General features: G+C 58.6%; 53 protein-coding genes and 3 tRNA genes (2 of these 56 cut by a window edge). 26 read left to right on the top strand and 30 right to left on the bottom strand.

All coding sequences use genetic code 11. From position 1 onward, the window contains the following. From ACQUQP_RS01950 to rpmH, 6 genes are all read right to left on the bottom strand, one after another. A protein-coding gene (locus ACQUQP_RS01950; RefSeq protein WP_432697138.1) for an OmpA family protein crosses the window boundary here: on the bottom strand, positions 1–408 show its 5' portion. The gene continues 300 nt to the left of window position 1, outside the view; 408 of the gene's 708 nt are visible here — the first part of the coding sequence; the start codon lies at positions 406–408; the stop codon falls past the left edge of the window. Next, a complete protein-coding gene (locus ACQUQP_RS01945; protein WP_432697137.1) occupies positions 401–865 on the bottom strand; it encodes a FecR family protein in 465 nt (154 codons plus the stop codon). Before ACQUQP_RS01945 ends, ACQUQP_RS01950 begins: the two co-directional genes overlap by 8 nt. 210 nt (positions 866–1,075) lie before the next feature. Further along, positions 1,076–2,440, bottom strand: coding sequence for a tRNA uridine-5-carboxymethylaminomethyl(34) synthesis GTPase MnmE (mnmE, locus tag ACQUQP_RS01940; protein ID WP_432697136.1), 1,365 nt, complete (start codon positions 2,438–2,440; stop codon positions 1,076–1,078). A gap of 114 nt (positions 2,441–2,554) precedes the next feature. Further along, positions 2,555–4,246, bottom strand: a complete 1,692-nt coding sequence (yidC, locus tag ACQUQP_RS01935) for a membrane protein insertase YidC (RefSeq protein WP_432697135.1) — start codon at positions 4,244–4,246, stop codon at positions 2,555–2,557. Positions 4,247–4,259: 13 nt separating this feature from the next. Continuing rightward, positions 4,260–4,634, bottom strand: a complete 375-nt coding sequence (gene rnpA / locus ACQUQP_RS01930; RefSeq protein ID WP_432697134.1) for a ribonuclease P protein component — start codon at positions 4,632–4,634, stop codon at positions 4,260–4,262. Positions 4,635–4,660: 26 nt separating this feature from the next. Further along, positions 4,661–4,795 carry a 50S ribosomal protein L34 gene (rpmH, locus tag ACQUQP_RS01925; protein WP_104005388.1) on the bottom strand — a complete coding sequence of 45 codons (135 nt, stop codon included), beginning with the start codon at positions 4,793–4,795 and terminating at the stop codon, positions 4,661–4,663. Positions 4,796–5,346: 551 nt separating this feature from the next. Between rpmH and dnaA the strand changes: the two genes are divergently transcribed. The 4 genes from dnaA (at position 5,347) to gyrB (ending at position 11,637) form a co-directional block, all read left to right on the top strand. Beyond that, the gene (gene dnaA / locus ACQUQP_RS01920) at positions 5,347–6,915 is read left to right on the top strand and encodes a chromosomal replication initiator protein DnaA (protein WP_432697133.1); all 1,569 of its coding nucleotides are present in this window, start codon (positions 5,347–5,349) and stop codon (positions 6,913–6,915) included. A gap of 28 nt (positions 6,916–6,943) precedes the next feature. Further along, entirely contained in the window at positions 6,944–8,047 is a 1,104-nt protein-coding gene (dnaN, locus tag ACQUQP_RS01915; protein ID WP_432697132.1) for a DNA polymerase III subunit beta, read from the top strand. A gap of 61 nt (positions 8,048–8,108) precedes the next feature. Continuing rightward, complete coding sequence (gene recF / locus ACQUQP_RS01910) at positions 8,109–9,224, top strand: DNA replication/repair protein RecF (RefSeq protein WP_432697131.1); 1,116 nt, start codon at positions 8,109–8,111, stop codon at positions 9,222–9,224. Further along, positions 9,214–11,637, top strand: coding sequence for a DNA topoisomerase (ATP-hydrolyzing) subunit B (gyrB, locus tag ACQUQP_RS01905; RefSeq protein ID WP_432697130.1), 2,424 nt, complete (start codon positions 9,214–9,216; stop codon positions 11,635–11,637). The genes recF and gyrB overlap by 11 nt, the downstream gene beginning before the upstream one ends. 224 nt (positions 11,638–11,861) lie before the next feature. Here the strand turns inward: gyrB and ACQUQP_RS01900 are convergent, their stop codons facing one another. Both ACQUQP_RS01900 and ACQUQP_RS01895 read right to left on the bottom strand, forming a co-directional pair. Next, the gene (locus ACQUQP_RS01900) at positions 11,862–12,626 is read right to left on the bottom strand and encodes a dienelactone hydrolase family protein (protein ID WP_432697129.1); all 765 of its coding nucleotides are present in this window, start codon (positions 12,624–12,626) and stop codon (positions 11,862–11,864) included. 60 nt (positions 12,627–12,686) lie between these two features. Continuing rightward, on the bottom strand, positions 12,687–12,854 hold the full coding sequence (locus tag ACQUQP_RS01895) for a hypothetical protein (protein ID WP_432697128.1): 168 nt from the start codon (positions 12,852–12,854) through the stop codon (positions 12,687–12,689). Positions 12,855–13,062: 208 nt separating this feature from the next. Here ACQUQP_RS01895 and ACQUQP_RS01890 point away from each other — a divergent pair, with 208 nt between their 5' ends. Both ACQUQP_RS01890 and ACQUQP_RS01885 read left to right on the top strand, forming a co-directional pair. Next, positions 13,063–14,697 carry a winged helix-turn-helix domain-containing tetratricopeptide repeat protein gene (locus ACQUQP_RS01890; RefSeq protein ID WP_432697127.1) on the top strand — a complete coding sequence of 545 codons (1,635 nt, stop codon included), beginning with the start codon at positions 13,063–13,065 and terminating at the stop codon, positions 14,695–14,697. Between the two features lie 584 nt (positions 14,698–15,281). Continuing rightward, the gene (locus ACQUQP_RS01885) at positions 15,282–15,470 is read left to right on the top strand and encodes a hypothetical protein (RefSeq protein WP_432697126.1); all 189 of its coding nucleotides are present in this window, start codon (positions 15,282–15,284) and stop codon (positions 15,468–15,470) included. Positions 15,471–16,320: 850 nt separating this feature from the next. On the opposite strand, the gene glyS is transcribed toward ACQUQP_RS01885, so the two are convergent. Continuing rightward, positions 16,321–18,393, bottom strand: a complete 2,073-nt coding sequence (gene glyS / locus ACQUQP_RS01880; RefSeq protein ID WP_432697125.1) for a glycine--tRNA ligase subunit beta — start codon at positions 18,391–18,393, stop codon at positions 16,321–16,323. Further along, positions 18,393–19,367 carry a glycine--tRNA ligase subunit alpha gene (glyQ, locus tag ACQUQP_RS01875; RefSeq protein WP_432697124.1) on the bottom strand — a complete coding sequence of 325 codons (975 nt, stop codon included), beginning with the start codon at positions 19,365–19,367 and terminating at the stop codon, positions 18,393–18,395. Before glyQ ends, glyS begins: the two co-directional genes overlap by 1 nt. A gap of 181 nt (positions 19,368–19,548) precedes the next feature. On the opposite strand from glyQ, the gene ACQUQP_RS01870 reads away from it, so the two are divergent. After that, positions 19,549–20,454, top strand: a complete 906-nt coding sequence (locus ACQUQP_RS01870) for a lysophospholipid acyltransferase family protein (RefSeq protein WP_432697123.1) — start codon at positions 19,549–19,551, stop codon at positions 20,452–20,454. Here ACQUQP_RS01870 and ACQUQP_RS01865 read toward each other — a convergent pair. The 5 genes from ACQUQP_RS01865 to def all read right to left on the bottom strand — a co-directional run bounded on the left by ACQUQP_RS01865 (position 20,451) and on the right by def (position 26,181). Then, positions 20,451–21,899 (bottom strand): TrkH family potassium uptake protein, encoded by a 1,449-nt coding sequence (locus ACQUQP_RS01865; protein ID WP_432697122.1) that lies wholly within the window; start codon positions 21,897–21,899, stop codon positions 20,451–20,453. The genes ACQUQP_RS01870 and ACQUQP_RS01865 overlap by 4 nt on opposite strands. A gap of 38 nt (positions 21,900–21,937) precedes the next feature. Next, positions 21,938–23,314 (bottom strand): Trk system potassium transporter TrkA, encoded by a 1,377-nt coding sequence (gene trkA / locus ACQUQP_RS01860; protein WP_432697121.1) that lies wholly within the window; start codon positions 23,312–23,314, stop codon positions 21,938–21,940. Continuing rightward, positions 23,311–24,642, bottom strand: coding sequence for a 16S rRNA (cytosine(967)-C(5))-methyltransferase RsmB (rsmB, locus tag ACQUQP_RS01855; protein ID WP_432697120.1), 1,332 nt, complete (start codon positions 24,640–24,642; stop codon positions 23,311–23,313). The genes trkA and rsmB overlap by 4 nt, the downstream gene beginning before the upstream one ends. A gap of 5 nt (positions 24,643–24,647) precedes the next feature. Beyond that, positions 24,648–25,598: a methionyl-tRNA formyltransferase gene (gene fmt / locus ACQUQP_RS01850; protein ID WP_432697119.1), complete on the bottom strand. Its 951-nt coding sequence runs from the start codon at positions 25,596–25,598 to the stop codon at positions 24,648–24,650. Between the two features lie 70 nt (positions 25,599–25,668). Further along, entirely contained in the window at positions 25,669–26,181 is a 513-nt protein-coding gene (def, locus tag ACQUQP_RS01845; protein ID WP_432697118.1) for a peptide deformylase, read from the bottom strand. Between the two features lie 156 nt (positions 26,182–26,337). Here def and ACQUQP_RS01840 point away from each other — a divergent pair, with 156 nt between their 5' ends. From ACQUQP_RS01840 to ACQUQP_RS01815, 6 genes are all read left to right on the top strand, one after another. Continuing rightward, positions 26,338–27,384 carry a LysM peptidoglycan-binding domain-containing protein gene (locus ACQUQP_RS01840; protein WP_432697117.1) on the top strand — a complete coding sequence of 349 codons (1,047 nt, stop codon included), beginning with the start codon at positions 26,338–26,340 and terminating at the stop codon, positions 27,382–27,384. A gap of 18 nt (positions 27,385–27,402) precedes the next feature. Beyond that, positions 27,403–28,500: a DNA-processing protein DprA gene (gene dprA, locus ACQUQP_RS01835; RefSeq protein ID WP_432697116.1), complete on the top strand. Its 1,098-nt coding sequence runs from the start codon at positions 27,403–27,405 to the stop codon at positions 28,498–28,500. Between the two features lie 202 nt (positions 28,501–28,702). After that, positions 28,703–29,260 carry an L-threonylcarbamoyladenylate synthase gene (locus ACQUQP_RS01830; RefSeq protein ID WP_432697115.1) on the top strand — a complete coding sequence of 186 codons (558 nt, stop codon included), beginning with the start codon at positions 28,703–28,705 and terminating at the stop codon, positions 29,258–29,260. Positions 29,261–29,284: 24 nt separating this feature from the next. Next, the gene (hemF, locus tag ACQUQP_RS01825) at positions 29,285–30,199 is read left to right on the top strand and encodes an oxygen-dependent coproporphyrinogen oxidase (RefSeq protein WP_432697114.1); all 915 of its coding nucleotides are present in this window, start codon (positions 29,285–29,287) and stop codon (positions 30,197–30,199) included. Positions 30,200–30,201: 2 nt separating this feature from the next. Continuing rightward, a complete protein-coding gene (aroE, locus tag ACQUQP_RS01820; protein ID WP_432697113.1) occupies positions 30,202–31,029 on the top strand; it encodes a shikimate dehydrogenase in 828 nt (275 codons plus the stop codon). A 74-nt stretch (positions 31,030–31,103) separates the two neighbouring features. Beyond that, entirely contained in the window at positions 31,104–33,473 is a 2,370-nt protein-coding gene (locus tag ACQUQP_RS01815; protein WP_432697112.1) for a Lon protease family protein, read from the top strand. Between the two features lie 33 nt (positions 33,474–33,506). Here ACQUQP_RS01815 and ACQUQP_RS01810 read toward each other — a convergent pair whose 3' ends face one another. The 5 genes from ACQUQP_RS01810 to ACQUQP_RS01790 form a co-directional block, all read right to left on the bottom strand. Continuing rightward, positions 33,507–34,634, bottom strand: coding sequence for a DUF1513 domain-containing protein (locus ACQUQP_RS01810; RefSeq protein WP_432698659.1), 1,128 nt, complete (start codon positions 34,632–34,634; stop codon positions 33,507–33,509). Next, positions 34,624–35,733: an imelysin family protein gene (locus ACQUQP_RS01805; RefSeq protein ID WP_432697111.1), complete on the bottom strand. Its 1,110-nt coding sequence runs from the start codon at positions 35,731–35,733 to the stop codon at positions 34,624–34,626. The genes ACQUQP_RS01810 and ACQUQP_RS01805 overlap by 11 nt, the downstream gene beginning before the upstream one ends. Next, on the bottom strand, positions 35,730–37,172 hold the full coding sequence (locus tag ACQUQP_RS01800; protein WP_432697110.1) for a di-heme oxidoredictase family protein: 1,443 nt from the start codon (positions 37,170–37,172) through the stop codon (positions 35,730–35,732). Before ACQUQP_RS01800 ends, ACQUQP_RS01805 begins: the two co-directional genes overlap by 4 nt. Positions 37,173–37,176: 4 nt before the next feature. Beyond that, entirely contained in the window at positions 37,177–38,469 is a 1,293-nt protein-coding gene (locus tag ACQUQP_RS01795) for an imelysin family protein (protein WP_432697109.1), read from the bottom strand. Positions 38,470–38,713: 244 nt separating this feature from the next. After that, positions 38,714–39,262 (bottom strand): gamma carbonic anhydrase family protein, encoded by a 549-nt coding sequence (locus ACQUQP_RS01790; protein WP_432697108.1) that lies wholly within the window; start codon positions 39,260–39,262, stop codon positions 38,714–38,716. Between the two features lie 119 nt (positions 39,263–39,381). Between ACQUQP_RS01790 and prlC the strand changes: the two genes are divergently transcribed. Next, complete coding sequence (gene prlC, locus ACQUQP_RS01785; RefSeq protein ID WP_432697107.1) at positions 39,382–41,415, top strand: oligopeptidase A; 2,034 nt, start codon at positions 39,382–39,384, stop codon at positions 41,413–41,415. A gap of 102 nt (positions 41,416–41,517) precedes the next feature. Beyond that, complete coding sequence (locus ACQUQP_RS01780; RefSeq protein WP_432697106.1) at positions 41,518–41,796, top strand: YheV family putative zinc ribbon protein; 279 nt, start codon at positions 41,518–41,520, stop codon at positions 41,794–41,796. A 9-nt stretch (positions 41,797–41,805) separates the two neighbouring features. On the opposite strand, the gene ACQUQP_RS01775 is transcribed toward ACQUQP_RS01780, so the two are convergent. From ACQUQP_RS01775 to ACQUQP_RS01760, 4 genes are read right to left on the bottom strand one after another with little or no spacing between them, the layout of a single operon-like run. Continuing rightward, entirely contained in the window at positions 41,806–43,158 is a 1,353-nt protein-coding gene (locus ACQUQP_RS01775) for an MATE family efflux transporter (RefSeq protein ID WP_432697105.1), read from the bottom strand. Next, positions 43,155–43,949 carry a zinc ABC transporter permease subunit ZnuB gene (znuB, locus tag ACQUQP_RS01770; RefSeq protein ID WP_432697104.1) on the bottom strand — a complete coding sequence of 265 codons (795 nt, stop codon included), beginning with the start codon at positions 43,947–43,949 and terminating at the stop codon, positions 43,155–43,157. The genes ACQUQP_RS01775 and znuB overlap by 4 nt, the downstream gene beginning before the upstream one ends. Before the next feature lie 6 nt (positions 43,950–43,955). Next, a complete protein-coding gene (gene znuC / locus ACQUQP_RS01765) occupies positions 43,956–44,726 on the bottom strand; it encodes a zinc ABC transporter ATP-binding protein ZnuC (RefSeq protein ID WP_432697103.1) in 771 nt (256 codons plus the stop codon). Next, positions 44,713–45,240 (bottom strand): Fur family transcriptional regulator, encoded by a 528-nt coding sequence (locus tag ACQUQP_RS01760; RefSeq protein ID WP_432697102.1) that lies wholly within the window; start codon positions 45,238–45,240, stop codon positions 44,713–44,715. The genes znuC and ACQUQP_RS01760 overlap by 14 nt, the downstream gene beginning before the upstream one ends. 136 nt (positions 45,241–45,376) lie before the next feature. Here ACQUQP_RS01760 and znuA point away from each other — a divergent pair, with 136 nt between their 5' ends. The 3 genes from znuA (at position 45,377) to ACQUQP_RS01745 (ending at position 46,723) form a co-directional block, all read left to right on the top strand. Continuing rightward, complete coding sequence (gene znuA, locus ACQUQP_RS01755; RefSeq protein ID WP_432698658.1) at positions 45,377–46,366, top strand: zinc ABC transporter substrate-binding protein ZnuA; 990 nt, start codon at positions 45,377–45,379, stop codon at positions 46,364–46,366. A 75-nt stretch (positions 46,367–46,441) separates the two neighbouring features. After that, positions 46,442–46,528 (top strand) — tRNA-Leu (locus ACQUQP_RS01750). 108 nt (positions 46,529–46,636) lie between these two features. After that, a tRNA-Leu gene (locus ACQUQP_RS01745) sits at positions 46,637–46,723 on the top strand. 227 nt (positions 46,724–46,950) lie between these two features. On the opposite strand, the gene ACQUQP_RS01740 is transcribed toward ACQUQP_RS01745, so the two are convergent. Then, positions 46,951–47,085, bottom strand: coding sequence for a hypothetical protein (locus ACQUQP_RS01740; protein WP_432697101.1), 135 nt, complete (start codon positions 47,083–47,085; stop codon positions 46,951–46,953). A 379-nt stretch (positions 47,086–47,464) separates the two neighbouring features. Between ACQUQP_RS01740 and ACQUQP_RS01735 the strand changes: the two genes are divergently transcribed. Beyond that, positions 47,465–47,725 carry a hypothetical protein gene (locus tag ACQUQP_RS01735; RefSeq protein WP_432697100.1) on the top strand — a complete coding sequence of 87 codons (261 nt, stop codon included), beginning with the start codon at positions 47,465–47,467 and terminating at the stop codon, positions 47,723–47,725. 39 nt (positions 47,726–47,764) lie between these two features. After that, positions 47,765–48,598 carry an SDR family oxidoreductase gene (locus ACQUQP_RS01730; protein WP_432697099.1) on the top strand — a complete coding sequence of 278 codons (834 nt, stop codon included), beginning with the start codon at positions 47,765–47,767 and terminating at the stop codon, positions 48,596–48,598. Positions 48,599–48,681: 83 nt separating this feature from the next. Here ACQUQP_RS01730 and ACQUQP_RS01725 read toward each other — a convergent pair whose 3' ends face one another. Further along, entirely contained in the window at positions 48,682–49,092 is a 411-nt protein-coding gene (locus tag ACQUQP_RS01725) for a hypothetical protein (RefSeq protein WP_432697098.1), read from the bottom strand. Between the two features lie 453 nt (positions 49,093–49,545). Between ACQUQP_RS01725 and ACQUQP_RS01720 the strand changes: the two genes are divergently transcribed. Further along, complete coding sequence (locus ACQUQP_RS01720; protein ID WP_432697097.1) at positions 49,546–49,788, top strand: hypothetical protein; 243 nt, start codon at positions 49,546–49,548, stop codon at positions 49,786–49,788. 295 nt (positions 49,789–50,083) lie between these two features. Beyond that, entirely contained in the window at positions 50,084–50,368 is a 285-nt protein-coding gene (locus ACQUQP_RS01715) for a tyrosine-type recombinase/integrase (RefSeq protein ID WP_432697096.1), read from the top strand. Positions 50,369–50,372: 4 nt separating this feature from the next. Here ACQUQP_RS01715 and ACQUQP_RS01710 read toward each other — a convergent pair. The 4 genes from ACQUQP_RS01710 to ACQUQP_RS01695 all read right to left on the bottom strand — a co-directional run bounded on the left by ACQUQP_RS01710 (position 50,373) and on the right by ACQUQP_RS01695 (position 54,021). Beyond that, positions 50,373–50,448, bottom strand: a tRNA-Phe gene (locus ACQUQP_RS01710). Positions 50,449–50,513: 65 nt separating this feature from the next. Further along, on the bottom strand, positions 50,514–50,792 hold the full coding sequence (locus tag ACQUQP_RS01705; protein WP_432697095.1) for an oxidative damage protection protein: 279 nt from the start codon (positions 50,790–50,792) through the stop codon (positions 50,514–50,516). Further along, a complete protein-coding gene (gene mutY, locus ACQUQP_RS01700; protein WP_432698657.1) occupies positions 50,789–51,850 on the bottom strand; it encodes an A/G-specific adenine glycosylase in 1,062 nt (353 codons plus the stop codon). The genes ACQUQP_RS01705 and mutY overlap by 4 nt, the downstream gene beginning before the upstream one ends. 23 nt (positions 51,851–51,873) lie before the next feature. Further along, a complete protein-coding gene (locus ACQUQP_RS01695; protein ID WP_432697094.1) occupies positions 51,874–54,021 on the bottom strand; it encodes an AsmA family protein in 2,148 nt (715 codons plus the stop codon). Between the two features lie 267 nt (positions 54,022–54,288). Here ACQUQP_RS01695 and hisB point away from each other — a divergent pair, with 267 nt between their 5' ends. The 4 genes in view from hisB to hisF are tightly spaced (at most 39 nt apart) and all read left to right on the top strand, a layout consistent with a single transcriptional unit that may run on beyond the window. After that, positions 54,289–54,882, top strand: a complete 594-nt coding sequence (gene hisB / locus ACQUQP_RS01690; protein ID WP_432697093.1) for an imidazoleglycerol-phosphate dehydratase HisB — start codon at positions 54,289–54,291, stop codon at positions 54,880–54,882. A 3-nt stretch (positions 54,883–54,885) separates the two neighbouring features. Further along, entirely contained in the window at positions 54,886–55,536 is a 651-nt protein-coding gene (gene hisH / locus ACQUQP_RS01685; RefSeq protein ID WP_432697092.1) for an imidazole glycerol phosphate synthase subunit HisH, read from the top strand. 38 nt (positions 55,537–55,574) lie between these two features. Next, on the top strand, positions 55,575–56,312 hold the full coding sequence (gene hisA, locus ACQUQP_RS01680) for a 1-(5-phosphoribosyl)-5-[(5-phosphoribosylamino)methylideneamino]imidazole-4-carboxamide isomerase (protein ID WP_432697091.1): 738 nt from the start codon (positions 55,575–55,577) through the stop codon (positions 56,310–56,312). 39 nt (positions 56,313–56,351) lie between these two features. Then, positions 56,352–56,586, top strand: partial view of an imidazole glycerol phosphate synthase subunit HisF gene (gene hisF, locus ACQUQP_RS01675; RefSeq protein ID WP_432697090.1) — the beginning only. It continues 539 nt past the right edge of the window; the window shows 235 of its 774 coding nt (coding positions 1–235); it begins with the start codon at positions 56,352–56,354; the stop codon falls past the right edge of the window.

The raw sequence follows: 56,586 nt of genomic DNA, 5'->3' as shown, positions 1-56,586 counted from the left end.
GCCAGTAACGAAACGCACGACAAAACTGGTGGGAGGCGGTGGTTGCGACGCCAGCAGCTGGCCGAACTGAGCATCCACCTCGTTCTTGCTGGCCGTAGCCGATTCAACCCTACCTTCGCCACCCACTCTGAGCGTGCCGTACGCCTGATCTACAGTCAGTGTCTCGGTGCCGATAGTGGCCAGCACCGCACCGACCTTACCCTCAGCATCGGGCAGCAAAATAATCCGGTCCATAGGATCGCAGCCCGGCTGCAGCTGTTGGTTGCTTTGAATCGAGAGTTTGATGCACTGGCCGACCGAGTCTTTGACCGGAACGCCGTCGGGGCTCATCAGGTAAGAGCCCGCATAAGCGACGCAGGCGAAGAGGTAAATCGGCGCGGCCAGCAGAGATATGGATAGCTTATTCATCACCGGCACCTCCGGCTGCCTCAATGATGAACTCGGTACCGCGCACGCCCAAAGTCATTGAGCCAGTGTTGAAGCGCACCGAGTCAGGATTGGCCTTGGACAGCTTGCCAGAAATTACCGCCAGGCTGCCTTTTTTGACGTTGGCATTGAGGCGGCCTTCGTGGGTGGTGGTATCAAAGGCAAAGTCGTTGATCACCATTTCCGAGTTTGGACCGGCGGTTAAGCGGGTGCCGTCGATCAATGTCACGGCGGCAAAGCTGGCGTTTTGTGTGGTGATCAGATCGCCGGTCATGACGCCGTCGCCGATTACGGGGGTCAGTGTATCCCCGGATCGATCGATGCTCACCGAGCCGTTGATCGCCTTGAATGTGCCTGCCCGCTCATCCGCGCCTGCGGGCAGCGCGGCCAGCAGGCTTGTCGTGAGCAGCGTTGAGATAAGGGATGTTCGAACACTCACCATTTCACCTCCGTGTGCTTGATCGAAGGAAACATCGGTGCGATGTCCCAGGCGGAGCTTGGGGGCAGATTAGGGCTGCCGGGTAGATAGCGCGATCGCCCCGCCGCTTGATGTCAGCCGGACGCGGCGAACGAGTCTATCTGGAATCTAGCACATATTTTCATCGGTACACGGGTTTCACCGCAGCGGGCTACCGGCTGTCGCCCCGCTCTATTTGCCGATACAGAATGAGCTGAAGATCCGTCCGAGCAGATCATCCGGGGTAAATTCACCGGTGATTTCGCCCAGCGCCTGCTGTGCCAGGCGCAGATCTTCGGCGAGCAGTTCGCCGGCGCTGGCGCTCTGTAATTGCAGCAGGCCGGTGTCGAGCAGCTCGCGGGCGCGTTCCAGGGCATCGATATGGCGACGGCGTGCCATGAAGCCGCCTTCAGTGGTCGTGCTGAAGCCCATCACCGATTTGAGATGCTCCCGCAGGAGTTCAACGCCGCCGCCCTGTTTAGCCGACAGCGCAATAAGTGTGTGCTCACCTACCTGCTCGATACGGGTTTTTTCACCGCTCAGGTCGGCCTTGTTCCGAATCAGTGTGACATGGTTCAGGTTATCCAGGTGCTCGCCAAGTTCTGGCCAGAGCGTCAGCGGATCAGTGGTTTCCGAGTGAGTGCTGTCGACCATCATCAGGATACGGTCCGCCTTGCGAATCTCTTCCCAGGCGCGCTCGATGCCGATTTTCTCCACTGCGTCTGGCGCATCACGTAATCCGGCGGTATCGATTATGTGCAGCGGCATGCCATCAAGATGGATATGCTCGCGCAGTACATCACGGGTAGTACCCTCTATATCGGTGACGATGGCGGTTTCGCGCCCGGCCAGGGCGTTGAGCAGGCTGGACTTGCCGGCGTTGGGGCGCCCGGCGATCACCACGGTCATGCCTTCGCGCAGCAGGCTACCCTGGCACGCCTCCTGCTGCACATCGGCGAGCTGGGACAGGATCGCCTGCAGGTCGCTGAGTACCTTGCCATCGGCGAGGAAGTCGATCTCCTCCTCGGGAAAGTCGATGGCGGCTTCCACATAGATCCTTAGCTGGATCAGCGCTTCGACGAGAGAGTGTACGCGTTTCGAGAACGCGCCCTGGAGTGAGCGCAATGCACTGCGGGCGGCCTGCTCCGAGGCGCTGTCGATCAGGTCGGCGATCGCTTCCGCCTGAGCCAGATCCAGCTTGTCATTAAGGAAGGCGCGCTCGGAGAACTCGCCCGGGCGTGCTGGTCTCGCTCCCAGTGCGATCAGCTCCTGCAGCAGCAGATCAAGAATTACCGGCCCGCCGTGGCCCTGAAGCTCAAGCACATCTTCACCGGTGAACGAGTTGGGGCCGGGAAAATAGATCGCGATACCCTGATCGATCTCTTCGCCCTGCTGGGCGTAAAAGCCGCAGTAGTGGGCGTGCCGGGGCTCGGGCTCGAAGCGCAGAATGCGCTTGCCAAGCTCCAGTGCCTTCGGGCCTGAGAGACGGATGATGCCGACGCCGCCACGTCCTGGAGCCGTGGCCTGGGCGACGATGGTGTCCTGTTCGATCTGCATGGCGTTCTGTTCTCGTTACTAAATGGAGCGCGCTGAGGTTCTGGATAGTGCTTTCTGGATAGCGTCTGGCGGATACAAAAAAGGCTCCCGAGGGAGCCTTTTAAGCTTAGGCGATTACGCCTTCTTGTCGTCTCCCGCCTCGATCTGGCGGTTGATGATCCACTGCTGGGCGATCGACAGTACGTTGTTGACCAGCCAGTACAGGACCAGACCTGCCGGGAACCAGAGGAAGAAGAAGGTGAAGATGATCGGCAGCAGCTTCATGATCTTCGCCTGCATCGGGTCCGGCGGTGTCGGGTTCAGCATCTGCTGAATGAACATGGTTCCGCCCATCAGGATCGGCAGGATGAAGTACGGGTCCATCTGCGACAGGTCCTGGATGTAACCGAAGAACGGCGCGTGACGCAGCTCGACAGATTCCATCAGTACCCAGTACAGGGCGATGAAGACAGGCATCTGAACCAGGATAGGCAGACAGCCACCCAGAGGATTGATCTTCTCCTTCTGGTACAGCTTCATCATCTCCTGGGACATCTTTTGGCGGTCATCGCCATACTGTTCCTTCAGGCGGGTCATCTCCGGGCCGAACTTGCGCATCTTCGCCATCGACTTGAACGCCTTGGCGTTGAGCTGGAACAGCGCGATCTTCACCAGCAGCGTGATGCCGATAATCGACAGGCCCCAGTTGCCAACCAGCGAGTGGATCCAGGTCAGGATGGCGTGCAGCGGAGCCGCGATCCACCAGAGGATGCCGTAATCCACGGTCAGTTTCAGGTTAGGCGCGGTGGCTTCCATCTGCTCCTGGTCCTTGGGACCGGCATACAGAGTGGCGCTGACGCTCTGGCTCTGGCCCGGTGCCACATCAAAGGACGGTGACAGGAAGCCAACAATATAGTTGCCGTTCAGCTTGCGCGACTGGTAGGTGTATTCAGCACCGGGCGCCGGAATCCAGGCGCTGAGGAAGTAGTGCTGCACCATGGCAACCCAACCGTCCTGGCTGGACTGGCTGAAGCGCTCTTCATCCATATCGCCGAAGTCGACCTTCTGGTAGTTGTTCTCTTCGGTAGAGAACACCGCACCCAGATAGGACTGCATACCCATGGAGGTCTGCTGAGAGGGGTCTGCGCTGCCATCGCGCTTGATCTGGCCGAACAGAACACCGTTCCAGGATTCCTGGCTCTGGTTATCGACGATGTAGTCGAGACCGACGCGGTATTCACCCTTGGTGAAGGTGAAGCGCTTGGTGACGGTAACGCCGTTATCCTGGGTAAGCGTCAGATCCACGTTCAGGCTGTCGTTATCACCCAGGGAGTACTCGGTGTTATCGACGCTGTACAGCGGACGGCCAGCCTTCTGGGCATCCGGACCATCCCGACCCACCAGGCCGCTCTGTGCCACGTAGGTACGGTTTCTGTTCTGTTCCAGCAGGACAAAAGGATTGCCGGAGTTGAGAGCGTCTTCATGCTTGGGCAGGGCAACCTTGATGATGTCACCGCCGCGCGGGTCGATGACAACCTGCAGCACGTCGGTGGATACATTGATCAGCTCTTCGCTGATCTGGGTTGCTGCGACAGCGGCCTGTTCATCAGCGTTGGCGCCCAGGGGCATATCCGCGCTGGCATCAGATGCGGCACCGGCGACGGGCAACTCGGCTTCGCTGCTGTTGGCGTAGGCTGATACGGTTTCAGCCTGCTGCTCGGTTACAGCCTGTTGCTGAGCGGGACCGTAATCATCGTTCCACTGCAGGACCAGCATGTAGGAAATTAATGCCAGGGCGGCAATCAGTATGACTCGCTGTACATCCATGGCGAAGAAACCATCAACCTTTTTTGTGAGCTTTGTGGGCTTTCTTGATCAATCTGGACCAGCAGCGCTCAATCATCCGGTGTAAGTCGGGGTTATCGAGCGTATCCAGCCCACGACGGGCGAGAATAACGATATCCACGGCGGGGAGCTCGTGCTGATGCAGGCGAAAAGACTCGCGAATGATACGCCGAACGCGGTTGCGTTTGACAGCCCGACGGATGTTTTTTTTGGAAATGACGAACCCGATTCTCGGGTGTCCAAGGTCATTGGGCGAGGAGAGTATGAGCAGCGGCTGCTCGGAGACCTTGAAGGCTGCATTGTCGAACACGCGCTTGAAATCCCCGCCAGTCAACAGACGTAACTGACGGGGATAATCGAAATCGGCCATGCAGTCGTTTAACCCTGCGGGCTGAATCAAGCAGAAAGGCGTTTACGGCCTTTGGCACGACGGCGGTTCAGAACCTGACGGCCGTTCTTGGTTGCCATGCGGGCACGGAAACCGTGGTTGCGTTTGCGCTTGAGTACGCTAGGTTGGAATGTTCTTTTCATTGCCTCAGTCCTACTTACGTTCTGTACGTGAGGTGCTGATCCACGTATAGGTCAAAAAATTTAAGACGCGAAATTCTATTTAATTCGCGAGTGCGATGCAAACCTTTTGTACGGTTTTTGAGCGGCCGCGGCGTTTTTCTATAAGAGGAAGGTGTTCTGTCGGGAATTTACAGCTGACAACTCCGGCGTTTTGTCACTTCTGTGGACCAATTATTACGCTTCTGGCGGTGCTTTAAACCCGAAACCGTATAATTCTGTGTGTAAATTTAAAAAAAGTATAAATTACATAAATATGCGATGTTTATAACTCTTTTGAAAGGCTGTATTAAACCTGTGCCGGTCGGTGTTTTGGTGGATAAGGCCCACTAAAGGTTGACCTGGAAGGCCTTCGAGGGCCGAAAACATCGGATGTGAAAAAGTTTGCTCACAGCTGTGTATAACTGCTCGCCGAGCCGTTAGAATAGCCGGTCTAGATAACAAGACTGGGTTGGCTGGCTCGTCAGGGCAGATCATCCCGGCGTTCGTTTAAGTGCATTTTCAGGGGTCAAGGGATGTCGGTCGAACTTTGGGAGCAGTGCCTGAAGAGCCTGCAGCAGGAGTTTCCTGCCCAGCAGTTCAATACCTGGATTCGCCCGCTTCGGGCTGATGAGGCTGACAGTGCGCTTGTCCTGCTGGCGCCCAACCGCTTTGTTCGTGACTGGGTTGCCGACAAGTTTCTATCCCGTATCCGTCAGGTGGTTGCTGACGTGACCGGCGATATCAGTACCGAAGTCCACCTTGAGATTGCCGGGCGCGCCGGCGCTGGTCGCGCAGCTGCGTCCAGCGCGCCTGTTGCCGCTCGCCGTCGTACCGCGCCGATTCGCAAGCGGGCGGCAGGCGCGATGAGCGAGATGGCGCCTTCAGCCGATCTGGCGACAGAAACCGACATTGCCCCTGAGACTCCGAGCCGCCCAATCGAGAACCCCGTGCCACAGCGGGTTGAGCCGGTTGATGAAGGCTACAGCCTGGAGCCGCAGCTTGAGCTGGATATGCTGCCGAGCGATGAGCGGGCGCCGATGCGCAGTGAGCGCCGGGTCGAGGTTGAGGGTGGCATCCGTCACCAGTCCAACCTGAACCCGTCCTTTACCTTCCAGTCGTTCGTTCAGGGTAAATCCAACCAGCTGGCGCTGGCGGCGGCACAGCAGGTGGCGGACAACCCGGGTGGTGCTTACAACCCCCTCTTTATATATGGCGGCGTCGGTCTCGGTAAAACCCACCTTATGCATGCGGTGGGCACCGAGATGCTCAAGCGCAACCCGAATGCGCGCATCGTCTATCTGCACTCCGAGCGCTTCGTCGCCGACATGGTCAAGGCGCTGCAGTTGAACGCCATCAATGATTTCAAGCGTTACTACCGTTCCGTCGATGCCCTGCTGATCGACGATATCCAGTTCTTCGCCGGCAAGGAGCGCTCCCAGGAGGAGTTTTTCCATACCTTCAACGCACTGCTTGAAGGTGGCCAGCAGATGATCCTTACCTCTGACCGCTATCCGAAAGAGATCAGCGGTGTCGAGGAGCGGCTCAAGTCCCGCTTCGGTTGGGGTCTGACCGTAGCGATTGAACCACCGGAGCTGGAAACCCGTGTAGCGATCCTGATGAAGAAGGCGCAGGAGGCGAAGGTCAACCTGCCCGATGATTCGGCCTTCTTCCTGGCGCAGAAGATCCGCTCCAACGTGCGTGAGCTTGAAGGCGCGCTCAAGCGGGTTATCGCCAACGCCCATTTCACCGGTAACGCGATCAATACTCCCTTTATAAAAGAGTCACTTAAGGACCTGCTGGCATTGCAGGACAAACAGGTTAGTATTGACAACATTCAGCGCGTTGTTGCGGATTACTACAAGATAAAAGTCTCCGATCTGCTGTCCAAGCGGCGCAGTCGTTCGGTCGCCCGTCCCCGTCAGGTCGCCATGAGCCTGGCCAAGGAGCTGACCAACCACAGCCTGCCGGAGATAGGTAACGCGTTCGGTGGCCGAGACCACACCACGGTGCTCCATGCTTGTCGCAAAATCAAAGAATTGCGCGAGAGTGATACGGACATCGCTGAAGATTACAAAAACCTGCTGCGTCATCTGACGGCGTAGTACTCGGATCCAGACAAGGTAGACAGCCATGAGATTCGTAATTTCCCGTGAAGCACTCATCAAGCCGCTACAGCTGGTAGCGGGCGTTGTGGAGCGTCGTCAGACGTTACCGGTGCTTTCCAATATCCTGCTTGTCGCCGAGGGTAACCAACTCTCGCTGACCGGTACGGATCTTGAGGTGGAGCTGATCGGCCGCGTCGAGCTGGATGAACCGGCTGAAGCCGGCTCAGTGACGGTTCCGGCGCGCAAGCTGATGGATATCTGTAAATCGCTGTCGGATGATGCCCGGATCGAGCTTGAGCTGACCGGCCAGAAGATGGTGATCAAGTCCGGCCGCAGCCGCTTCTCGCTTTCCACCCTGCCGGCCAGTGAATTCCCGAACGTGGAAGACAGCCCGCAGGCGATGCAGCTGACGCTGCCGCAGGCTTCCCTGCGTCACCTGATCGAACAGACCGGTTTCTCCATGGCGCAGCAGGATGTGCGCTATTACCTCAACGGCATGCTGCTTGAGGTGAAGGACGGCACACTGCGCGCGGTTTCTACCGACGGTCACCGTCTGGCCACGGCGGTCAGCGAAGTGGAAGTGGGCAGCGACGTTCAGCACCAGATCATTGTGCCGCGCAAGGGTATCCTCGAGCTGGCGCGCCTGCTGCAGGGTGGTGAAAATCCGGTGAGCCTGGTGATCGGTGCCAACCATATCCGTGCCAACGTGGGTGACTTTACCTTCACCTCGAAGCTGGTGGATGGCAAGTTCCCGGACTACCAGCGTGTTATCCCGCGTAACGGCGACAAGGTAATGCTGGGCGATCGTCTCGAACTGCGTCAGGTATTCAGCCGTATCGCGATTCTCTCCAACGAGAAGTACCGCGGTGTGCGCCTGTCGCTGTCCAATGGCATGCTGCAGGTGATGGCCAATAACCCGGAGCAGGAAGAAGCGGAAGAAAGCGTTGCGGTGGATTATGAAGGCAGCTCGCTGGAGATCGGCTTCAACGTCAACTATCTGCTCGACGTTCTGTCCATTCTTAACTCGGACGTGGTGCGCTTTACCCTGTTCGATTCCAACAGCAGTGCGCTGGTCGAAGGCTTCGATGAGCCGGATGCGACCTACGTTGTCATGCCGATGCGCATGTAATGATATATGTAAGCACTCACTTACTTTTATGTGAGTGCTTACTTCTCGCTTATCGCCCATTATGCTGATCTCGCAACTGCAGGTGTCTAACCTGCGTAACCTCAGCCATGTCGAGCTGACCCCCTCTCCGCGGATCAATCTTCTTTTTGGTGAAAATGGCAGCGGCAAGACCAGCCTGCTCGAGGCGATTCACATGCTGGGGCTTGGACGTTCGTTTCGCACCCAGCAGTATCGTCAGGTGATCCAGAGCGAGCAGAGCGAGCTCCTGGTGTTTGCCCAGATCGATGCCCAGGGTACCGGCGAACCGCGCCCGCTGGGTGTCAGCCGCAGCCGTGATGCTGAATTAAAAGTCCGCTACGCCGGGGAGAGTCTCGGCTCCGCTGAGCTTGCCAGTCTGATGCCACTGCTGGTTATCAATTCGGACACCTTCGATCTGCTCGAGGGATCGCCGTCGATACGGCGCCAGTTTGTCGACTGGGGCGGCTTTCATTCGGATCCTGGATTTATCCGTCTCTGGCGCGGCTTTCATCGTGTACTTAAACAGCGAAATTCGTTACTGAAATGTGGTAAAATCGACGCCCGCGTAAGGGCGCTTTGGGATGCCGAGCTGGTCGCATTTGCCGAGCCGTTAACCGAGCTGAGAGCGGCCTATATCGAGGCGCTGAAACCGGTGTTTGAAGAGATACTGGCCGAGCTCCTCAAGGACGTCAGAGTAGAGCTTCGCTTCTCACAGGGCTGGGATTCAAAACGGCCCCTTGCCGAGCTGCTGGAAGAGAACTTCGAGCGCGACCTGCGTCAGGGTTTCAGTAGCAGTGGCCCTCAACGAGCCGATCTCCGGTTTCGTGCGGATGGCCAGGATGCCGCTGAACGCCTGTCCCGCGGGCAGAAAAAACTCGTTGTCAGTGCACTCAAGCTGGCCCAGGGCGCGTTATTTTACCGCCAGAGCCAGCGAGCCTGCGTTTATCTGATCGACGATCTACCGTCAGAACTGGACGAAAGACATTGCCGCCAGTTCTGTCGCTTTTTGGAAAACAGCACTAATCAGTGCTTTATAACCTGCGTCGAGCCAGGTCTGCTGAGCCGTGTCTGGGATGCCGATACGCCGGTCAGGCTGTTTAAAGTCGAGCAGGGAAAAATATCGCAGTCTGCTGCACCAGGAGAACATGATGAGCGGTGAAAACCAGAGCTATGATTCGTCCAGTATCAAGGTACTGAAAGGGCTGGATGCCGTCCGCAAGCGCCCCGGGATGTACATCGGCGACACGGACGACGGCAGCGGTTTGCACCATATGGTTTTCGAACTTGTCGATAACGGTATCGACGAGGCGCTGGCCGGCTACTGCTCCGAGATCGGCGTTATTATCCATCCGGATGAAAGCGTCACCGTATCCGATAACGGGCGTGGTATCCCCACCGATATTCACAAGGAAGAGGGTGTTTCCGCGGCCGAGGTCATCATGACCGTGCTGCATGCCGGTGGTAAGTTCGATGACAACACCTACAAGGTCTCCGGCGGTCTGCACGGCGTGGGTGTTTCCGTGGTTAACGCCCTTTCCAGCGAATTGCGTCTGACGATTCGCAGGGCCGGCAAGGTGCACGAGCAGGTCTATCACCACGGTGTGCCCGAGAAGCCCCTGGAAGTGATCGGCGAGACCGAGTCCAGCGGTACCATCGTCCGTTTCAAACCGTCCGAAGACACCTTCAGCAACATCGCCTTCCAGTACGACATCCTTGCCAAGCGTTTGCGCGAACTGTCGTTCCTGAACTCCGGCGTGCGTATCCGCCTGAAGGATGAGCGCAGTGGTCGTGAAGAGGTGTTCGAATATGAAGGCGGTCTGGCCGCGTTTGTCGAGTTCCTCAATCAGAACAAGTCGCCGGTCAACAAGATCTTTCACTTCAACGCCATGCACGAAAACGGTGTCGGTGTTGAGGTATCGATGCAGTGGAACGACAGCTTCCAGGAAAGCCTCCACTGCTTCGCCAACAATATCCCGCAGCGTGACGGCGGTACCCACCTGTCTGGCTTCCGCGCCGCGCTGACCCGTTCCCTGAACAACTACATCGAATCCGAGCAGCTCAACAAGGGCGGCAAGGTTTCCACCAGCGGTGATGACAGCCGTGAAGGCCTCACTGCGATCATCTCGGTTAAGGTACCTGATCCGAAGTTCTCCTCCCAGACCAAGGACAAGCTGGTCTCCTCGGAGGTAAAAACCGCCGTCGAGCAGCTGATGTCCCAGCAGCTTGGCGAGTATCTGCTGGAGAACCCGCAGGACGCCAAGGCGGTGGTTCAGAAGATGATCGATGCGGCCCGAGCCCGTGAAGCGGCCCGCAAGGCCCGTGAGATGACCCGCCGCAAGGGCGCACTGGATATTGCCGGTCTGCCGGGTAAGCTGGCGGACTGTCAGGAAAAAGACCCGGGACTGTCTGAACTTTACCTGGTGGAGGGTGACTCCGCAGGTGGTTCTGCCAAGCAGGGACGTGATCGTCGTACCCAGGCGATTCTGCCGCTCAAGGGTAAGATCCTTAACGTCGAGAAGGCACGCTTCGACAAGATGCTGACCTCTGCCGAGGTAGGCACCCTGATCACCGCTCTCGGCTGTGGTATCGGCCGCGACGAATACGATGTGGAGAAGCTGCGTTACCACCGCATCATCATCATGACCGATGCGGACGTGGATGGCTCCCATATCCGTACCCTGCTGCTGACCTTCTTCTTCCGTCAGATGCCGGAGTTGATCGAGCGCGGATATATCTACATTGCCCAGCCGCCGCTGTACAAGGTCAAGAAGGGTAAGCAGGAGCAGTATCTCAAGGACGATGATGCCATGGAGAACTACCTGCTGCAGGGCGCTCTGGATGGCGCTGCGCTGTATGTCAGTGAAGATGCGCCGCCTGTTTCCGGTGCTGCGCTGGAGGACCTGGTCAGCCGCTACCGCAAGGTGGAAAAGACCGTCGAGCGTCTCAGCAAGCTTTACCCCAGGGCTGCACTCAACCAACTGCTCTACCTGCCGTCACTCAAGGCGGAGGACATGGCGTCACAGGAGAAGGTCGAGGCCTGGGTGAAAGCCCTGGATGAAGCGCTGATCGCCTATGCGACCAACACCGCAGAGAGCTATACCTGCAGTGTCGAGCTGGACAAGGAAAAGAGCATCTACATCCCGCATGTGCGTCATATCCACCACAGCGTAGCGACCGATTACGTGCTTGATCCGGACCTGTTCCGCTCCCGGGACGTGATCAATATCGTTGAGCTGGGCGAAGAGCTTCAGTCTCTGCTTGAGGATGGTGCCTTCCTGCAGCGCGGAGAGCGCCGTTTCGAGCTGAACGATCTTGGCGTGGGTATCCGCTGGCTGATGGACCTGTCGCGCCGTGGTAACGCCATACAGCGCTACAAGGGACTGGGTGAGATGAACCCCGACCAGCTGTGGGAGACCACCATGGATCCGAACGCGCGTCGTATGCTTCAGGTAACCATTGAGGATGCGATAGCCGCTGACCAGCTGTTCACCACACTAATGGGTGATGAGGTTGAACCGCGTCGTAACTTTATCGAATCCAACGCGCTGAACGTGGCCAACCTGGACGTCTGATGAGTTTGGGTTGAAATGAGAAAGGCGGCTTAGGCTGCTTTCAGCCTACCGAGAAACCCCGGTCATCATTGTGATCGGGGTTTTGTTTTTTCGTCCGCTGCTGGCTCTTTGGCCGAGGGCTCGGTGTTAGTGCTCAGTATCACTCTGGATCCCTGGCAGGGATCTTTGCTATCTAAGCTCTGTTTCCGAAATAGAGTTCGCGAAGCTTTCCGCTGTCGTTCGATTCAGTCCAGGCCGAATTGGCGCCGCACAAACTCCCCTAACTCCCGATAGGATGCCTCGCTTGCCGAGGCATCATGGCCGAGGGTAAAGCCGCGGGTAACGCAGCTGTCGTCCCAGGCGAAGGGTTCGCCAGTGTCCATATTAACCAGCCGATGTTCGTCGTTTTCGCCTACACGACATTTCGATGGATTCTGTGCAGTCTTTAAAACCATATTCGGGACTTTTGGACTGTCGAAGGCGTGGTGAACGCCCGGGTAGCTTATGAGCCTCGCTTCAACGCCATTTTGCTGAAGCTGGCTGATGTACTTCTGACAGGCATCCAGTAACGCAATGTCATCGGCCTCACCATGAAGGATCAGTATCGGACTGCCTGTCGTTTCATCCCTGCCGGCATATTGTCGGGCACAAGGTGTCGAAAATCCCACATGGAGAGCAAAGCGAGCTCCGTTTTTTGCGCCATACATCGCTTCAAAACGCGAGATCGCAGAAAACATTGACGAGGCTGCTCCACGTGAAACACCTATAACCCCAATCCTGTCCCGATCAATACGAGGGTGTTCAGAGATAAGCTCAAGAGCACGGTAGGCATCGTAGACTGCCTGCAAACGTCCCAGGCGGGATTGATCGGTCAGCGTCTGAGTTATGCCTCGGTCTGAAAAACTGTCGATCACGAAGGTTGCCACGCCTAAGCCATTCAGGAATTGTCGGCTGTAATCGGTAAGGGAGTCTGTACCGCCAATCCCGCTGGATCCGTGTAGAAGTATCATCGCCGGGAGTTTGTCATTGCCCTTGGTTGGTAGATACAGGGCACCCGCGAGCGTTACCGGCTAGCCCTCTCCATTGGAAAGAAAAGCACTGTCGTCCATCGTTGCCGAGCTTACCGGGTAAAACTCCATGCGAGCCACGCCTTCAGCGAGTGAGCGACCGGTCATCAAGGCAGGCATCAGGCAGATGGTCAGCGCTTTCAGCCATAGTGAATTTCTAAAGAGTTTCATTTCAAACCTCCGCAATTGAGCCTGGTGTTGACCTCGTTGAGGCCGCTTTGGATATCCGGTCCATCGTTGATGGTTCTGTTGCGCGGTTGGGCCGGAGGAAGCCTGGTTCATTATTCGTATTGGTCTTTGGGTTTGCTTGAAGAAGACCTGAAGGTTTCGCCAATTTTTCTACAATAAGGAGAGTTGCCCGCCCAAATGAGGGCCGAAGATGATTTATCGTTTTGATAATTGTTCGCTGGATACCGACCGGCGTGAGCTGGTATGTCAGGGGCAGCGAGTTCATGTAGAGCCGCAGGTCTTTGATGTTCACCACTATCTGCTGCAGGAAAGCGGACGTGCTGCTTCGCGAGAGGAGCTGATCCAGGCAATCTGGAAAGGGCGCTGTGTGTCAGATGGCGCTATCAGTGCACGCATCGCCTCGGCGCGCAGATCGATAGGCGACAACGGAGACAGGCAACGGGTAATCCGCACGGTTCCGCGCTTCGGCTTCCGACTGGTTTCACCGGTCACTGTAGAGTCTTCTGGGCGGGTGGCCGGCATTAAAGCTGCCAGTGAGGATAGGAATGGCCGTCGGATGATAAGGAGCAGTAAGTCCCTTTTTCGACGCGCCATCATCCTGTTAACCATTATTACCGTCACTGCTGTCGGACTGGTCTGGCTAATCACTCGGCCTTACCCTTCCGCTTCCTACCCCGTTAAGCCTGGTCCTCACTCGATAGCGGTCATGCCGCTATACGTTTCCGACGGTGCTGAACCGGGCCGTTTTCTCGCAGAGGGTTTGTCTGAAGAACTCACTATAGAACTGGCCCGCAATGCAGACCTCACTGTACTTGCACGTTCGGCGGCATTTGACGCCGCTGCCAAGGGTGCGGGTGCCGCGGATGCAGCGCACAGACTCGGGGTGCAGTATGTGCTCGATGGTACTGTCCGACGTGTCAACGACCAGCTCGTAATTTCAGTCATGCTGGTAAATGGCAGTAATCAGGAGACGGTCTGGGCCGATCGCTACACAGCCAAAGCAGAGACGCTTTTCGAAATCCAGGGCGCTATCGTTGAAAGAATCGTAGGCACCCTTTTGTCGTCGATACGTGAGACCGAGAAGCAGGAGGTGCTGCGCCGCCCTCCTGCGAGCCTTAATGCTTACGAACTGACACTCAGAGGTGTGGCACGCAAACACAGATTGAATCCTGCCGATGCGCTGGCCGGGATTGAGGAGCTCCGGCAAGCGCTGGTTGAAGATCCCGATCTTGCTTCCGCATGGATGACCCTGGGCTGGATAGAGGCGATCGAAGCAGCTTTTGGCTGGCGCGACGATGTCACGCTGGACGAGGCGATAAAGAAAATAGAAAAAGCGATTGAGCTGGATCCGATGCTGCCAACTGCCTACCAGGCACTGGGAATAGCAAAAGGCTTTGCAGGAGATATCCAGGGTGCTCTGGATGCCGCTCAGCGATCGGTAGAACTGGCTCCGGGTGATGCAGATAACCTGCTCTTCCTTGGGCGTGCGCTATCCAGGTTTGGCAGGTTTGAGGAGGCCAAAGAGTACGCGCAGAGGGCGATGGCGCTTAACCCAAGCAGGCCAAGCTATTATTCATACAACCTGGGGCGAATCTTTTGGGGACTGGAACAGTATCAGGAGGCGATGGCACTTGAACAGGAGTGTCTGACCAAGGCTCCCGGATTTACGGGTTATCAGGTATTCGCGCTAGGCAGTGCCATGGGTAGCGGAGATCTGTTTAGGGCACAGGAGTACCGGCAGATGCTGTTTGACTCATCTCCTGGATATACTGTTGTCCAGGCGGTAGATGCAATAGGCTTTGGGGGGGCTGCCGGGGGTGAATAAAAGGCTCACTGAGCAGCTTAGCAAAGTCTGGTAGTTCTACCCCCTTCTCTTATCGGATTTACACCAAGCAACGCAAGTGTAAGGGCTGGCAGCAATCACTCTCCAGATGTAATCGTTAATCCCGGCCTGCCTGGCCTGCCTGATCACTGCTCTGGTGCAGATATGCGTTCAGGCTGCTCATCCAGGCTGGCCATCCACGCGTCGGTAAATAAAAGGTCGCCGCCTAGAATCCTCTCCTTTTCGTATGCTTTTTCTCTGCTGCTCTTCATCAGGCGCGGCCTGCTAGTGATACAAAACAGGCTTTGGACTCAACGCTGTGTTTTACAGGTAAGTCTTGCCAGTAGGTTTACGCTGCCCCCTGTTGTAAGTTGTTGCCCAGGTCTATATCAGAATTAGCCCTTTAACTCTGCAGCCAGTGCGCTGTCCAAGGCTTTTTAGTTTATTTCGAACCAGGACAGCAGGCTGTCGTTCAGCCAGGCTTTGGCCATCATGCTGCGTCCTGCTTTCGCCCGCTCTGCCAAGCGGGTCATGCCCCCAGGATGCGCCGACGATCTGCCTGATGGTCTCTATAGATACCTTGGCCTATGAAAGCATTCTCTGCCCTTCGCTATCGAAATGAGCGCGGGCATGTTCAAGGAGAGCTTCAAGCCTATCTACGAAACGAACTCCACGCCGGATGTGCTGGCAGCATCGCAAAAGGGTTGAAGAAAAGCCTGGTGGGTATCATCCCTCTTCGCGTCGCCCAGTTGGTAGCTGTTTTTGAAGCTGGTTAGCATCCCTGTCGCTGACAACATAAGTTTCTCGGTTGTTTGTTTGCTCCTAAAAGGGCTTTCGCAAAAGGGGCACTAACGAGCAAGGTAACCCGCTTTCTCCCCTCCAGAGGGTCATGCGTCAGTTCTCCAGGGCTCTCAAGTTGAAGCAAGATTAGAATGTTTGTCTGAAAACAGACGCCGCTATGTTTTACGTGAAACTGATAACCGCTTCGGAATTTAGGCTACTGAGGGACAGCTAAGCTTCGAGCGCATTCAGGGTGTGAGAAATAAAAAAGGGTTTTCATCATCCAGGTTGGAGTTGCCTGCTTTCGGACTTTGGCTCTGACTGAGGTGCGGGGTGAAATATGGCTGGCGGTAGCTTTGGTAAGCGAAAATACTTTCCGACCAGGATCGCCTCGATAACTTGCGACTAGGCGTGTCTGGCTTAGTTTTCAGTTACGCCAATTTGAGTTCTTGAAGGTCTAGCTCAGACTGGATGTACAAAGTCGTGTCTGCGAAAGCAGTAATCACGCTACACGGCATTTAACGACGCTTATCGGTTTAAAGGGTCGGTGTTCAATGTAGAAAGCGGCTGCAGGGGAAGCCGAGAGTCCGTTCGTTTAGAGTCTCGAGCATCGCCATGAGGGGCTTCGCTTTATGGTGGCCTCAATATGGGAAGGACGTTAATGGTGCTCGGGCTGTTAACTGCCGGCTCTAACTGTCAGAGGGTGTGTTACTTAAGGTTGGTATTTCATTTTGAACGATAAGGTTTCACGTGGAACGGGACGTGCACTTCAAAGTGAATTAGGCCCTCAGTGTTTCACGTGAAACAAAAAAGGCTCCCGAAGGAGCCTTTAGCAAATAGCGGAGATTAGCCGGCGATCAGAGAGATGTCCGCAACGCCAAGGAACAGGTTGCGAAGCTTGGTCAGCAGCGCGAGGCGGTTATCGCGAACTTTCTCGTCATCTGCCATGACCATAACGTCATCAAAGAAGCTGTCTACCGGGCCCTGGAGTTTGGCAAGTGCTTCCAGTGCGAACTGGTAGTCGCCCTTTGCAAATGCCGGTGCCAACTCGCTCTCAAGCTCAGCAACCACGTTTGCCAGCGTTGCTTCAGCACCGTCGCCCAGGAGGCTCTGGTCGATGTCGGTGGCGATCTCGCCTTCAAGCTTGCTCAGAATGTTGCTGACACGCTTGTTGGCGGCGGCGAGAGACGCAGACTCAGGCAGCGTACGGAAGTGCGATACGGCTCGAACACGACGGTCGAAATCCAGCGGCTTGGTCGGCTTAAGGGCGTGAACAGCGATGTAGTTGTCGACGCTGATGCCCCGCTCTTCATACCAGGCACGGAAGCGTTCCAGCATGAACTCGAGTACGTCGTTGACGACGCTATCCTGCGCTGGCAGTGCTGAATACTGATCGGCAGCTGCCTGAAGCAAGGTACGCAGATCCAGCTCCAGTCCTCGCTCTACAATAATGCGAAGAGCGCCCAGTGTTGCGCGACGCAGGGCGAACGGGTCCTTGGAACCGGTAGGTGGCTGATTGATACCAAACAGGCCGACCAGAGTGTCCAGACGATCGGCAATAGCTACCGCGATACCGGTCTTGGTCTGTGGCAGTTCGTCACCGTGGAAGCGAGGCATGTAGTGCTCGTTTTGCGCCAGTGCCACCTCTTCCGGCTCGCTGTCGTTCAGCGCGTAGTGGTAGCCCATCAGGCCCTGGAGCTCTGGGAACTCCAGTACCATATCGGAGACCAGATCCGCTTTACACAGCAGACCCGCGCGGGACGCATGATCGGCATCGCCGCCGATCTGTTCTGCGATCAGACCTGCAAGGCCGCTGATGCGAGCGCTCTTGTCATAGACGGTGCCCAGGTCCTTCTGGAATACAACTTTCTTAAGCGCTTCGGTGCGGGACTCCAGCGTGTGCTTCTTGTCGGTCTCGAAGAAGAAGGCCGCATCGGCCAGGCGCGGACGGATTACCTTCTCATTACCCTCGATCACCTGCTGCGGGTCCTTGGACTCGATGTTGGCGATGGTGATGAAATAAGGCAGCAGCTTGTCGTTGGCATCCAGCAGGTGGAAGTATTTCTGATGGTCCGCCATGGAGGAGATCAGTGCCTGTGAGGGTACATCCAGGAAGCGCTCCTCGAAGCGTCCGGTCAGCGCCACCGGCCATTCGTTCAGGGCTGTTACTTCCTCAAGCAGGCCTTCATCGATCACGACCTTGCCGCCAATGCGCTCGGCTTCGGCGAGCAGCTGAGAGCGGATCAGTTCCTGGCGCTCAGAGAAATCTGCCAGTACCTTGCCCTTCTCTTTCAGCGTCTCGGCATATTCACGGCCGGCAAAGAGCTCGATCTGTTCGTTGTAATGGAAGCGGTGACCGCGGGTGTGGCGGCCGGACTGGTGACTCATGATTTCACAGGGAATCACTTCGTCGCCAAACAGCATGACAACCCATTTAACCGGGCGAACGAACTCGGCCCGGGAAGCACCCCAGCGCATACGCTTGGGGATCGGCAGTTTTTCCAGTACGCCGGTTACGATATCTGCCAGCAGGCCCGCGACCGGTTGGGCAGGATTGACCTGCTCGAAGCTGTACTTGCCGTTCACTTCGCTCAGCTGGTCGACTTCGGCGCCGCACTTGCGGGCAAAACCGATCAGGGCTTTGCTGGGGTTGCCGTCCGCATCGAAGGCGATCTTGGCCGGAGGGCCTGAAACCAGGGTGCGGCTCTCTGGTACTTCTGTGGGGAGGTCAGTGGCGAGTACTGCCAGACGTCGTGGCGCTGCATAGCCCTTGAAGCCGGTATTGGCGAGCTGCTCTTTGCCGAGCAGGCCTTCAAGGCCTTCACGAATACCGTTAACCAGCGCTGCGGAAAGGGATTGCAGAGCCTTGGGCGGAAGCTCTTCGGTGCCGAGCTCAAACAGAAAATCTTTAGCCGACATCAGTGGGTCTCCTCTTGGCTGGCGGCAAGAACCTCATCGCGCAGTTCAGGATCTGCAAGCGGGAAGCCGAGTGCTTTACGTGCGTTGAAATAGGCGTGGGCGACTTCACGTGCCAGGGTACGTACGCGGAGGATGTAACGCTGGCGCTCGGTGACAGAGATCGCGTGGCGGGCATCCAGCAGGTTAAAGGTGTGGGATGCTTTCAGGGCCTGCTCGTAGGCTGGCAGCGGCAGCGGCGTTTCCAGTTGCAGCAGCTTGTTGCACTCACGCTCGTGATAATCGAAGTTGCCAAACAGCGTGTCGACATCGGCGTGTTCGAAGTTGTAGGTGGACTGCTCGACTTCGTTCTGGTGATAAACGTCACCATAGGTCACGACAGTACCGTCCGGTGCACGGGACCAGATCAGATCGTAAACGCTGTCGACCTTCTGCAGGTACATCGCAATACGCTCAAGGCCATAGGTGATCTCGCCGGTTACCGGGTAGCATTCGAGACCGCCGGCCTGCTGGAAGTAGGTAAACTGGGAAACCTCCATGCCGTTCAGCCAGATCTCCCAGCCCAGACCCCAGGCGCCAAGGGTGGGCGATTCCCAGTTGTCCTCGACGAAGCGGATGTCGTGGACCAGCGGATCAACGCCGATACGTTCAAGCGACTGCAGGTAGAGTTCCTGGAAGTTATCCGGGTTGGGCTTGAGAACTACCTGGAACTGGTAGTAGTGCTGAAGGCGGTTGGGGTTTTCGCCGTAGCGTCCATCGGTGGGTCGACGGCTGGGCTGCACGTAGGCTGAGCGCCAGTTTTCGGGTCCGATTGCCCGCAGGAAAGTCGCGGGATGGAAGGTGCCGGCGCCAACCTCGAGATCCAGCGGCTGAACAATGACGCAGCCCTGCTCTGCCCAAAAATGCTGCAGGGCCAGGATCAGTCCCTGGAAAGTGCTAACGTCTGGTTTAACCTTGTCAGTCACGGAAATCACCATTGAATTCGAAGTGGACAAAATAAGACGCGAATTATACACGAATGGGACCCTAAAGTGCTGGCGTGCAAAGGATCAGAGCGCTATGGAGGGGTAAAGATGTGCAAGGTGGTGATCGCCTGATTGGTTCTCGGTGGCTGGCCGTTATAATTCGTCGATAGATTCAGAGCGGGATGGACAGGTTGTGAAAGAGTACAAGGCGTATTTTGCTATTTTCTGTATGTGGCTGGTATCGCTGCTGCCCCTGTCCTGGGCGCAGGGGCTGGGCCGTTTTATGGGGCGTTGGGTTTATCGCCAGGGAGACCGTCAGAAGCTCTTTACGATCACCCGTATTAACCTGGAATTCTGCTTTCCCGGACAGGCCGATGCCGAGCGCAGCGCCCTGATCCGCGAGAGCCTGGAACATACGGGCTGTTCCCTGGCCGAGATGGGGATGTCCTGGTTGTGGTCGCCGGAGCGGGTGCTGAAGAAGATCAAGTCGGTGAAAGGCGAAGAGCTGATCGCCGAAGAGCTCAATAATGGCCGCGGAATTCTGCTGATTGCTCCGCACCTGGGGAACTGGGAGGTGATGAATCTGTACCTTTCCCGTCACTACCCGGTTACGGCGATGTATAAACCGCCCCGCCAGAAGCTGTTCGACCGGCTGATCCTGAAGCGCCGTGCGCGTCTCGGTTCGAAAATGGCGCCGGCCGATACCCGCGGTGTGAGAATGCTGATCAAGGCGCTGCGCGGCGGGGAGATTGTCGGTGTGTTACCGGACCAGGAGCCCGATCGTGCGGGCGGCATCTTTGTCCCCTTCTATGGCGAGCCGGCCCTGACGATGAAGCTGTTTCCCCAGCTTGCGGCCCAGACCGGCGTCAGAGTGATTTGCGGATACGCCTGCCGCCTGGATAACGGCGAAGGCTTTGAGCTGCGTTTCTCACTGGCGGACGCGGGTATCAACAGCAAGGATGTAGAGGAGTCGGCCGCAGCTATGAACCGCAGTATCGAACACTGTGTGGATGAATGTCCGGCGCAGTACCAGTGGGAGTACAAACGCTTCTACAGTCGGGAGGACGGCTCCCGCGACCCCTATCGGATACGCCGTTAGCGGCGCCAGAATGCGGGCGAAAGGAGTACCAGGAAGGTAAATACCTCCAGGCGCCCCAACAGCATCGCCAGACACAGAATCCATTTGGCAGCGTCGTTCATCTCGCCATAGTGCAGCGCCACACCGCCCAGGCCGGGACCGAGGTTGTTCAGTGTCGCGCCGACGGCAGACCAGGCGGTGACCTGGTCCAGGCCGGTGGCCAGCAGGACGATCAGCATGATGACAAACACCAGCAGATAGACCGAGAAGAAGCCCCAGACCGCTTCAAGCACGTTATCACTGATTGGGCGTCGTCCCAGCTTCACGGGAATCACTGCGCTGGGATGGATCAGGCGAAGGATCTCACGATGCCCCTGTTTCAGAATCAGCAGGATGCGGATCACCTTCATGCCGCCACCGGTAGAGCCGGCACAGCCGCCGGCGAAGGCGGCCACAAACAGCATGAAGGGCAGCATCGCGGGCCAGTGTGCGAAGTCGGCGGTGCTGAAGCCGGTGGTGGTGGCGATCGAGACCACCATAAACGAGGCTTTGCGGAAGCTTTCGAGTGGTTCGTAGGTTGCGCTTAGAACCAGAGCGACAAAGCTGATGGCCGTTATGATCGTCAGCAGGCCCAGATAGAATTTGAATTCAGGATCTTTGAAGTAGTGAAACAGGGTTTTCTGGCGCCAGGCGAAAAAATGGAGCCCGAAATTCACCCCTGACACGACCATGAAAAAGATGCAGATCGACTCGATCAGCGGGTTGTCGAAGTAGGCGATGCTGGCGTCATGAGTGGAAAAACCGCCGATGGCGACGGTTGAAAAGCTATGGCCGATGGCGTCGAAAAGAGACATGCCCGCGGCCCAGTAGCCCAGAGCGCAGGCGACCGTCAGTGACAGGTAAATATACCAGAGCGCCTTCGCTGTCTCGGTGATACGTGGCGTCAGCTTTGAGTCTTTGACCGGTCCCGGTGTCTCTGCCCGGTAGAGCTGCATACCACCGATACCCAGCATCGGCAGGATGGCTACGGCCAGTACAATAATCCCCATGCCGCCAAGCCACTGCAGCTGCTGACGGTAGTACAGCAGTGATTTGGGTAGGCTATCCAGCCCGGTCATCACCGTGGCGCCGGTAGTGGTTAAGCCCGACAGGGATTCGAAAATCGCATCGGTAAAGCTCAGGTGGGGGGATTCCGACAGCTGCAGCGGCAGGCTACCGGCGGCGGCCAGTACGCTCCAGAACAGCACGGTGATCAGGAAGCCGTCCCGTGTACGCAGGTCCTGGCGCACGCTGTGTACCGGTACCCAGATCAGGAAGCCGATCAGCAGGGTGATACCGAAGGCGATGGCAAAGGCATGCACTGCGCCGTCGTTGAAATAAAGCGACACGGCCATGGGGGGCAGCTGCGTAATGCTGAAAATCATGAGCAGGATGCCCAGAATGCGCAGTATCACTTTAAAGTGCATAGGTTCGTGTCGCTATCGCTGTCGTGGTTGAAAAACTGTCAGAAGAAGGTGAGCCCGACCTGGAACAGGCGCTCCACATCGTTGATACGTCGGTTATCTACCAGGAACAGGATGACGTGGTCGCCATTTTCGACCACCACATCATCATGGGCAATCAGTACTTCGTCCTTGCGGATAATCGCGCCGATGGTGGTTCCCGGTGGCAGCGCGATCTCCTCGATCATGCGGCCCACAACCTTGGAGCTACGCGGATCGCCGTGGGCAACGGCTTCCAGCGCCTCGGCGGCACCACGTCGCAGGGAGTGCACTGCGGCCACGTCACCCCGACGTACATGGGTCAACAGGGCGCCGATGGTGGTCTGCTGGGGCGAGATCGCGATATCGATCGCTCCGCCCTGCACCAGGTCCACGTACGCCGGGTTGTTGATCAGGGTCATCACGGTACGTACGCCAAGGCGCTTGGCCAGCATCGAAGCCATGATATTGGCTTCGTCATCGTTGGTCAGGGCGCAGAATACATCGGTGTCCTCGATGTTCTCTTCGAGCAGAAGATCCCGGTCCGAGGCGCTGCCATTGAGCACGATGGTGTTGTTGAGCTGGCGTGCCAGCTGGTTGCAGCGGTCGATGTCACGTTCAATGATCTTGACCTGCAACTGGTTCTCGATGGTGCTGGCAAGGCGCGCGCCGATATTGCCGCCGCCGGCGATGATCAGGCGCTTGTACGGGTTATCCAGGCGGCGTAGTTCGCTCATCACGGCGCGGATATCGTTGCGTGCCGCAATGAAGAACACCTCGTCATCCGCTTCGATGATGGTATCGCCGGTGGGGATGATCGGGCGGTCCTGCCGGAAGATAGCGGCCACGCGGGTGTCAATATTGGGCATATGGGCGCGCAGATAGGAGATCTCGCGGCCTACCAGCGGGCCTCCGTAGTAGGCTCTGACGGCGACCAGCTGCGCCTGTCCCTCGGCGAAGTCGAGTACCTGAAGTGCCCCCGGGTGCTGGATCATGCGCTTGATATGCATGGTGACCAGCTCTTCCGGGCTGATCAGGACGTCGATCGGAATCGCCTTGTTATCGAAGATCGCCTTGTTTTTCTGCAGGTAGTCATGCTCGCGAACACGGGCGATCTTGGTCGGCACCTTGAACAGTGTCTGGGCAACCTGGCAGGCGATCATGTTGACCTCGTCACTGTTGGTGACGGCGATCAGCATGTCGGCATCCTTGGCACCGGCCTGATCAAGTACGCTGGGATAGGACGCCTTGCCTTCGATAGTGCGAATATCCAGGCGATCCTGAAGCTCGCGCAGCCGACTGGTGTCGGTGTCGACCACGGTAATATCGTTGGCCTCATTGGCAAGGTGGTCGGCCAGAGAGCCGCCTACCTGCCCCGCACCCAGAATAATGATCTTCATTCAGAGCCTCGGCTGCTAGCAGTCGTATCGCGATGTTTTGTCAGGATTGCGTAGAAGAAACCGTCGTGCCCGCCCTCGACCGGGAACAGCTGTCGACCGAAAGGTCGCTCTATGCCGCATGTAAGGGGCACAGGGACTGAGCTGGCATCGGCGTGGAGTTTAACAAAGCGTTGCACAATGCGCTCATTTTCCTGGGGGAATACCGAGCAGGTGGCATAGACCAGCCGGCCGCCGGGCTTGAGCATGCCCCAGAGGTTCTCGAGAATATTAAGCTGAAGGCTGGCCAGCCCGAGCAGCTCCTCATTCTGCCGGAGCACCTTGATATCCGGGTTGCGCCGGATGACACCGGTGCCGCTGCACGGTGCGTCCACCAGAATGCGGTCGAACGGCTTGCCATCCCACCAGTCGTGGGCACTGGCATCACCAAGGTGCAGGGTGCATTCGTGTGATAAACGCAGTCTTTCCAGGTTGTCGCGGGTGCGCTCAAGTCGCGAGGGTTCCATCTCCACGGCGACCACATCGCCGTGTTTGGCGGTCGCTTCGAGCAGATGGCAGAGTTTGCCGCCTGGGGCTGCGCAGGCATCCAGCACTCTCTGGCCTGGCTGGATGTCGAGCAGCTGATTGGCCAGTTGCGCCGCTTCGTCCTGGACGCTGAAGGCGCCGTCGGCAAAGCCCGGTATCTCATCCGTATCCCTGGCTTCTGACAGGGTCAGCGCCTGGGGCGAGAATCTGCCTGGAATAACGTCGATACCTTGCTGGTTTAGCAGCTCTATGGCCTTGTCTCGAGTAAGTAAGCGCTTATTAACACGCAGCGTCATGGGGCCCTGGAGATCGTTGGCGCTGAGAATCGCCTGCCAGTGATCTGGCCAGTTATGCCTGAGCTTTTCGATCATCCACTTGGGGTGGTTCCACTGAAAGGTTTCATCCTGCGCCAGCGATTCCTCGAGCTGTTGCTGTTCGCGCTGAAAGCGTCGCAACACGGCATTGAGTACCTTGGTGGCCCAGGTTTTATTGAAGTGTTCTGCGCCATCGACGGTTTCGCTGACGGCGGCGTGCGCCGGGATGCGCAGGGAGCGCAGCTGGTACAGGCCGATCAGCAGCAGGGCGTGGAGATCCTCGTCCTGCTCGCGGAAGGGCCGTTTGAGCAGGCGGCCGGCGATAGCGTCAAGGCGATACAGATCGCGCAGGGTTCCGTAACACAGTTGCTGCAGCAGCGGGCGGTCACGGGGTTCGCAGCCATCCAGTGCCTCCGGCAGAAGAGTTTTCAGCGAGCCCCGCTGCTGCAGCAGCGAAGCGATCAGTGTTGCCGCTCTTACCCGTATATTCATCCTGATCAACCCAGTCGCTTGCCGGGAGCAAAGCGCTCCTTGTGTGCATTGAGCAGCGCCGATACCGGCATGGGGCGACCGCCGGGCATTTGCAGCTCTTCCAGTGCCAGGCTGCCCTGCCCTGTTGCGACCAGCAGCGTGTCGCGGCGCTGCTCGATAATAGTGCCGGGCGCGGCATCGGTGTGGCCCGCCTCGGCGCTGGCTTTCCAGACCCTCAGCGTCTGCTGTTCAAATTCAGTGTAGGCCACCGGCCAGGGGTTGAGCCCGCGGATCTTCAGCGCCAGGGATGCGGCGGGGGCCGCCCAGTCCAGCAGCCCTTCCTGCTTTTCCAGCTTGCTGGCATAGCAGGCAGCGGCGTCATCCTGGGGCTCGGGTGTCAGCTCTCCGGCTGCGAGCGGATCCAGGGTGTCGACAAGCGTCTGTGCGCCCAGTGCGGCCAGGCGGTCGTGCAGCACACCGCTGGTATCCGTGGATTCGATAGGACAGCGCGAGATGCTGAGCATGTCGCCGGTATCCAGGCCGGCATCCATCTGCATGATAGTGATGCCGGTTTCCTGGTCGCCCGCCAGTAGCGCCCGGTGGATCGGCGCGGCGCCGCGCCAGCGCGGCAGCAGTGAGGCGTGAACGTTGATGCAGCCGAGCCGCGGTGTATCGAGTACCGCCTGGGGCAGAATCAGACCGTAGGCAACCACGATCATCAGGTCTGCCTGCAGCGACGCCAGCTCCTGTTGGGCCTCTGCATCGCGCAGACTGATCGGCTGGTACACCGGTATATCATGCTCAAGCGCCAGTGCCTTGACCGGGCTGGGCTTGAGTTTACGGCCGCGGCCAGCTGGGCGGTCAGGCTGGGTGTAGGCCGCGATGACCTGGTGTTCGGTGTTGAGGACTGCAGCAAGGCTGGCGGCGGCGAAGTCGGGGGTGCCGGCGAAGATGATTCTCAGAGGCTGGCTGGTCATGGTGTCGATTTCGTCTCGGGAATAAAAAACAGGCTTGCCGAAGCAAACCTGTCTGGGGTTGGTGCGCGTCTTAGTTAGACACTTCGGCGCGATGTTTCTTTTCCAGTTTGCCGCGAATGCGGTTGCGCTTCAGGGCAGACAGGTAATCGACAAACAACTTGCCGTTGAGGTGGTCGAGCTCGTGCTGGATACAGACAGCCAGTAAGCCTTCGGCCACGAAATTCTGTTCTTCGCCCTCACGGTTGAGGGAGGTAACCTGAATCCGCTGTGGGCGATTGACGTTGTCGAAAAAGCCGGGAACTGACAGGCAACCTTCCTGCATCTCTTCAAGAGTGTCGTCCAGTACCGTATATTCGGGGTTGATCAGGGTCAGAGGCTCTGACTGATCTTCCGACAGGTCGATGACAACGATCTGCTGGTGTACGTTGACCTGGGTTGCGGCAAGCCCAATACCCGGTGCGTCGTACATCGTTTCGAACATGTCATCGACGAGTTGCCTGATACTGTCATCGACAGCGGAGACAGGTTCGGCGATAGTACGCAGTCGAGGATCAGGAAATTCAAGAATCTTGAGTTTGGACATAGTATCTGCTTAAACGGTGTTCGACGGGCATGTCGGATGGAGAAAAGTAAGATTCGCCCTATTATACTGATAATGTTGTCTAATGCATGTTCAGACGTCTCGGGTTTCAGCCATGCCGGTGCTACCTGCAGCTCGTTTGCATTACAAGGGAACTGAATGATGAACCGATTGCTTTGCGCGTCGCTGACAGCGGCAGTCCTGCTGCTTGGCAGCCCTGCACAGGCAGAGGTCCGACAGGACCGGATAGAACTGGCAGATGAACATCCTACCGAATACGTGGTTGTTAAAGGCGATACCCTCTGGGATATCTCCGGACACTTTCTGAAATCCCCCTGGCTCTGGCCAGACGTGTGGTACGTCAATCCGCAGATCGATAACCCCCACCTGATTTACCCCGGCGATATCATCTACCTGACCTGGGTTGATGGACAGCCGCGGCTTGGCCTCAAGCGGGGCGTTAAAAAGCTCGGCCCGAAGGTACGCGTATTGCCGCTGGATCAGGCGATCCCGTCGATCCCGCTCAAGGATATTGCTGCCTTCCTGAACAATAACCGGGTGGTTGATGAAGATCTGCTCGAAAAAGCGCCTTATGTGATCGGCGGCAAAAACGAGCGCATCGTTGCCGGTGCGGGTGATCGTATCTACGCCCGCGGTATTCCGGTGGAGGATGTCTCCTTCCAGGGCGTTTACCGTCCGGCCCGGGCCTACCACGACCCGGTAACCAACGAACTGCTCGGCTATGAGCTCGACAGGGTGGCCGATGGTCGCATCATGGCGATGGATGAGGCAACTCAGGTGCTGACCATGGATCTGAGCGACTCGTTCGAGAAAGAGGTCCGCGTGCGTGACCGCGTCATTCCCAGCGATGAACAGCGCATCAACTCCGTCTTCTACCCCTCCCCGGGTGAGGCGATCGACAAGGCTGTGATCATGGAGGTACTGGGCGGTATCGAAAAGATAGGCCAGTTCGATGTGGTTGCACTCAACGTGGGTGAACGCGAAGGTGTCGAGACCGGCAATGTCTTCGCCGTCTTTAACCGCGGTGAGGTCGTCAAGGACCCGGTGACCGGTGAAACCATCACCCTGCCTTCTGAGCGCGCCGGCGAGTTGATGGTCTTCAAGGTGTTCAACAAAGTCAGCTACGGGCTGGTGATGCGCGCTACCAACGTAATCAGCGTTGGTGACAAGCTGAAAAGCCCCTGATTTAAAGGACTTACCGGAATGAGCGATCCAAGGGACTGGATCGCTGCAAGCCTTCTGCCCGGCATCGGCCCAGCCACACTGGCCAGGCTCCGGGCCGAGGGTGTCGCGGCCCCCGATCTTTTCTACAGTGAAGCGCTGAGCGGTGCTTTACGCCTCAAACCCGCCACCCGGGATGCGATCACCAGCTACCGCAGCGGTGGTCAGTTTTACCAACAATGCACCGAACTCCTGGAGCTGGCTGAAAGCCAGGGCTGGACCCTGCTCAGCTTCGACGCCCCGCAGTACCCTGATCTTCTGCGTCAGATACACGATCCACCCATCCTGCTCTGGATCGATGGCGATCCCTCCATCCTTGGTCTGCCTCAGCTGGCTGTAGTTGGCAGTCGCCACGCCAGCCGGGGTGGCGCCCAGCAGGCATACCGCTTTGCCGCTGAGCTTGCCGCTGGCGGCCTGGGCATCTGCAGTGGGCTGGCGCGGGGAATCGATGCAGCGGCACACCAGGGGGCACTGGACCGTACAGGCAAAACCGTCGCGGTGATGGGGACCGGGCTGGATCGGTGCTACCCGGCGGCGAATCGGCACCTGGCGCAGCAGATCCGCCAATCCGGAGGTACACTGGTGTCGGAGTATCCCCCGGGAACGGAGCCGCTGGCACAGAACTTTCCCCGCCGTAACCGCATCATCAGCGGCTTGAGCGTGGGTACGCTGGTGGTCGAGGCCGCGCCGCGAAGCGGCTCCCTGATAACGGCACGCCAGGCCCTGGATCAGGGGCGCGAGGTTTTTGCCTTGCCCGGTTCGGTGCATAACCCGTTAAGCAAGGGTTGCCATGCGCTGATCCGCGAGGGCGCAGTGCTGGTGGAGTCGAGTGAGGATATCCTGCAGGAGCTGGCGCCTCTGCTCGGGAGTTTGCAACTGCAGGCCGCTGAGCCTGCAGATACGCCTGGGGATGTTCAGCAGGATCCCCTGCTTTTGCAGATCCCCTTCGACCCGACCAGCTTTGACGATCTGGCGCAGCGGGTGATGCTGGGGCCCGCCGAACTGCAGCAGCAGCTGATGCGGCTGGAACTCGAAGGGCTTATCGAATTGCGCGGCAGTCTGATTGTGCGTATCGCTTGACCTTGAGAATATCGAGAGGGGCCGTCAGACCAGCCATCCCGCCTGGCATCCGCTAACGGGCTGCAATCCGGTTCAGTGGATCGGGGTATCCGGCTCTGCCGTCAAAGCCGCGCAATAAGTTGCAAAGCGGTGACCAACTGGTTAATTTCACGCCTTTTAACCGCGGAACCTGTGTCCAGGTTCCCCTGAGCGAGAACCAGCTGTGAACGAGTGGCATATTCGCCAGGCAGTCCGGGTCCTGCAGGCGGGGGGCATCATTGCCTATCCTACCGAGGCGGTCTGGGGGCTTGGTTGTGATCCTTTCAATCCCAGGGCCGTTGAGAGACTCCTGGCCATCAAGCGACGGCCCGAGTACAAGGGACTGATTCTCGCTGCGGCCGGTGAAGGCCAGATAGAGCCTCTGCTCGCACCGCTCTCCGCTGAGCAGCGGCAGCTGTTGAGCGAGACCTGGCCGGGGCCCAATACCTGGCTGATTCCGGATCCGAAGAATTTGATTCCGCGCTGGGTCAAGGGCCAGCACAGGGGTGTAGCGGTGCGTGTCAGTGACCACCCGGTGGTGCGGGCGTTGACGCTTGCCTATGGTGGTCCCATCGTCTCTACATCTGCAAATGTGAGCGCGGCCGCGCCGGCAAAAACAAAGCTGAAAGTAAGGACTTACTTCGGTAGTGATGTCGATTTTGTGGTGGACGGTGAGCTCGGTGACCTGAAAAAGCCAACTACCATTCGCGACCTTTCAGATAGTAGGGTTGTTAGGTCGTAAGTTAGTATTTACTTCGGAGGATTTATGTCGGCGCCCGATACGGCAGCGGTAAAACAATATCTGCTAGGTCTGCAGGACCGCATCTGCGATGCCCTGGCGCAAATCGACGGCGGTGCCGGCTTCGAGGAGGACAGCTGGGAACGTGAACTCGGTGGCGGTGGCCGCAGCCGGGTGATCAAGGATGGCGGCCTGATCGAAAAAGGCGGCGTGAACTTTTCCCATGTTTACGGTGCCGGCCTCCCCGCCTCTGCCTCGGCGCATCGGCCGGAACTGGCTGGTCGCAGTTTCGAGGCGATGGGGGTCTCCCTGGTGATTCACCCCCATAACCCCTATGTACCGACCTCCCACGCCAACGTACGTTTCTTTATTGCCGAGAAAGAGGGCGAGCCGCCAGTCTGGTGGTTTGGTGGTGGCTTTGACCTGACTCCCTACTACGGCTTCGACGAAGACTGTAGCCACTGGCATCGCACCGCCGAGCAGGCCTGTGCGCCTTTCGGTGAAGATATATACCCCCGTTTCAAACAGTGGTGTGATGATTACTTTTACCTCAAGCATCGCGATGAGCCCCGTGGCATCGGCGGTCTCTTTTTCGATGATCTGAATGCCGGTGGCTTCGATGACAGCTTTGCCCTGATGCGCTCCATCGGTGACGCCTACCTGCCCGCCTACCTGCCGATCATCGAAAAGCGTCGGGATATCCCCTATGGTGAGCGTCAGCGTGACTTCCAGCTGCATCGTCGGGGCCGTTACGTGGAGTTCAACCTGGTTTACGACCGCGGCACCCTGTTCGGGCTGCAGTCCGGTGGACGTACCGAATCGATCCTGATGTCGCTGCCACCGGAGGTGCGCTGGGACTACAACTGGGCGCCGGAAGCCGGCTCAGAGGAGGCGCAGCTGTATGAGCGCTACCTGAAACCCCGTAACTGGCTGGAGGTATGATCATGGCCGATCGCTATGCCGTTTTCGGTAATCCGATCAAACACAGCAAGTCGCCGCAGATCCATGCCGCCTTTGCCGCTCAGACCGGCGAAACGCTGGAGTATGGTGCGGAGTGCATCGACGAGGCGCAGTTTGAAACCTGTGTCGAGGCGTTCTTCCGTGAGGGTGGAAAAGGCCTGAATATCACCGTGCCGTTCAAGCAGCGCGCCTGGGAGATGGCCCAGTGGCGCTCTCCGGCGGCGGAGCGTGCGGGAGCGGTGAACACCCTGTATATGAACCAGCAGGGCCAGCTCTGTGGTGACAATACCGACGGTATCGGGCTGGTGTGTGACCTGGCCAATAACCGCACCCGGCTGCAGGGTGCCCGCGTGCTGATTCTTGGCGCCGGCGGAGCAGTGCGCGGTGTGCTTGAGCCCTTCCTTGCGGCGGGCGCCGCGCAGATCGTCATCGCCAACCGCACCCGTGCCAAGGCCGAGGAGCTGGCGCGGGCGTTCAGTGATCTGGGTGTGGTATCCGGCTGCGGTTTTAACGAAATCGATCCGGCTCCTTTCGACCTGGTGCTCAACGGCACCTCGGCCAGTCTGCAGGGTGAGCTGCCACCGATTCCTGCCGATGTGGTAGCGCGTCGAACCACCTGCTACGACATGATGTATGGCGCTGAACAGACGCCTTTCTGTGCCTGGGCAGAAGCGGCGGGCTCCGGGAAAGTGATGGATGGCCTGGGTATGCTGGTGGAGCAGGCTGCCGAATCCTTCCGCATCTGGCGCGGCGTCAAGCCGCAGACCAGCGACGTAATTGACAGTGTAAGGCGACAGCTGAACGCTAATTGATCAGCCGAGAGCCTTGCATAATCAAAGTCTTGGGCGGTATAACGGGGTGACACTCTCTGCTTAGGGGTCGCCCTATGGATAAGCACCTTCCGCTGCCGCCCGAGGCTCTCTATCGCACCTGCGACACCGACCTCCTGCCGTTTAAAACCACCGATACGCTTGAACCGTTCAGCGGCTTCTTCGGCCAGGAACGCGCCATCGAGGCGATGGAGTTCGGTGTCGGCATGCAGCGTCCGGGCTATAACCTCTTCGTCATGGGTAACCCGCACACCGGTCGTTTCTCGTTCGCGACCGTGAGCCTGCGTAATGTGGCCAAGAAACAGCGCAAGCCACAGGACTGGTGTTACCTGAACAATCTTACCGATAACCGCTACCCGACGATCCTGAAGTTACCTGCCGGTAAAGCGGCACGATTCCGGCGCGATATGGGGCGCCTGTTCGACAATCTGCTCAGCGCGCTGCCCGCGGCGTTTGAAAGCCCGAGTTATCTGGGCCTTAAGGGACGTATAGAGCGTGATTTCAACCGCCGTTACGACCAGGCGGTGGAAGAGATCGAGCGCAAGGGGCGAGATTACAGCATCGCCGTTTATCGCGAAGCCGGCCAGGTCGGCTTTACGCCGGTCGCCAATGGTCAGGCGATGGATGAGGCGCAGTTCTCCGCGCTGCCAGAGGAGGAACGCGATGCCTTCCAGCGCAATATTGCCGAGCTCGAGGATCGGCTTAACGACAACCTGACCGAGCTGCCGAAGTGGCGCCGCGAGGCCGCGGAGCAGGTGCGTACCCTGGAGCGCGATACCGCCCGCCAGGCGGTCTCGGGGCCGATCCAGGCACTCAAGGAACATTACGCCAATCTGCCGGGTGTGCCCGCCTATCTCAGTCATGTGGAGAAGGACCTGGTCAAGAACGGCGCGGAGCTGGTTGCCGACAGCCCGGTAGAGGTGAAAACCGACGCGACCCGGCGCGCCTGGCTGGAGGAGAACTACGGCGTCAACCTGCTGGTGGACAACGATAAAACCAAGGGTGCACCTGTGGTCTATGAAGCGCACCCGAGCTACGACAATCTGTTCGGGCGCATTGAATACACCAGTGAAATGGGCGCCATGGTCACCAATTACCAGTTGATCCGTCCGGGTGCGCTGCATCGTGCCAACGGCGGCTACCTGGTGATGGAAGCGGAGAAACTGCTGGAGCAGCCGTTTGTCTACAGTGCGCTGAAACGGGCACTGAAATCCCATGAGATCCGTATCGAGAACCCGGTCAGCGAGTACACCGGGGTGAGCACTATCACGTTGAATCCCGAACCCGTGCCGCTCGGGGTCAAGATAGTGCTGATTGGCGGGCGTGATACCTACTACCTGCTGCAGGAGCTGGATCACGACTTTGAAAAGATGTTCCGTGTGGTCGTGGACTTCGACGAGGATGTGGAGCGTAATCCAAAATCGATTCGTCATTATGCCAGGTTGATGAAAACCCTCGCCAACGAGGAGCAACTGGCCGCTCTCACCCGGGATGGTGTTGCACGGCTGGTGGAGCACAGTTCCCGGCTTGCCGGCGATCAGGACCAGCTGTCGGCGCATATCGGCGAGCTGGTCGATCTGCTGTGCGAGGCGGATTACCGCCGTAAAGAGAACGGCGACGATCAGATCAATGCGCTCCACGTGGAACATGCCCTGGTGGCCAAGGAACGACGCACCGGCCGCCTGGCGCAGAAAATTCTCGACGGCATCATGAATGAGACCGTGCTGATCGATACCGATGGTGACGCCATCGGCAAATCCAACGGTCTGACCGTGTTGCAGGTCGGTGATGTGTCCTTTGGTACGCCGGCAAGGATTACCGCCACCGTCCACCCGGGCAACCGCGGTATTGTCGATATAGAGCGTGAAGTCACCCTCGGTCAGCCGATCCACTCCAAGGGGGTGCTGATCCTGCAGGGGTATCTCGGACACAAGTACGCCCGCGACTTCCCGCTGACACTCTCCGCCAGTATCGCCATGGAGCAGTCCTACGGTTACATCGATGGCGACAGCGCATCCCTGGCGGAGATCTGCACACTGATCTCCGCACTGACCCATATTCCGATCCGCCAGCAGTACGCGCTGACCGGCTCGATCAACCAGTATGGTGAAGTCCAGGCGATCGGTGGTGTAAACGAAAAGATCGAGGGCTTCTTCAGGCTTTGCCAGACCCGCGGGTTAAACGGCAAGCAGGGCGTGATTATCCCCCAGGCCAATGTGCGTAACCTAATGCTTAAGCGAGAGGTGGTGGATGCGGTCAGGGAGGGACTGTTCCATGTCCATGCGGTGGCGACGGTGGATCAGTGTCTGGAGATACTGACGGGCAAGCCGGCGGGCCACATGAAGGAAGACGGTCACTTCACCCAGCGCAGTATGGGCGCGCAGATTGTTAAACGTCTGCGCGAGATCGCCAAGGCGAAGGCCTGAGCCTCGCCTCGGCGCCTGTTCACCTTAGAAGTGTCAGCCAAGCAGGGGTTTGAGTGCCATATGGTTGTCCCAGGCGAGACTGCTCAATTGAGGTGGCAGCATCAGCGGCTCTCGATAATCGTCCAGCGGGTAAAGGGCGTAACAGCGCCCTCGCCCGGTGCTGGCGATAAAGCTGCCGGCCTCGGGGGTGGCCACCAGTCCGCAGCCATCGGTGGTGCGCATACTGGTCAGAAAGCTGTCGTTCTGCATATCCCAGAAAGTGACCAGGTCACCTCGCGGTGCGCTGACGGCAGCGATGCGGCCACTGCTGTCGAAACGGGCGCTGCCGCAGTACTGCGCCATCTGGCGATTGATTTGTTCCGGCGCTCTCAGTAACTTGAGTGCCTCCCCACGACGATGCACTGCAACCAAGGGCTTATCGTCCGCTAGATCACCCTGGTACTGCAGAGCGATGATCACCTCACCGCGTGCATTCACATCCATGTGACGGATACTCAGCTGATGGTCCTCGCTGTCGAGGAAGCGCTGCTCGGTGATTTCGCCCGATTCGAGATCGATATAGGCCAGTGACGGCTGCATCGTCTCGATATTCAGCTTGTCGCGACCATCGGTAAGGATGCCGCCATTGGCAACGATGATCGTGTGCTTATCCGGCGTCAGCAGGAGCTCGTGGGGGCCGATACCGCCACTGGCCATCTCCCGCAGAGGGGCGCCCGCCTGGTCCAGCGCACGCAGGGTGATGCGGCCCTCCCCGCTTTCAACATCCATTTCAGTGGCCAGTATCCCCTTGCCGTCCGGCGTGAAGATCGCGTGGCCGTAAAAATGCTGTCCCGCTTCCGGTTCAATCCGTCGCACCAGCATGCCACTGTCGGTATCCACCAGGTCGATGTAGTAACCGGGGCGGCGCGCAACCACCGCCAGCAACGGGCGGCTGGGGTGTGCCGCCACATGGTGAGCACGACCCGGCAAGGGGTGGCGCAGCCGCTCCTCTCCCATTTCATTCATGGCGATCAGCCAGTGATTACCCTGAGCATCATCGGCGGCACTGGCGATCAGCAAGCGGTCCCCGTCTGTAGAGGCGGCAAAGCCGGTGCCGGGTAAGGCTGCCAGCAGAGGCGCCCCCGCCATCCACTGCAGCAGGCGTCTGCGCTTAGTCTCCATCACGGCTATTGAACCCCAGTTGTACACCGAGCACCTGCATGGCGTTGTTGAGTGAATCGTCCAGCGCGCGCAGGGACGCCGCCACAGTTTTAAGCTCGTCGTAATGGCTCTCCAGCGCTTTTACCAGGGAGTCGCCCAGCGGTTCCAACTGTGCATTCAGCTGTTTGAAGTCGGCCTCGATCTGCTGGGCGATCTTGGCATGCCCCTGGGCCTCGAGCAGCTGTTTCAGTCCGGCGGAATTGCCGGCGTAAAGCGCGTACGCCGCGTCGAGGTTCGCCCGGATATTGGCCAGTGACTGCTCGCTCAGCCAGCTTTCGGCCCGGTGCGGGTAGGTCGACTCAGCATTCCGGCCCAGTACGGCCAGCAGCTTGGTGTCTCGAATCAGCTCAACCGGCTCCACCAGCGATTTCATCAGATCGACGCTGAGCGCAGGTACGTCGCTGACGCCCTCGTCATCATCGTCATTGCTGCTCGCGCTGAGGATCTCCTCGGCGGAGTTCTGCCAGTCGCTGTAGACCCCCTCGGCCATGCTGTTGAGATTGGTGGCAATAGCGGCGCTCAGGCGGCAGTCGATGCCGTCACCGGCGAGTTTGTCGAGCGCATTGTCGCTGAATAACAGGCTTTCGAGCGCCGGAAAGCCTTTGATCGAAACGCTGGCTTCATGGAAGAAATCCGCGTCAAAGCGAGTATCCGCCGGCATCTCCAGGGTGCTCTGCAACTGACGACGGCCGATACTTTTGCGGTCGGGCCAGTACTGGATGCTGTAGTTCCGCATCAGGAACTGCACCGGGCCGAACTGCACCTGCGATATTCCCTGCCAGGCCAGCATCGACTCACGGTAAGCGTTGCGTACCTGTTCCAGGTGAGCTGCATCGGGCGATTGGCACAGAGTGTCCGTGGCGGAGTCCAGGGTGCGGGTTGTCTGAGCAAACCGGCCGTAGGCGGGAATAATATCGTCCTGAACGGTTTCACGGTTGTAGTCGGCCCAGCTGACATCGGCAGCGGTGGCATTGCTGGTGTGGATCAGCCCCGCCAGCAAAAAGGCGCTGCCGACGCCGGCCAGTGTGGGGAGCAAGCCTGTCTGATTGGATCGGTTCATAGTGACTCCAGAAACCGGATAAGGGCGTCCCGGTCGGTTTTATCGAGTTGAACAAGGTGATCGCGGGCGGGTTTGGCTTCGCCGCCATGCCAGAGTATTGCCTCAAGCAGTGTCCGTGCGCGGCCGTCATGGAGGTAATAGGGGGTTCCAGCAACCCTTTCGGTAAGGCCGAGACCCCAGAGTGGCGCTGTCCGCCACTCTGGGCCAGAGGCACTGAACTCGTCATGCTCGTCGGCAAGTCCAGGCCCCATATCGTGCAGCAGAAGGTCGGTGTAGGGAAAGATCGTCTGGGAGTCGAGCTCCGGGAACGCAGTGTTGCGTGAAGTGACATGGGAAGGCGTATGACAGCCTCCGCAGCCCGCTTTCATAAACACCTGCCGGCCCAGTTGTACCTGTGGATCGGCCTGCTCGCGTGCCGCCGGCACCGCAAGAAGCGCTGTGTAGTAATTTAAGACCCGCATCATCTCTGCAGAGGCTTCAAGCCCACCCTGCTGTGCTGTATTGCCGTCGGGCAGCGCCAGACAGAGGGACTGCTGCTGGGTGCAGTTGCCGCTGGCCGCCGGGTAGATCGGGTTGCCGATGCCGATATCGTTGTTCAGGGCGCTGGCATTCTGCTGTGCCAGCGTGGGTTGGCCGGCTTTCCAGCCGAAGCGGCCGATATTCAGACGATCCCGACTGCGATCGTACACCCGGTTGATTCTGCCGGAGATGCCGTCGCCATCCAGGTCCTCAGGGTCCGCCAGGGCTTCCAGCCGGGTATCCGGAATCTGCTCCAGCAGGCCCAGTCCGATCATCGGCGGGGCGATGCGAAAGGAGCTGCGCAGCGCCGGATCGAAATCGCCATAACCGGGCTGTATAACCCGCACCACGGGCTTTCTGAGCTCGATAACCGTGCCGTCGGCGAGTTCGACGCTGGTGTACTCATAGTCCAGGCTGACACGCCCTTCCGGCGCCAGCCCCGCCACCGCGAAGGGTTGCAGTTGGCTGCCGTAGACCGGGTCGCCGGCCAGGCCGTTAATCTGCGCCTCGCGCTGACGCTCGGGGGTGTCGGCGGGCACGCTGAGCCGCAGCAGTGAGGCCAGGCGGTCATTGTTGCCGTTCAGTGGATGGCCGCGGCCGTCATTGATATGACACTGGCTGCAGGAACGGGCGTTATGTAGAGGCCCCAGGCCATCACTGGCGGTGGTTGACGAGGGGGACGGCACCCAGATTTTTTCGAAGATCGCCTCGCCCAGGACAAAGTCCATGCGCCGCTTAAGGCTCAGGTTGTCTGCCGGCTGGGAAAAGGGTGCCCGGCTGTTGGCTCCGGTAAAGGTGGTGTCGCCGCCACTGAGCGTGGGATTCCCATCGGCGGCATAAACAGAGAAAGCTGCCGCTGGCAGGAACGCCAGCAGGCAGGCTCTCAGGGTGTGGCGTTTGAATACTGCAGCAAACGCCATCGGTTTACTCGCTCAGCACGGCGTCCGGGTTATCCAGACTGTCGGAACCCTCGACCTGAACGTCGCTCAGATCCAGCTTGGCGATCACCTGCTCGGTGACGCCGGTCTGGGCTACCAGCGCATCGACGAAGTTCTGCACCAGCTGGCCGCCTTCGCTGTTGCCCGGGGCGATCATGACATCATAGGGTGCGCCGGCCGCAGCGGAATCCACCATTGCCTGACCCTGCTCCATTGTGCTGTCCAGGTGCTGGCGCATGGACCTGTCCAGATCGGCATCAGCATTGGCGACCAGGTCGGACAGTGATGGCCCGGTCAGTTCGGTACCGTCGATGCGGGTGTAGCTGCCCAGGTAGACGTTCTGAATCCCCTTGGCGTCGTAGTAGTGCGACCAGTGGGTATTGTCGGAGAAGCAGTCGTGCTCCTCTTCCGGGTCGTGCAGCATCAGGCCGAGCTTGGTGCGCTCGCCGCCCAGCTCGCCATAGGCCAGGCTGCCCATGCCGGTGGTGATGACTGCCAGGCCTTCGCTGGGTGATTTCGCTTCCAGGTCGGCACGTGCCGCGCCGTCCTCTTGCCAGTTGCCAACCATCTCTTCCAGATCAGTCACCAGCAGGTCGGTGGCGGCTTTCAGGTAGTCGGCACGACGCTCGCAGTTGCCACCGGTGCAGTTGGCAGTGTCGTAGTCGGTGTAGGGGCGCTCGCCGGCGCCAGGCTTGGTGCCGTGCAGGTCCTGGCCCCAGAGCAGGAATTCGATGGCGTGGTAGCCGCTGGCCACGTTGGCGGCGACATCGTCAATTTCGTGCAGCTGTTCAAGTAGAGCCGGGGTGATTTCACTGGCGTCGATGGTCTGGCCGCTGACCTCCAGAGTGGGGCTGGCGATCACATTGGCGGTATAGAAGGGGTTCTCGTAAGACTCGGTGCCATAGCGGTCGGTGTTGACGTAGTCGATCAGTCCCTCGTCCAGCGGCCAGGCGTTGACGCGGCCTTCCCAGTCGTCGACCACCGGGTTGCCGAAGCGGTAGGCCTCGGACTGCTGATAGGGTACGCGAGCCGCGATCCAGGCCTCGCGGGCTGCCAGCAGAGTGGCTTCAGACGGGCTGGCGATCAGCGCATTAACCGCCTGTTGAAGCGTTTTCGCGCTGCTCAGGGAGTCCTCGAAGATCGCCTGCGCGATATCGGCATAGTGATCGACCACGGTTTCCTGAGAAGGCGTCGCTGCCTGTACAGCGGTGGTCAGTGGCAGCGGTGCGAACAGCGTGGCGCCGATCAGGCCGGCTCCGAGTGCGCGTCGAAAGTTCATCCTGGCTAACTCCTCGAAATTCTACGTTAGACTATAAGCTCAATCTAAATGAAAAACGTTATCAATAGCAATACGCTTCGAGAAATTTCACCCTGAAATAATCACGGGTTTGCAGCTGGGGCCGGGGATATACGCAGAATGCCTGACGGGTTCGGGCACGCCCCGCGCCGGTTGGCGCTGGCGCAGGGGCTGTGTAGCGGTATGGCGCTTGATGACGGCGGGAGCGTGCGCCCGCCACGAGCTGTCAGTCGGCGCTAGCCCACTCTTCCTGCAGGTGCTTGTCCTTGAGCTTGACGTAGTTGTTGGCGGTGTAGGTGAAGAACTCGCGCTCTTTCTGGGTCAGCTCCCGCTGCGCCTTGGCCGGGCGACCTACGTAGAGGTAGCCGCTCTCCAGGCGTTTGCCCGGCGGTACCAGCGAGCCAGCACCGATGATGACTTCATCTTCCACCACGGCACCGTCCATCACCGTGGCGCCCATACCGACCAGTACGCGACTGCCGATAGTGCAGCCGTGCAGCATCGCCTGGTGACCCACGGTGACATGGTCGCCGATGATCAGCGGGAAACCATCCGGGTTATAGGGTCCGGCGTGGGTGATATGCAGCACGGAGCCGTCCTGAATGCTGGTGGAGTGGCCAATACGGATGCGATGCATATCGCCGCGGATCACCACCAGCGGCCAGATCGAACAGTCATCGCCAATTTCCACATCGCCCAGCACCACGGAGCTGGGGTCGACCAGCACACGCTCACCAAGCTTGGGTGTCATTCCCTGATAACTGCGAATCTTCATGGGGTTCTCCTGTTGAAATGGCTCAGAATGCCCTCCATTGTATCTCAATGAATGTATCTTAATGACTGGTATAGCAATCAACGTTATAGCAACGGTATCGATTCCGGAGACCAACACCCATGTCCAATCCCCTGCTTGAACAGCACCTGCTGCCCCCTTTCAGCCGTATTCTTCCTGAACATGTGGAGCCGGCCATCGATGAGCTGCTGGCGCGTAACCGTAGCCGCATAGCCCAGCTGACGCAGGATACAGAGGCACGGGACTGGGATTCCCTGATCGGCGTGCTGGATCAGCTCAACGATGAGCTGAGCCAGGCCTGGTCGCCGGTATCGCACCTGAACTCGGTGATGAACACCGATGAACTGCGCGAGGCCTACAACGCCTGCCTGCCAAAACTGTCCCAGTACTACACCGAGCTGGGTCAGAACCAGGCACTCTACGAAGCCTACAAGGCGCTGGCGGAGAGCGATGCCTACAGTGAACTGAGCCAGGCGCAGAAAACCGTGATCGATCATGCCCTGCGTGATTTCCGTCTCTCCGGCATCGCCCTGCCGGAAGCGGAGCAGAAACGCTATGCCGAGCTGCAGCAGCGCCTGTCCGAGCTGACCACCAAGTTCTCCGAAAACGTGCTGGATGCCACCCAGGGCTGGTACAAGCAGGTGACCGACGAAGCCCAGCTGAAAGGGCTGCCGGAACATGCCGTCAGTGCGGCCAAAGAGGCCGCCGAAGAGCGCGAACTGGAAGGCTGGGTGTTTACCCTGGATTTCCCGCCCTACTACGCCATCATGTCCCACGCCGAGGATCGCGGCCTGCGTGAAGAGATGTATCGCGCCTACAGCACCCGCGCCTCCGACCAGGGCCCGACCGCAGGCCAGTGGGACAACTCCGCGGTGATGACCGAAATCATGGAGCTGCGTGTCGAGTTGGCCAAGCTGCTGGGCTTCGAGTCCTACGCCGATTACTCCCTGGCCACCAAGATGGCGCAGTCACCGCAGCAGGTGATCGGCTTCATCGAGGATCTGGCCGCCAAGAGCCGTGGCATGGCTGAGCGCGAACTGGGCGAGCTGAAAGCCTTTGCGCTGGAAACCGATGGACTGGATGAACTGTGCGCCTGGGATATGACTTTCTACGCCGAAAAGCTGAAGCTGGCGCGGTTCGATATCTCCCAGCAGGCGCTGCGCCCCTACTTCCCGCTGCCGAAGGTGCTGGATGGCCTGTTTGCCGTGGCCGGCCGGCTGTTCGATGTGGAGTTCGAGCAGATTAACGAGTTTGATAGCTGGCACCCGGATGCCCGCCTCTACCGCCTGAGCCGCGATGGGGAGGCGATCGCCTACTGCTACCTGGACCCGTTCGCCCGCTCCAAGAAGCGTGGCGGTGCCTGGATGGCCGATGCCCAGATCCGTCGACGCCTGCCGAATGGCTCGTTGCAGCTGCCGGTGGCTTACCTGGTGTGTAACTTCACACCCGCCTCCAAGGGCCAGCCGGCGCTGCTGACCCATGATGAGGTGACCACCCTGTTCCACGAGTTTGGCCACGGTCTGCACCATATGCTGACCCGCATGGAATGCCCCGATGTCAGTGGTATCAACGGAGTGGCCTGGGATGCGGTGGAACTGCCGAGCCAGTTCCTGGAAAACTGGTGCTGGGAGCCCCAGGCGCTGGCGCTGATCTCCGGTCACCATGAAACCGGCGAGCCGTTGCCCCAGGAGATGCTCGACAAGATGCTGGCAGCCAAGCACTTCCAGTCCGGCATGATGATGCTGCGTCAGCTGGAGTTTTCGCTGTTCGACTTCCGCCTGCACCACGAGTACGAGCCCGGCAAGACCGATATCCAGGCGGTGCTCGATGGCGTACGTCAGGAGGTGGCGGTATTCCAGCCACCGCGTGAGAACCGTTTCCAGCACGGCTTCAGCCATATCTTTGCCGGCGGCTATGCGGCGGGCTACTACAGCTACAAGTGGGCGGAAGTGCTATCCGCCGATGCCTTCTCGCGTTTCGAAGAGGAGGGAATCTTCAATCCGGAGACCGGCCGCTCTTTCCGCGAGAGCATTCTTGAGCAGGGCGGCTCGCGGGAACCGATGGATCTGTTCGTCGCCTTCCGCGGCCGCGAGCCCAGCGTGGATGCCCTGCTGCGCCATTCCGGTATCGAATGAGGGTACAATAGCCTCAGCAACCCGGACGCCGACAATGGCTGGCGTCAGAAACAACAGGTTCGGCGGGCGGATACTGTCCGTCCCGCCGGCGAGAGAGGCAAGATGAGTACAGTAAAACGCTTTATCGCCGGCGCGGTGTGCCCGCGCTGTGCGCAGATGGATTCGGTGCGGATGTATCGCGACGAGGAGCGGGAATATCGTGAGTGCGTAAAGTGCGGTTTCGAAGACTCTCTGCGTCTCGATGGCCGTCCAGAGCCGGAAGAGCTGGAAACCCGCGTCAGCGGCGAGCGCAGCGACAAGGCACCGGGCAGCAGCGATAGTGAGCGCGAACAGGTACAGGTGATCAACTTTGATACCGGCCTGAACCGTCGCGATCACTGAAAACCGGTTTTAGCCCGGGCTGGTCCAGCCATCCCGGCGGCTGATCCGCCGGAACACCCAGGCACCGCTCACTCCGCGGGCGGCAAAGAAACTCAGCAGTGCCATCCACAGGCCGTGATTCCCCAGCGGCTGGCTCAGCCACCAGACCGGTGCAAAAACGCAGAACACCGAGAACAGCATGGTGTTCTGCATCGCTTTTACCTGCGTCGTACCGATAAATATCCCATCCAGCAGAAAACTCCAGACACCGATAAGCGGCATGATGATCAGCCAGGGCAGATAGATCGCTGCTTCGTGGCGGATCGTCTCGATACCGGTGAGCATGGCGATGATCTGGTTACCGCTCAGGGCAAAGATCACTACCAGCAGCAGGGCGCTGACCAGTGACCAGATACCGGCACTGACCACCGTGCGGTAAAACTCCCTGCGTCTGCCCTTGCCCAGCACCTTGCCGCTCAGCGCCTCGGTGGCGTGGGCAAAGCCGTCCAGGGCGTTGGAGATCAGCATGACAAAGTTGAGCAGAACCGCGTTGGCGGAGAGGATATCCGTACCCTGCTTGGCGCCCTGGGACGTGAAGAAAGCCAGCGTCAGCAGCAGAGTGACCGTTCTCACGAACAGGTAGCGGTTCACCCGGAACATTTCTGAATAGCTGTGCAGACGTTTGAGCGGTTCGGTCAGCCACTGTCCCGGAATAGCCCCCAGCATGCGGTGCACAAACCAGAGGCCCAGGGCCAGGCTTGCCCACTCGGCGATAACGCTGCCGAGGGCAACACCGTCGGTGTGCATGCCCAGGCCGTAGACGAAAAACACGTTCAGCAGCATATTTAGCAGGTTGCTGACCGTCAGCAGTACCAGCGGCACCCGGGTGTTCTGGTTGCCGACAAACCAGCCCAGCAGTGCGTAGTTGCACAGCATGGCCGGTGCCCCGAAAGCCCGTATGGCGGCATAGTTGCGCGCTTCCTCCAGCACAGGGGCTGCCGGGTCCATCAGATAGAGCGCGAACTCCGTTAACGGCGTCCTCAGCAGAATGATCAGAATCCCGATTCCGCTGGCCAGTATCAGTGACTGGGCCAGCAGGGTGCGTATGGCATCGCCGTCATTACGCCCGCAGGCCTGGGCGACCATGCCGGTGGTGCCCATGCGCAGGAAACCGAAGGTCCAGTAGAGAATCGAAAAGATCATGCTGCCCACCGCCACGGCACCCAGGTAGTGAGGTGACGGCAGGTGGCCGATCACGGCGGTATCCACCAGGCCCAGCAGGGGCACGGTGATGTTGGAGAGCATCATGGGCCAGGCCAGGGCCCAGATTCTCCGGTGCAGGCCGGCATCCGGCCAGTAACGCCAGCTGCGGACTGCCCTCATGCCCTGGATAGCCCGCGTGGCAAGGCATAGAGCAGCATGAACTCGGCCAGCGCGGCAACCACGACGGAGGGGCCGGCGGGTGTATCCAGGAACCAGGAGGCGGTAAGACCCGCGAGCACCGCGACCATACCGAGCAGCGATGCAAACAAGGCCATCTTCTCGGGAGTATCGGCAATGCGGCGTGCGGCGGCCGCCGGGATGATCAGCAGCGAGGTGATCAGCAGGATACCGACCAGCTTCATCGCCACGGCGATGACGGTGGCGATCAGCAGCATCAGGGCCAGTTTCACCCTCAGGGTGTTGACCCCTTCGACCTGGGCCAGCTCCTCGTTGATGGTGATAGCCAGCAACTGGTCCCACAGGCGCCAGAGCATGATAAGTACCAGAACGCCGCCGCCGTAAATCCAGACAAGATCGGCCGGTGCTATCGCCAGCAGGTCACCGAACAGGTACTGCATCAGGTCGATCCGCACATTATCCAACAGCGATACGGCCACCAGCCCCAGTGAAAGCGAGCTATGCGCCATGATGCCGAGCAGGGTATCGGTGGCGACCAGGTGCTGGCGCTGCAGCGCCACCAGTATCAGTGACAGCAGTACGCAGCAGGCGACCACGGCCAGGTTAAGGTTGATCTCGAACAGCAGGCCCAGGGCGACGCCGAGCAGCGCCGAATGGGCCAGGGTATCGCCGAAATAGGCCATCCGGCGCCACACGACAAATGCGCCCAGAGGTCCCGCCACAGCGGCTATGCCCGCACCGCCGACCAGTGCCAGCAGAAGAAAGTCAGCCATTTTGTATCAGTGTCCGTTACAGCAGGGGGAGGGTTTGTCGTCGATTACGTCACCGTGGATGTCATGGCGGTGATCGTGGTGGTGATTGTACAGCGCCAGGGCATTGGCCTGGGACGGGCCGAACAGCTCACGGAACGACGGATCGTTGCTGACCGCTTCCGGGTGGCCGGAGCAGCAGACATGGTGATTCAGGCAGACCACATGGTCGGTGGACGCCATCACCAGATGCAGGTCGTGGGAGATCATCAACACCCCCAGCTTGCGCTCTCGACGGATACGGGCGATCAGGTTGTACAGCTCGACCTGGCCGTTGAGGTCCACCCCCTGCACCGGCTCATCGAGCACCAGCAGCGTCGGATCGCGCAGCAGTGCGCGGGCCAGCAGCACCCGCTGCGTCTCGCCGCCGGAAAGGTCGTGGATCGACTTTTCCAGCAGGTGCTCCGCCGCCACCGCCTTGAGCGCTTCGCGCACCGCGGCAACCGGCACCCGCTTCGGGGTGCGCATAAAGCGCGATACCGTAAGCGGCAGAGTGCGGTCGATATGCAGTTTCTGCGGCATGTAACCGATACGCAGGTCCGGTCGGCGCCAGATATTGCCGTTGCTGGGCTTGATCAGGCCGAGCACGACGCGCACCAGCGTGGTCTTGCCGGCGCCGTTCGGGCCGATCAGCGTCGTGATGCAGTCATCATGCAGGTTCAGGCTGATATTTTTCAGCACCGCGTCATCGCCGAACTGCACGTTAATCCCGCTGAGGCGAATCAGGTCACGATTGGGCATCGGTTTCTCCGCGGTTATGGCCGCCCTGCTCCTCGGCCGTGCGGCAATCGGGGCAGAGACCGACAACTTCGACCATCTCGTTCTCGATCTGGAATCCCAGTTCGGCGGCAGATTCGCTGAGGGCGCTGTGAACCCGGCCGGTGTCGAGCTCCACCGCTCGCTGACACTCGCGGCAGATCAGAAAGCCGCTGCGGTGCGGGCTGTCTGGGTTCGGGCAGCCGATGTAGCTGTTCAACGAGGCGATGCGGTGTACCAGGCCCTGCTCCTGCAGAAACTCCAGTGCTCGGTAGATCGTTGGCGGTGCCGAGTTGAATCCGGCCTCCGCGAGTGCGGGCAGCAGCTCGTAGGCCCCCATCGGCTGATGGTTTTTCCAGATCAGCTGAAGCACCAGCTCGCGCACCGGGGTCAGGCGCTGCTTGCGGTCGCGACAGAGCGCCCGCGCCGTGGCCAGCGCCGATTCGATACAGTGGTCGTGGTCGTGGTTGGCTTCAAAGCCCGGGTCTTCACAATTCATAGTGACTCGTCTTGACAGCGCCTTGGAATCGGTTTGTTATGGTATAACATATCATCGAGTTTTTCCATCAGAGGTCAGCGTGAAATCGTTTCGAAAAAGTGTGAGTGCCCATCTCAGGCGTGGTGTTTTGGCGGCAGTGGCGGCCGGATCTCTGGCTGCTACCGGTACTGCCCAGGCCGGGGACGGCGGTGTTGTGACCAGTATCCGTCCGCTGGGCATGATCGCTGCCGCACTGACCGAGGGGGTCACCGAGCCGTCAATTCTGCTGCAGGATGGCGCCTCGCCCCATCACTACGCCATGAAGCCCTCGGATATGCGCGCGCTGGATAGCGCCCGGCTGGTGGTCTGGGTCGGGCCCGACCTGGAGCGTTTTCTCGCCAAGCCGCTGGAGCGCACCGAGGTGCCTCAGGTGATTCTTATGCCGGCTAAATCGGCCATGCATGACGAAGAGGCGCATCAGGATGAGGCTCACGAACATGAACATGAACATGAACATGAACATGAACATGAACATGACGAGCCGGAGCATCATGCCCACGAAGAGCTAGCCGATGCGCATGGACACGACGAGGCGCACGAAGAACACGCGGGCGATGAGCATGATCACGGCGGCCTTGATGTTCATCCCTGGCTGGATCCGATGACGGGCCTGGCAGTGGCCCAGGATATGTTGCCCCAACTGATCGAGGCCTACCCTGACCAGGAGGCGATTATCAGGGACAATTTCGCGCGCTTCGAAGCCTCTCTCAAAGCCGCCGACCAGGATATCCGGGCGATGCTGGCGCCGCTGAAAGAGCGTGGCTTTTATGTCTTCCACGACGCCTATACCGGTTTTGTTACGCACTATGGTCTGAAGCAGCTGGGTTACTTCACCGTTGACCCCGGTCGCCAGCCGGGTGCGCGCCATCTTGCAGAGATCCGTGCGGCGCTGGAGCAGAATCAGGCTGCCTGTGTCATGACCGAGCCGCAGTTCAGCACTGCGCTGGTGGAGCGGATTACCGATGGCCTGCCGCTCAAGACCGAAGAGATCGACCCGCTTGCAGCCGGGGTTGAGCTGAGCGAAACCGCCTATGTAGACTATATGCTTGATTTGGCGAGTCGTTTTGAGCGTTGCCTGGCTCCCTGAAGCGATTGAAAAAAAGATGCTGACAGGGGGTTCACAACCGCAGGGGCGCTCTATATAATGCGCCCCACTTTCGAAGCAGATGTGGTGGAATTGGTAGACACGCTAGCTTCAGGTGCTAGTGCCTTCACGGGCGTGGGAGTTCGAGTCTCCCCATCTGCACCACTTCCCTGAAGTGGTGTTGAACGGCAAAAGTTCGAAAGTGTCGAAAGTAGAGTTAAGGCGGTCCGGCGCCGCATGTTTCGCAAGAGACATAAAGCCGCACAAACCGACGCAGATGTGGTGGAATTGGTAGACACGCTAGCTTCAGGTGCTAGTGCCTTCACGGGCGTGGGAGTTCGAGTCTCCCCATCTGCACCACCGGTACTCACCGGCTGGTACTTCCCTCCCAAGTAAATTATCTCCCTATTTTTTTGCTCTTTAGAGCCTGACGTGCGTTCGTCCTCCAGGCGGAATAATCCGTGTCTAGGCTTATCCAGGCCTATCTGCTGGTTCTCTTTGTGCCGCTTCAGTTCATAAAAAGCGCCAGGCGATAAAAAGCCCCAGACTCAGCCGGGGCAAAACAGTTGCTTGGGAGCTTGTGCCGACTAGCCGGCGGTCAGCAGGCCGATCTGTACCAGTGCCGGGGTAATCGCGATAACCAGTCCGACCACCACCATCAGGATCGATGGTACGAGGCCCAGTTCTTCATAGCGTTCATCATTATGATGGATAGCAGTCATCTTATTTCTCCTTGCTAACAGGATGGGCGTATTGTTTTGCCCTGTAATCTGCTTATCGCAAGTTAGATGCCAGCTGTTTCGCTTTTTGTCATGGTTTGTAACAAACTGTTTTCATGAGGCTTTTACAAAGCTGGGTGTCAGTTTTTGTGAAACTAGTGTCAGTAATGACATGCCTGGGTTGGCGGTACGTCATTATTGGCGTGCGCAGGTTGTTGTCATCAACAAGAAGCTGGCGAGCATTATGCCGAAGCTGCCAGGAACCACGGCAAGCCTGACCGAGGTCCCTTTTCGCTGGCTAACCGCTTGTGAACGCCCGGCCGTTGCGCGTATAAAGAGCCTCCAGAGGTCTGTATCACCCGTCTTTGAAAGGAACCTGCCATTGAAAAAGTTCACGCTTAACCTGGATGCGGCGATCGTCATTGCGCTGCTGGTTCTGGCCTCTATCGGAGGCAACGCCTACCAGTACATGGAGTACAAAGAGCTGAAGGATGAGAACTTCCGTCTCCAACTGCAGGGCCTGGAAGATAAGATGAACCTGGATTCCCAGGAAAACTACATCAAGCGTCTCAATGCCAAGCTTGAGGAGCAGGGCGAGCCCGCTGAGGCTGCTGTCGCCGAGAGTGCCGCTCAGGATTCTTAAGCCGCAGGGCCAGGGATGACTTATCCACAGGGACGGATCATGAAAACAATCCTGATAACCGGCTGCTCCAGCGGCATCGGCCGCCACTGTGCATTGCGCCTGCATGAGCTGGGTTACCGTGTCTTTGCCACCGCCAGGAAGTTGGCCGATGTGCAGGCATTGGCTGATGAGGGGCTGGAGAGTCTGCAGCTGGACCTGGACGACAGTGCGTCTATCCATGCCGCGGTGGACCAGGTGCTTGAGCGCACCGGTGGAACCCTGGATGTACTGTTCAACAACGGCGCCTATGGCCAGCCCGGCGCCGTCGAGGACCTTTCCCGTGACGTGATGCGGGCTCAGCTCGAGACCAATGTGCTGGGCTGGCTCGAATTGACCAACAGAGTGCTGCCGGTGATGCGGCGTCAGGGCGGCGGTAGAATCGTCATGAACTCGTCGGTGCTCGGTCTCGTGGCGCTGAAGTACCGCGGTGCCTATAACTGCTCCAAATTCGCGCTGGAGGGACTGACAGACACCCTGAGGCTGGAACTGGCCGGTACGAATATCCATGTCAGCCTGATCGAACCCGGCCCGATCGAAAGCGCCTTTCGCAAAAACGCTTTCGCCGCCTTTAACGCCAATATCGATATCGAGCGCAGTGCGCACCGGGAAACCTATGAAGCGGTTGTAACGCGGCTTGCCAACCAGGAGCCGGGCAAGGAGCCTGCTTTTACGCTGACCTCGGAAGCGGTGCTTAAACCCCTGCGTCATGCCATTGAAAGCCGTCGCCCCAGGGCGCGTTACTACGTGACCTTCCCGACCCATTTAATGGGACTGATGCGCCGGATACTGCCAAACCGTCTGCTGGACAAACTGCTGATCAAGTCATCGGACTAGTCATTGGATTAGGCTGGATAAGCCGGATACCAAGCTATCTGGCCAAATGACAGAGTTTTATGTCTAGTGATTTCGTCCGGCTGTTAGAGTGTCCAGGCCAGCGAAGCGCTGTACCTGAATTCGTTTTCCATTTCCTCCGCAGACGTCTCGTCATACTCATTACTCAGGCCCAGCTTCAGCGCCACACCGATATAGGTGTTCAAGTCCTGAATCCAGCCGAGCGAGGAGAGCTTGAGCAGCTGTGAGAGCGCTTTCAGGCTTGGATAGAGTGAATTGGCGAACTCCAAGCTCTGGTGAACGCTGATCGTCCAACGGGTCTCCAGGCCGAGTATCCGCTGCGAGAACGCTGGTCCAGAATGGTTGTCGGGAAACGATTTCAGAGATAAAGGCAAAAAAGACATAGTCACGACATTTAAGAATGCTGCTTTTGCTCTTGATTCGCTATAGTGCAGACTCAATGCAACATGGATGTTGAGCCGGCATGAATGCTTCAAACTATCTCGCGTTATTCCTAACGATCACGATTGCTGTTTGTTCAGGCAATTTGCTATCGAACTATCTTTCAGCGCAATTCGCCGCATACCAACTAAAAGTGGCAGCAGAAGCTATGTCCAACCAGCTTAAGCAACAGAACGCTATTTGGACCGAAAAAAATGAGCGTAAGCTTGCGGCAGAACGAGCACATCGAATCAAAAGTTCGAAAGGAGTAGCGTTGGCCACTGCATGTAATGATTGGCAGCGCATGCACCGGCAAAGGCCTACCGAAACTACTGCTCGAGAATCCAAAAAACAGTGCGCTATCTATACGAGGTATATCGCAGAAGGGAAGTGATATTCGATAGCGCGCTGTTCATTCACAGTGTTATTTGCTCTCAATATGGGTAGACAGTTAAACATAAACTCTAGTTATATGGCGTCACTAATATATGGCTTTCAAGGATCGAAAAATGAAGAAATTTGCCCTTCTCCTAACGTCTATATCTCTCACCGCCTGTGCAACAGGTGGCCCGGCTTATAAGCAGTTCTGGTCGAAAGAAGGAGCTTCTTACGACCAAGCTGTTACACATGAATCTGAGTGCCAATATAACGTTGGCATGGCGAAAATTTCGAGTCGTGCGGAGAAACAGCAGCTCATTCAAAGCTGTATGAAAATGCAAGGTTACCGTTGGGGTAAGTACCCGGTACGGTGAGACCTGGCGCCATCTGGCCGATGAGCTTAAAGAGCTAACCAGACCGCAAGTACGGCAAGCCTGGGCCAAGCTGCACGAACATTACTTAATGGCAGCTGAAATCGCCCAGGCGACTTTAGAAAGCAAATATCTGCTTAACCTCATATAGTCTTGGTCCTGCTGGCAAGAACTTCATTGCCCTGGCCGTCCCACACGCTTACTCATAGCTTTCCAGGCACACCCAAAACTGAAAACTCTATACAAGCCGTGCTTGACTGGTTCTCCCGAGTATTGCTTTACCTACCAAGGGGAACCGGTGGAGCGGACTTCCGCTAAAGCTTGGGCGCGCGCACTGGAACGGGCGGGGATTACCGATTTTCGCTGGCATGATCTCAGGCACACCTGGGCGTCATGGCACGTGCAAAGAGGAACCAGTCTGTACGAGTTAATGGAGTTGGGAGGTTGGTCGTCGTTCGACAGGGTGCTGCGGCACGCGCATATGGCGGGAGAGCACTTAAAAGCGGTGGCGGGACAGGTTGGAGGCAGATTACCGGCACACGCCAGATACAAAAAAGGCCTGCATCTAGTGCAAGCCTCTTAAGTAGTGGTGCCCGGAGGCGGAATCGAACCACCGACACGGGGATTTTCAATCCCCTGCTCTACCGACTGAGCTATCCGGGCAACGAGGCGCATATTAAACCCGACTTGATTGAGGGTGTCAACGCCTTGTTTTCACTTTTCTTTATTTAGTTGCTCTCGGATGGCGGTACGTAGCCTTCAGCCTTGTCGTACTCTTCGCCGGAGAGGAATTTCTTCATCTCTTCCTGCAGGTATTTGCGGCTGTTCGGGTCCATCAGGCTCAGGTGTTTTTCGTTGATCAGCATGGTCTGGTGGTCGGTCCACTCCTGCCATGCCTGCTTGGAGACGTTGTCGTAGATATCCTGCCCCAGTGCTCCCGGGTACGGCGGACGCTCCAGGCCTTCCATCTCTTTTTTGTATTTGCGGCAGATAACTGTGCGGCTCATGGTTTGTCTCCCGTTTTGCTGGTGCCGGTGATGGAGTGCAGTAGCTTTTTCACCGGTGCGGCCAGGCCAATATTTTGTGGTTGGTCGGTGTTATACCAGAGTGTCGGCGGGCCTTCCATGACGCAGTTTGTAGGGTCTTTCAGGCTCACCAGTACCGGGGTGATATCCAGGTGATAGTGGCTGAAGGTGTGACGCAGCGGCTCAAGCGGCGTGGCTTTGTCGATCTGAAGGCCCAGTTCAGCTGGCGCGTCGCGCAGATCCTGCACCTCCGGCAGACTCCACAGGCCACCCCAGATACCTGTGGGTGGGCGCTGGGCCAGCAGGATGTGATCGTCTGTGTTGCGGATGATCAGCATCTGCGTCTGCTTTACCGGCAGGGTCTTCTTTGGCTTGGGTGAAGGCAGCTTGTCGGTGAGCCCCAGTGCAAAGGCTTTACAGGAGGGCTGTAAGGGACACAGCAGACAGCTTGGCTTGCTGCGGGTGCAGAGCGTGGCGCCCAGGTCCATCATCGCCTGGGTGTAGTCACCGACGCGATGATCCGGCGTATTGCGCTCGGCCAGGCTCCAGAGTTTTTTCTGCACCGCGGTCTGGCCGGACCAGCCTTCCACCGCGTAGCACCGCGCCAGGACCCGTTTGACGTTGCCGTCGAGGATGGCGGCACGGCGTCCGCTGGAGATCGACAGGATCGCACCGGCGGTTGATCGGCCGATACCGGGCAGCTGCTCCAGCTCGCCCACGCTGAGCGGGAATTCGCCGCCGAAGTCGCGGCTGACGATCTGCGCAGCCTTGTGCAGGTTGCGGGCGCGGGCGTAATAACCCAGGCCTGTCCAGAGGTGCAGTACCTCATCTATATCCGCATAGGCCAGGGAGTGTACGTCCGGGAAACGCTCCATGAAGCGCTGGTAGTAGGGAATCACCGTGGCAACCTGGGTCTGCTGCAGCATGATCTCAGAGACCCAGGTGTTGTAGGCGAGCTTCTCCTGCTGCCAGGGAAGGTCCTTACGGCCGTGCTGGTCAAACCAGTCCAGCACGGCGCCATGGAACTCTGCGGGTGTCATCTCAATCGGTGTCAGGCTGGTCATCAGTTTCCAAACAACCCTTTGATCAATGATTTGGCACCTTCTCCACCGAGCTTTTCACCCAGTTTCTCTTCGATTTTGCTGCCAACCTCTTCCTCGACCTTTTTCTGCGCTTGGGCCTTGAGCAGGTTGGCGAAGATGCTGGGGTCCGGTCGGCACATCTGCGCCGGCGGTGTATCGAAGGAGCCCTTGCAGTTCACCGGGAACTCCACGCCTTCCAGGCGGTTGTTTACGGAGCAGGTCTGCTTGAACAGGTTCTCCTTGATGGTCATGCCCAGGCGGTAGTCGATCAGCGCCTGGGGCAGGTTCACGCTGCCGCGGCCGGTCATCTGCATCGCGTCCAGGTTGGCGGTCAGGTCCTTGTTGCTGACCACGCCGTTGGTGATATTGAAACTGCCGCCCATATCGGCGAACGGCGTGGACTGGTCCACCTGCTCGCTGTTGATACCCAGGCTGGCCACATTGTTGATCCCCTGGCAGATGGTCTGCGCCATGCTGATGCCCTCGATAACACCATCGGCAGCCTTGATGTTGAGCATGCCCCCCAGGGAGTTGATGATGGCGTGCATCGACTGCCCCTGGGCGCTGAGCAGCGCATCGGAGCTGAAAGTACCGGTGATCGGCGCTTCGCCCGCCAGTTCGGTCAGCAGCTCGCCAAGCTGGATGCCGCTGATCTTTTCGCTGATATTGATCTTCAGCGGTTTCTGGCGCGCGTCCAGCTTGGCGCTGTTGCGCAGGGTGCCGGAATACATGTCGGCGTTGATGCGGCTCAGGTTGACCAGGCCGTCATGGGCGCTCAGTGTCAGTCCGATGTTTTTGGCGTCGATACCGGCGATGGTCAGTTTGCCCAGGTCAAAGCTGGCATCCAGGTTCAGTGCCTGCAGCGGCTCCAGCGGGATGATCTCCTCTTTCGACCAGCGCTCCTTATTGCCGTTATCCGAGCTGGCGCTGCCCTCGCCTGCCGCGTTGCCGGATTCGTTGGCCGGTGGCAGGTAGCGGTCGGCGTTGAAGCTGTCGCCCTTGAGGACAAGGGTCTGGGCCAGGCTGGTCAGATCCAGGCTGGCCTTACCGTCAAATCGGGTGTCGTCCAGATGGATCGCCAGCGGGTCCAGCGTCAGGGTGTTCGCGGTTCCGCCCAGGGTGGTGCTCAGACCAACGCGGGTCAGGGCATCCGGATCGGCGGTTTCGGGCGCGGTCTGTCCCAGCGAGGTCAGCAGCTGCTTCAGGTTGAAGTCGTCAACCATCAGGCCGCCCTTGATGACCGGGTTGCTGAACTGTTCCACGCTGAGCTGGCCATTGGCACTGAGCTCTGCGATCGCCAGCTTCTGAATGCCGACGTTGGCGAGCTGATCATCCAGATCCACGTCCAGGTTCGCTTCAATAGCCAGCTCAAGCGGCTCGCCGCCGAGGGCCAGGCTCTGGATACGGGTATTGGCGACGATGCCGTTGAGCTGGTAGCGCTGGGTGTCCAGGTCCAGCAGGGCATCGCCGGTCAGGTTGGTGCTGAGCGAGAGTGACTCGGTGTCGTTACTGAACTGGCGGATATCGGCGCTCAGTTCCAGCGGGATCGGGGTATTCGGCGTCAGCATGCCGGTGGTCAGGTTCAGGTTACTGATCTCCACCCGGCTGCCGGCACCTTCGTCCACATAATTGATCAGTGCATCGCTGAGGACAATCTCTTCGATGGCAAAGGAGCTGATCCCGCGACCTGCCGGGCTATCGCCGGTATCGGCGGTGCTCTCTTCAGTGGCCGGCTGGGCCTGGGTATCGGCCGGGGTCCAGTTGTTACTTTGACCGGTGCTGATCAGGTTCAGTTTGAGGCCGTTGACCTGCACGCTGCTCATTTCCACGCTGCCGCTGATCAGCGGCAGCAGCTTGACCGAGACCTGTGCCTGTCCCAGTCGGGCCAGGCCCGGCTTGTCCGGGTAGCGCAGATCGATGTCGCTTACATCCAGGCCGAGCCAGGGAAAGACCGACCAGCCGATCTCACCATTGATCTCCAGTTCGATGCCCTGCTCGCGTGCGGCCTGCTCTATGTCGCCGCGGTAATCGTTCGGATCGATAACGAAGCCGAGGAGAATACCTCCGGCGCCGATCAGAAGAACGACAAGGACCACTAATCCGATAAACAGCCTTGTAATCAATTTCATAGGTCGAATCCTGTAAACCTCGGTCTGCTTTGAATGCTGCACTATTGTAGCTAATCGATTGTTGTTAGGGGAAAACGCTCTTTTCCACTCAGCCATTTTTGGCCCTTGTCCCCTGCTTCTGTGCGCCAGATTACCTTCAGAATGGCTGACCCCTGCTGAAGCCTCAGGTTCAGTCACCGTTGAATAACTATTGCTCTGCCGTTGACGGCGGGTTGTCTGTATAATATCCGCTTTCAATGAAACCCACGCGCAACGGCGGAGACTGAGATGGCCGATCGTACCGCCAGAGTGACCCGCAACACTCTGGAAACCCAGATCACCGTATCGATCAACCTCGATGGCACTGGCCAGTTCGAGTCCGATACTGGCGTCCCCTTCCTTGACCACATGATGGATCAGATTGCCCGTCATGGTCTGATCGACATGGAGATCAATGCCATTGGCGATCTGCATATCGACGATCACCACACCGTCGAGGATATCGGCATCACCCTGGGCCAGGCGTTCCACCAGGCCGTCGGCGACAAGAAAGGCATCCGCCGTTACGGCCACGCCTATGTACCGTTGGATGAAGCTCTGTCCCGTGTGGTCATCGACTTCTCCGGCCGTCCGGGGCTGGCGATGGATGTGGAGTTCACCCGCGGTCGCGTTGGCAGCTTCGATGTGGATCTGTTCAGTGAATTCTTCCACGGCTTCGTCAACCACGCCCAGGTGACCCTGCATATCGATAACCTCAAGGGCAAGAACACCCACCACCAGGCTGAGACGATCTTCAAGGCGTTTGGTCGCGCCGTCCGCATGGCACTGGAAGAAGATCCCCGTGCCGCCGGGATCATGCCGTCGACCAAGGGGTGTCTGTAATTTATGAGCAGTATCGCTGTCATCGATTACGGTATGGGCAACCTGCACTCGGTTGCCAAGGCGCTGGAACATGTGCAGCCCGGTGTCGAGGTGCGCGTAACCGCCGATCCGGAACAGGTGCGCACAGCTGATCGTGTATTGCTGCCCGGTGTCGGCGCGATCCGCGACTGTATGGCCGAGATCCGCCGCCTGGGTGTGGATAAAGAGGTGCGTGAGGCGATCGCCTCCGGCAAGCCGTTCCTCGGCATCTGTGTCGGTTACCAGGCGCTGATGGAGTTCTCGGAAGAGAACGGCGGCGTCGATTGTCTCGGCGAGTTTGAAGGCCGGGTCAATTTCTTCGGTGAAGACCTGCACGAAAGCGAAGGCAGTGATCGCCTGAAGGTGCCGCACATGGGCTGGAACGAGGTGCAGCAGAGCATCGATCACCCGCTGTGGAAAGATATCGACAACGGCAGCCGTTTCTATTTTGTCCACAGCTACTACGTCAAGCTGGCCCAGCGCGGTCAGGTGGCCGCAACCTGCCATTACGGTGTGGATTTCGACGTGGCGCTGGCGCACAACAACGTGTTTGCCGTGCAGTTCCACCCGGAAAAGAGCCATACTGCAGGCTTGCAGCTGCTGAAGAACTTCCTTAACTGGGACGGCCAGGTCTGAGACCGTCCCCGAGACAGACTTTCAAGGTTTTATCCACAATGCTGATTATCCCCGCGATCGATCTCAAGGATGGCAAATGCGTACGCCTGCGTCAGGGCCGCATGGACGATTCCACCGTATTCTCCGACAACCCGGTCGACATGGCCGCGAAGTGGGTTGAAGCCGGCTGCCGTCGTCTGCACCTGGTGGACCTGAACGGCGCCTTTGCCGGTAACCCGGTCAACGGCGAGATCGTCAACGCCATCGCCAAGGCCTACCCGGACCTGCCGATCCAGATCGGCGGCGGTATCCGCTCTGCCGAGACCATCCAGGCCTACCTGGATGCAGGCGTTGAGTACGTCATCATCGGTACCAAGGCGGCGAAAGAGCCTGAGTTCGTCACCGAGATGTGCAAGCAGTTCCCGGGTCACATCATCGTCGGCCTGGACGCCCAGGACGGCTACGTGGCGATCGACGGCTGGGCCGAGATCACCGACGTTAAAGCGGTGGATCTGGCCAAACGCTTCCGCAACGACGGCGTCAGCGCCATCGTTTACACCGATATCAGCCGTGACGGCATGATGCAGGGTGTGAACGTGGAAGCCACCGTTGAGCTGGCCCGCGAAGCCGGTATTCCGGTGATCGCCTCCGGCGGCGTTACCGATATCGAAGATATCCGCAAGCTGGCAGCCGTGGCCGATCAGGGCATCCTCGGCGCCATCACCGGTCGTGCCATCTACGAAGGCACCCTGGATGTGGCCGAAGCGCAGAAGCTCAGCGACGAGCTCAGCAAGTAAGGCCGAGCAAGTAAGTAGTAACGCAGAAAGGTAAGCACCATGGCACTGGCAAAACGCATCATCCCCTGTCTCGATGTCGAGAACGGCCGCGTGGTAAAGGGCGTGAAGTTCCTCGATATCCGCGATGCCGGCGATCCGGTAGAGGTCGCCAAGCGCTACAACGAACAGGGCGCGGACGAGATCACCTTCCTGGATATCACCGCCAGCCATGAAGAGCGCGATACCATGGTGCATACCGTGGAGCGCATGGCTGCCGAGGTGTTTATCCCGCTGA

It is taken from the genome of Marinobacterium sp. YM272, from assembly GCF_050908845.1.
Classification (GTDB): Bacteria; Pseudomonadota; Gammaproteobacteria; order Pseudomonadales; family Balneatricaceae; genus Marinobacterium_D.
The sequence above is the reverse complement of the archived record's forward strand: the minus strand, read 5'-3'. Positions and strand labels throughout refer to the sequence as shown.

Coding starts and splice junctions, on each gene's coding strand:
- ACQUQP_RS01885 (WP_432697126.1), top strand. CDS start 15,282: ATGAAAGCATTCTCTGCCCTTCGCTATCGAAATGAGCGCGGGCATGTT.
- ACQUQP_RS01695 (WP_432697094.1), bottom strand. CDS start 54,021: ATGAAATTGATTACAAGGCTGTTTATCGGATTAGTGGTCCTTGTCGTT.
- ACQUQP_RS01795 (WP_432697109.1), bottom strand. CDS start 38,469: ATGAACTTTCGACGCGCACTCGGAGCCGGCCTGATCGGCGCCACGCTG.
- prlC (WP_432697107.1), top strand. CDS start 39,382: ATGTCCAATCCCCTGCTTGAACAGCACCTGCTGCCCCCTTTCAGCCGT.
- ACQUQP_RS01805 (WP_432697111.1), bottom strand. CDS start 35,733: ATGAACCGATCCAATCAGACAGGCTTGCTCCCCACACTGGCCGGCGTC.
- ACQUQP_RS01810 (WP_432698659.1), bottom strand. CDS start 34,634: ATGGAGACTAAGCGCAGACGCCTGCTGCAGTGGATGGCGGGGGCGCCT.
- rnpA (WP_432697134.1), bottom strand. CDS start 4,634: ATGGCCGATTTCGATTATCCCCGTCAGTTACGTCTGTTGACTGGCGGG.
- ACQUQP_RS01775 (WP_432697105.1), bottom strand. CDS start 43,158: ATGAGGGCAGTCCGCAGCTGGCGTTACTGGCCGGATGCCGGCCTGCAC.
- ACQUQP_RS01780 (WP_432697106.1), top strand. CDS start 41,518: ATGAGTACAGTAAAACGCTTTATCGCCGGCGCGGTGTGCCCGCGCTGT.
- ACQUQP_RS01865 (WP_432697122.1), bottom strand. CDS start 21,899: ATGCACTTTAAAGTGATACTGCGCATTCTGGGCATCCTGCTCATGATT.
- ACQUQP_RS01900 (WP_432697129.1), bottom strand. CDS start 12,626: ATGATACTTCTACACGGATCCAGCGGGATTGGCGGTACAGACTCCCTT.
- znuC (WP_432697103.1), bottom strand. CDS start 44,726: ATGCCCAATCGTGACCTGATTCGCCTCAGCGGGATTAACGTGCAGTTC.
- ACQUQP_RS01895 (WP_432697128.1), bottom strand. CDS start 12,854: ATGAAACTCTTTAGAAATTCACTATGGCTGAAAGCGCTGACCATCTGC.
- ACQUQP_RS01760 (WP_432697102.1), bottom strand. CDS start 45,240: ATGAATTGTGAAGACCCGGGCTTTGAAGCCAACCACGACCACGACCAC.
- ACQUQP_RS01740 (WP_432697101.1), bottom strand. CDS start 47,085: ATGACTGCTATCCATCATAATGATGAACGCTATGAAGAACTGGGCCTC.
- ACQUQP_RS01720 (WP_432697097.1), top strand. CDS start 49,546: ATGAAGAAATTTGCCCTTCTCCTAACGTCTATATCTCTCACCGCCTGT.
- ACQUQP_RS01800 (WP_432697110.1), bottom strand. CDS start 37,172: ATGGCGTTTGCTGCAGTATTCAAACGCCACACCCTGAGAGCCTGCCTG.
- ACQUQP_RS01815 (WP_432697112.1), top strand. CDS start 31,104: ATGGATAAGCACCTTCCGCTGCCGCCCGAGGCTCTCTATCGCACCTGC.
- mnmE (WP_432697136.1), bottom strand. CDS start 2,440: ATGCAGATCGAACAGGACACCATCGTCGCCCAGGCCACGGCTCCAGGA.
- hisA (WP_432697091.1), top strand. CDS start 55,575: ATGCTGATTATCCCCGCGATCGATCTCAAGGATGGCAAATGCGTACGC.
- glyS (WP_432697125.1), bottom strand. CDS start 18,393: ATGTCGGCTAAAGATTTTCTGTTTGAGCTCGGCACCGAAGAGCTTCCG.
- def (WP_432697118.1), bottom strand. CDS start 26,181: ATGTCCAAACTCAAGATTCTTGAATTTCCTGATCCTCGACTGCGTACT.
- dnaA (WP_432697133.1), top strand. CDS start 5,347: ATGTCGGTCGAACTTTGGGAGCAGTGCCTGAAGAGCCTGCAGCAGGAG.
- hisH (WP_432697092.1), top strand. CDS start 54,886: ATGAGCAGTATCGCTGTCATCGATTACGGTATGGGCAACCTGCACTCG.
- ACQUQP_RS01840 (WP_432697117.1), top strand. CDS start 26,338: ATGATGAACCGATTGCTTTGCGCGTCGCTGACAGCGGCAGTCCTGCTG.
- trkA (WP_432697121.1), bottom strand. CDS start 23,314: ATGAAGATCATTATTCTGGGTGCGGGGCAGGTAGGCGGCTCTCTGGCC.
- rsmB (WP_432697120.1), bottom strand. CDS start 24,642: ATGAATATACGGGTAAGAGCGGCAACACTGATCGCTTCGCTGCTGCAG.
- aroE (WP_432697113.1), top strand. CDS start 30,202: ATGGCCGATCGCTATGCCGTTTTCGGTAATCCGATCAAACACAGCAAG.
- znuB (WP_432697104.1), bottom strand. CDS start 43,949: ATGGCTGACTTTCTTCTGCTGGCACTGGTCGGCGGTGCGGGCATAGCC.
- rpmH (WP_104005388.1), bottom strand. CDS start 4,795: ATGAAAAGAACATTCCAACCTAGCGTACTCAAGCGCAAACGCAACCAC.
- yidC (WP_432697135.1), bottom strand. CDS start 4,246: ATGGATGTACAGCGAGTCATACTGATTGCCGCCCTGGCATTAATTTCC.
- fmt (WP_432697119.1), bottom strand. CDS start 25,598: ATGACCAGCCAGCCTCTGAGAATCATCTTCGCCGGCACCCCCGACTTC.
- ACQUQP_RS01730 (WP_432697099.1), top strand. CDS start 47,765: ATGAAAACAATCCTGATAACCGGCTGCTCCAGCGGCATCGGCCGCCAC.
- mutY (WP_432698657.1), bottom strand. CDS start 51,850: ATGACACCCGCAGAGTTCCATGGCGCCGTGCTGGACTGGTTTGACCAG.
- gyrB (WP_432697130.1), top strand. CDS start 9,214: ATGAGCGGTGAAAACCAGAGCTATGATTCGTCCAGTATCAAGGTACTG.
- glyQ (WP_432697124.1), bottom strand. CDS start 19,367: ATGGTGATTTCCGTGACTGACAAGGTTAAACCAGACGTTAGCACTTTC.
- dnaN (WP_432697132.1), top strand. CDS start 6,944: ATGAGATTCGTAATTTCCCGTGAAGCACTCATCAAGCCGCTACAGCTG.
- ACQUQP_RS01890 (WP_432697127.1), top strand. CDS start 13,063: ATGATTTATCGTTTTGATAATTGTTCGCTGGATACCGACCGGCGTGAG.
- ACQUQP_RS01705 (WP_432697095.1), bottom strand. CDS start 50,792: ATGAGCCGCACAGTTATCTGCCGCAAATACAAAAAAGAGATGGAAGGC.
- dprA (WP_432697116.1), top strand. CDS start 27,403: ATGAGCGATCCAAGGGACTGGATCGCTGCAAGCCTTCTGCCCGGCATC.
- ACQUQP_RS01790 (WP_432697108.1), bottom strand. CDS start 39,262: ATGAAGATTCGCAGTTATCAGGGAATGACACCCAAGCTTGGTGAGCGT.
- hisB (WP_432697093.1), top strand. CDS start 54,289: ATGGCCGATCGTACCGCCAGAGTGACCCGCAACACTCTGGAAACCCAG.
- recF (WP_432697131.1), top strand. CDS start 8,109: ATGCTGATCTCGCAACTGCAGGTGTCTAACCTGCGTAACCTCAGCCAT.
- hemF (WP_432697114.1), top strand. CDS start 29,285: ATGTCGGCGCCCGATACGGCAGCGGTAAAACAATATCTGCTAGGTCTG.